Genomic DNA, 55,846 nt, shown 5'->3' on the forward strand with positions numbered 1-55,846 from the left:
GCAGCTCGGCCGCGGTGAGCGTCTCCGGCGCGCGGGTCTGCCCGTGCGCGATCACCGCCGGGTCGTCGTCGTCCAGCCCCGGCATGCGCAGCACCGTGCCGGCGACCCGCCCCCACTCTCCATATTTCAGGTGCGCCATCGACGCCCGCGCGTCTAGCGTCAGGGCATGCGTAGCGCGGTAGTAACGACGACGCCGGGTGTTCCCGGCGTGCCGCACTGACGTTTCCGTCGACGAGGCCCCGGGGCGATCCGCTCCGGGGCCTCGCGGCGTTCCGGGCCCGCTCGCCTCCGGGTCGTACCCGATCAAGGAGAGCGACATGATCGACCACCGCAGGCTCGGCCGGGAGCTGGAGCTGTTCGTCTCCGACCCGCTCGCGGGCGCCGGGCTGCCGATCTGGCTGCCGGCCGGCGCCGCCGCCCGGCACGCCGTCGAGGAGTACGTGCGGGAGCTGGAGCGCCGGGCCGGCTACCGGCACGTCTACTCCCCGCCACTGGCCAAACGGGAGCTGTTCGAGCTCTCCGGGCACCTGGGCTACTTCGCCGACGACATGTTCCCGCCGATGCGGCTGAGCGCCGACGACGAGTTCGTGCTGCGCCCGGCGCTCTGCCCGCACCACGCGCTGGTGTTCCGGGCCCGTGGGCGTTCCTACCGGGAGCTGCCGCTGCGGGTCGCCGAGCTGGGCGGGATGTACCGGGCCGAGCGTTCCGGGGTGCTCGGCGGGCTGTCTCGCGTACGAGCCATCTCGCTCAACGACGCGCACAACTTCTGCGCGCTGGAGCAGGTCGGCGACGAGGTCCGCGAGATCCTGCGGCTGATCGGCGAGGCGTACGCCGCGCTCGGCGTCCGTCCCGCCGGGTTCCGGTTGTCGCTGCGCGGGCCGGGCCGGCGGTACGTGGGCGACGACGCCGGCTGGGGGCGGGCCGAGGAACTGCTCCGCGCCGCGCTCGACGGGGTGGACGTCGTCGAGGCGCCGGGCGAGGCCGCGTTCTACGGGCCGAAGATCGACATTCAGATCGTCGACGCGGCCGGCCGGGAGTCGACCATCTCCACCGTCCAGCTCGACTTCGACAAACCGGAACGGTTCGACCTGTCGTACACCGACTCGGACGGCCGCCGGAAACGGCCGGTGATGGTGCACCGCAGCCTCGTCGGCAGCATGGAACGGCTGTTCGCGTACCTGATCGAGGTGCACCAGGGCGCGTTCCCGGCCTGGTACGCCCCGGTGCAGGTGCTGCTGCTGCCGGTGGACGCGGCGCAGGCCGACGCGGCCGTCGCGCTGGCCCGCCGCGCCGAGGCGGCCGGGCTGCGGGCCGAGGTCGACCACGCCGGTTCGCTCGGCGCCCGGATCCGGGACGCGTCCCGCCGCCGAGTCCCGTACACCGGGGTCCTCGGCCCCCGGGAGGTGGCCGACGGTTCGGTCTCGCTGCGCCTGCGCGACGGCCGGGTGCTCGACCCGATGCCCGCCGCCGAGGCGCTGGGCCTGGTCGGCGCGGTGGTCGCGAGCCGGTCGGCGGGGCTGCTCCCGCCGGCCTGACTCCGGCCCGTCCGGGTGCCGGTAAGGCACCCGGACACCGACCGGTGCCGGACCTGTGGCCGGGTCCACGTCAGTTCCCGGCCGGCGTGCCGGCACCGGCACGCATTCCCGCCGGAGGGCCGGCCGGGGTGGGCGCCGGGATCTCGTCTTCGATCACCGCGCCGGTGAACTGCGCCCGGTAGAGCCGGGCGTACGCGCCACCGGCGGCGACGAGCTGGTCGTGGGTGCCCTGCTCGACGATCCGGCCCTGCTCCATCATCAGGATCAGGTCGGCGTCGCGGATGGTGGAGAGGCGGTGCGCGATGACGAAGCTCGTCCGGTCCGAGCGCAGCGCCGCCATGGCCCGCTGGAGCAGCACCTCGGTCCGGGTGTCCACCGAGCTGGTCGCCTCGTCCAGGATCAGCAGCGACGGCTCGGCCAGGAACGCGCGGGCGATGGTGATGAGCTGCTTCTCCCCGGCGCTGACGTTGCTGCCCTCCTCGTCGATCACCGTGTCGTAGCCGTCCGGCAGGCTGCGGACGAACCGGTCGACGAACGTCGCCCGGGCGGCGGCGAGGATCTCCTCCTCGGTGGCGTCGGGGCGTCCGTAGGCGATGTTGTCCCGGATGGTGCCGCCGAACAGCCAGGTGTCCTGGAGCACCATGCCGATCCGGCCGCGCAGTTCGTCGCGGCGCATCGTGGAGAGGTCCACCCCGTCCAGCGTGATCCGCCCGGCGTCCAGCTCGTAGAACCGCATGACCAGGTTGACCAGCGTGGTCTTGCCGGCGCCGGTGGGACCGACGATGGCCACCGTGTGGCCCGGCTCGGCGACCAGCGACAGGTCGTCGATGAGCGGCTTCTCCGGGTCGTACCGGAAGGAGACGTGCTCGAACTCGACCCGCCCGTGCGGGTCGGCGATCCGGGCCGGCTCGGCCGGGTCGGGGCTCTGCTCGTCGGCGTCGAGCACAGCGAAGACCCGCTCGGCCGAGGCCACCCCGGACTGCAGCAGGTTGGCCATCGACGCGACCTGGGTGAGCGGCTGGGTGAACTGCCGCGAGTACTGGATGAACGCCTGCACGTCACCGAGGCTCATCGAGCCCGACGCCACCCGCAGGCCGCCGACCACGGCGATCGCGACGTAGCTGAGGTTCCCGATGAAGAACATCGCCGGCATGATCAGCCCGGAGACGAACTGCGCGCCGAAGCCGGCCCGGAACAGCTCCTCGTTCTTGGCGTGGAAGGCGGCCTCGACCTCCTTCTGCCGGCCGAAGACCTTCACCAGTTCGTGCCCGGTGTACGCCTCCTCGATCTGGCCGTTCAGCTCGCCCGTGTGCTTCCACTGGGCGATGAACTTGCCCTGCGAGCGCTTGGCGATCTGGCCGGTGACCACCACCGACAGCGGCACCGCGACGAGCGCGACGATTGCCAGCAGCGGCGAGATCCAGAACATCATCCCGAGTACGCCGACGACTGTGAGCAGCGACGTGAGCAGCTGGCTCAGCGTCTGCTGGAGCGTCTGCGACACGTTGTCGATGTCGTTCGTGACCCGGCTCAGCAGCTCACCGCGGGGCTGCTTGTCGAAGTAGGGCAGCGGCAGCCGGTTGAGCTTGTCCTCCACGTCGGCGCGCAGCGTCAGCACGGTGCGCTGCACCACCCCGTTGAGCACCCAGCCCTGCGCCCACTGGAGCATGCTCGCGCCGACGTAGAGCACGACGGCGAACGCCAGCACCCGGCCCAGCGCGTCGAAGTCGATGCCGGTGCCCGGGATCACGTCCATCCGGGCCAGCATGTCGGCGAAGTTGCCGTTGCCCTCGGCGCGGGCCGCCTCCGCCGCCGCCTCGGTGGTGGTGCCGGGCGGAAGCTGCCGCCCGATCACCCCGCTGAAGATGATGTCGGTGGCGTGCCCGAGCACCTTCGGCCCGATGACGCTGAGCCCGACGCTGGCCAGGGCCAGCGCGAGCACGCCGGTGAGCTGGAGCCGGTACGGCCGCAGCCGCCCCAGCAGCCGGCGTGCCGACGGCCCGAAGTTCATCGCCTTCTCGGCCGGCATGCCCATGCTCATGTGCGGTGGGCCACCGCCGGGCCGCCGCCCGGCCGGCGGCAGCCGGTTCGGCTCGTTCTTCTGCTGCGGAACCGACGGCGTCCCGCCGTTCCCCCCGCTCACGCTGTGCCCCCGTTCGTTCGCGACTGCGGGGCTCGCAACCCCGGCTCACTCCTCGCGCTCACGCGGCCACCTCCGCCGTCTGCTGCGACGCGACGATCTCGGCGTACGTGGGGCAGCTCTCCAGCAGTTCCTCATGTCGTCCCATCCCGACGACACCCCCGTCCTCGAGCACGATGATCTGGTCGGCGTCGACGATCGTGGAGACCCGCTGGGCCACGATCACCACCGCCGCGTCCGCGGTGACCGGCTTGAGGGCGGCCCGCAGCCGGGCGTCCGTGCCGAGGTCGAGCGCGGAGAAGGAGTCGTCGAAGAGGTAGATCTCCGGTTTGCGGACGAGCGCGCGGGCGATGGCCAGGCGTTGCCGCTGGCCGCCGGAGACGTTGGTGCCGCCCTGCGCGATCGGCGCCTCCAGCCCGCCCGACATCTCGGCGACGAAGTCGCGCGCCTGGGCGATCTCCAGGGCGGCCCACAGTTCGGCGTCGGTGGCGTCCGGGTTGCCGTAGCGCAGGTTGCTGGCGACGGTGCCGGTGAACAGGTACGGCCGCTGGGGCACCAGCCCGATCCGCCGCCACAGCTCGTCCGGGGCGAGATCCCGTACGTCCACGCCGTCGACCAGGACCGCGCCGGCGGTCGGGTCGACCAGGCGGGGGATGAGCGTCAGCAGCGTGGTCTTGCCGGCGCCGGTGGATCCGATGATCGCCGTGGTCCGGCCCGGCTCGGCCCGGAACGAGATGTCGTGCAGCACCGGCGCGGTCGCGCCCGGGTACTGGAACCCGGCGCCGCGCAACTCCAGCTCGCCCCGGCCGGTGACCTCGGTGACCGGGTCGGCTGCCGGCACCACCGACGAGTCGGTGTCGAGCACCTCCTCGATGCGCTCGGCGCAGACCGCCGCCCGGGGCACCATCATCAGCATGAAGGTGGCCATCATGACCGCCATCAGGATCTGCATGAGGTATTGCAGGAACGCGGTGAGCGCGCCGACCTGGATCTGGCCGGAGTCGACACGTGCCGCGCCGAACCAGAGCACCGCGACGCTGGAGACGTTCAGCACCAGCATCACGATCGGGAAGATCAGCGCCTGGAGCCGCCCGATCCGCAGCGCGGTGGCGGTCAGGTCCGTGTTCGCGGCCCGGAACCGGTCGGTCTCGTACGGCTCCCGTACGAACGCCCGGACCACCCGGATGCCGGTGATCTGCTCGCGCAGCACCCGGTTGACGGTGTCGATCCGGGTCTGCATGAGCCGGAAGCCCGGGACCATCCGGCGGATGATCAGGCCCAGCGCGACGGCCAGCACCGGTACGCAGACCAGCATCAGCCAGGAGAGCCCGACGTCCTCGCGCAGGGCCATCACCACGCCGCCGACGCTCATGATCGGCGCGGCCACCAGCATGGTGCAGCTCAGCAACACCAGCATCTGCACCTGCTGGACGTCGTTGGTGTTGCGGGTGATCAGCGACGGCGCTCCGAACCGGGCGACCTCGCGGGCGGAGAAGCTGTTGACGCGCCGGAAGATCGAGCCGCGCACGTCGCGGCCGAACGCCATGGCGGTCTTCGCGCCGAAGTAGACGGCGGCGATCGAGCAGGCGATCTGGAGCAGGCTGACCAGCAGCATCCACCCGCCCGTACGCATGATCTGGTCGGTGTCGCCGACCGCGACGCCCCGGTCGATGATGTCGGCGTTCAGGCTCGGCAGGTAGAGCGAGGCGATCGTGCCGACGAACTGGAACGCCACCACGGCGGCCAGCCATCGTCGGTACGGGTGCAGATGTGTGCGGAGCAGGCGGATCAACACGGATGGCTCCCCGTCGGCGGCTCGGTGTCGGACTCGCTGTCCCGGTTCAACCGACGGAGGTCCCCGTCGGACATGCCGGTGATGATTTCGATCAGGAACTGGCGGATCACCGCCCGGTTGGCCGGGTCGGCGTCGACCGACGTCAACGGCCGGTCGCTGTGAATCATGTCGATGATGGCGCGGGCGTGCTCGCCGCCCTTGTCGGTCAGGGCGAGCCGGACCGTGCGGCGGTCCTCCGGGGCGCGACGGCGGCTGACGAAGTCGTCGCGTTCCAGCGTGTCGACGATGCCGGTGAGCGTGGCGGGCCGGACGAAGCACAGCTCGGCCATTTCCCGGTGGCTCACCTCGCCGGCCCGCAGGAGGATCATCAGGACCCGCATGCCGGCGGACGTGAGCCCGTGTTCGGCGAGGTAACGCCCCCAGTGCTGTTCGACGACGTGACCGGCGATCGAGATCAGCCGGCCGAGTGGCGCGTGGTGCAACGCGTCGGGGAAGCGGACGAGCGGGCCCATGTTCACGAGCGTCAGGTTAGCTCCCGAACCATCAGGGCCCAAACTAATTCTGAGAATCTCCTCAGCGGCGGTCGGGGCGGGCCCGCGACGGCTCGTCCGGGGCGGTGGCGACGTACTCCCGCATCACCTCGGTGACCTCGCGCAGGAAGGCCGTGGTGGCCTCGGCCTGCTCGGGGGTGAGCCGGGCGACCGCCCGGTCGACGCCGACGAGCATCGGGCGGAGCGCCTCCAGCACCTCGCCGACGGCGCTCTCGGTCACCTGGAGGCTCAGTCGACGCCGGTCGTGCGGGTGCGGGGTCCGGGTGACGTGGCCCGCCTGCACGAGCCGGTCGACGAGCGTGGTCGCCGAGGCGGAGCGGATGCCGAGGCGGTTGCCCAGCTCGACCGGGCCCAGCGGCTCCGGGCTGGAGACCAGGTGGTCGATCGCCGCCGCGTCGGTGGCGTTGAGGCCCAGGCGGCGGGCCAGCGCGGCCCGGGTGTCACCGGCGATCCGCAGCACGTCGCGCAGCGCGCGGGAAGTCTCGCTGCTCGGCGGCGCGGCCGGCGTCGGCTCCCCGCTTGACGGCACCCCCTCCATGGGATAAAGCTAGCATCTCAGGTAGCTAGAGAATCTAGCTAAAGGGGGGGCGCAATGCGCGGCGACGGGCGCGGACGCTGGTTCGGGCTACTTGCCATCAGCCTCGGCGTGGCGATGATCATCGTGGACGCGACAATCGTGAACGTCGCGGTGCCGCAGATCATCCGGGACCTCGACATCACCTCCACCGACGCGCAGTGGGTGCAGGAGGCGTACACCCTGGTCTTCGCCGCGTTGCTGCTGGTCGCCGGCCGCTTCGCCGACCGGTCCGGGCGACGGCGGATGTTCCTCGTCGGCGTCACCGTGTTCGTGGTGGCCAGCGTGCTCGCGGCGCTCGCCGGCTCCGGCGAGACGCTCATCGCGTCCCGGGTGCTCCAGGGCATCGGCGGGGCGATGATGCTGCCCACCTCGCTCTCCCTGCTGAACGCCAACTTCACCGGCCGGGAGAAGGGCATCGCGTTCGCCGTCTGGGGCTCCACCATCGGTGGCGCGGCGGCGCTCGGGCCGCTGCTCGGCGGCTGGCTCACCACCACGTACTCCTGGCGGTGGGCCTTCGGCATCAACGTCCCGGTCAGCCTGGCCGTGATCGTGGCGACGCTCGTGTTGGTCGCCGAGTCCCGCGACGAGCAGGCCGAACGCGGCTTGGACCTGCTCGGCGCGCTGCTCTCGGTGATCGGCATGACCGGCGTGGTCTTCGCCCTGATCGAGGGCCGCACCTACGGCTGGTGGGAGCGGGAGCGGCCGTTCAGCCTGTTCGGGCTGGACTGGACCGCGTCGATCTCGCCGGTCCCGGTCTCCGCGCTGGTCGGCCTCGTCGCGCTCGGGATCTTCCTGGCGCAGCAGGTACGCCGCAACCGGTCCGGCCGCCCCGCACTGCTCGACCTGTCGCTGTTCGGCATCAGCTCGTTCCGCAACGGCATCCTGGCCGCCGCGATCGTCAGCCTGGGCGAGCTCGGACTGCTGTTCGCGCTTCCGCTGTGGTTCCAGAACGTGCTCGGCTACAGCGCCTTCCGCACCGGCCTGGCGCTGCTGCCGCTCGCCGTCGGCAGCTTCCTGGCCAGCGGCATGGGCGCGCCGCTGACGCAGCGCTGGGGTGCCGCCCGGGTGGTCCAGCTCGGCGTCGCCGCCGAGGTCGTCGGCGTGATCGGACTCGGGCTCGTGGTCGCGCCGGACACCAGCTGGTGGGCGCCGCTGGGCTTCCTGTTCGTCTACGGCCTCGGCGTCGGCCTGGCCACCGCCCAGCTCACCGGCGTCTCCCTGTCGCAGGTGCCGGTGCGCCGCAGCGGCCAGGGCTCGGGCCTGCAGAGCACCGCCCGTCAGGTCGGTTCCGCGCTCGGCATCGCGGTGCTCGGCACCGTCCTCTTCGCCGGCCTCGGCGGTATCCTCGGTGACCGCCTGGCCGACCAGCCCGGGCTCACCCCCGCCCAGCGGGACCAGGTGGTGAGCGCGGTCAAGGAGAGTGCCGGCGCGGCGATCGGCGGGCTGGAGGCGGACCCGCGCACCGCACCGATCGCCCAGGAGGCGAAGCAGGCGTTCTCCGACGCCACCCGGTACGCCGCCTTCGCGGGGGCCGGATTCCTGCTGATCGGCCTGGTCGCCTGCCTGCGCCTGCCGACGGTCCGGCACGGCGAGGCCGGGGACGCCTCGCCCGCCGAGGCGGAGCCGGCCCGCGCCTGAGCCGGGTCCCGTGCGGCCCGCCGGTCTCGTTCCGGCGGGCCGCCGGGGCGGGCCCGGCCCTCGCTGCGGTCACCCGCCGAGGGCCACCGCCAGCGCGGCGCCCACGAAGACGACCTGGAGCAGGGTACGGACGCCGATCGGCGTCACCGGGCGCCCGGCGAGCGTGAGCCCGCGCCGCGCGGCCGACACGTTCGCCGGGAACATGGCGAGCATCAGCAGCGCCAGCCCGGCCGCCGCCGGACGCGCGGTGGCCGGGACCAGCAGGGCGAGCGCGCCGGCGAGTTCCAGTACGCCGGTGACGGTGACCAGCAGGTCGGGCCGGGGCAGCGACGGCGGGACCATCGCGATCAGGTCGGCCCGGCGGGACGCGAAGTGGGCCACGCCGGTCAGCACCATCATCAGCGCCAGCCCGACCCGCAACGCGGGGTGCCACCCGTCCAGGGCGTCCACGCCGAGCAGGCCGGCGATCCGGGCCAGCGCGGTGCCGGCGAGGAGTGCGATCAGCGGTGCCATGGTCAGTCCCTCCGACGCGGAATCTTGTCGGTGACAAGATTCCGCGACGGGTGCCATCTTGTCAATGACAAGTTAGGGTGGCGGCATGGCCTCGTACCACCACGGCGACCTCCGCCGCGTCCTGCTGAGCGCCGCCGCCGAGGCGATCGCCGAGTCCGGGCCGGCCGCGCTGAGCCTGCGTGAGCTGGCCCGCCGGGCCGGGGTCTCGCACGCCGCGCCCGCGCACCACTTCGGCGACAAGGCGGGGCTGCTCACCGCGTTCGCCACCCAGGGCTTCGACCTGCTCGCCGACGCGCTCCGGCAGGCCGGCGACGACCTGCTCGACACCGGTGTGGCGTACGTCGGGTTCGCGGTGCGGCACCGCGCGCACTTCGACGTCATGTTCCGGCCCGAGCTGTACCGGGCCGACGACCCGGAGCTGATCGCCGCCCGGGCCCGGTCCGGCGAGCTGCTGCGCGGCGGGGTGGCCCGGCACACCGGGCGGGAGCCGGACGCGGACGCGCTGGCCGCCTGGTCGATAGTGCACGGCTTCGCCACGCTCTGGCTCTCCGGCGCGCTGCCGCCACGGGTGGGCGACGACCCGGAGGCCGCCGCCCGTACCGTGATCAGGCGGCTGTTCAGCTGAGCCGCGTCACCAGCTCGTCGGCAGCGGCATTCCCTCGGTGTACCCGGCGGCGCTCTGCACGCCGACGAGCGCCCGCTCGTGGAACTCCTCCAGACTGCGCGCGCCCGCGTACGTGAACGCGCTGCGCACGCCGGAGATGATCTCGTCGATCAGGTCCTCGACCCCGGGCCGGTTCGGGTCCAGATACATCCGGGCCGAGGAGATGCCCTCCTCGAAGATCGCCTTCCGGGCCCTGTCGAACGCGCTGTCCTCGGCCGTACGGGCGCTCACCGCACGCGACGACGCCATGCCGAAGCTCTCCTTGTAGCGCCGCCCGTCGGCGTCGGTGTAAAGGTCACCGGGGGACTCGTAGGTGCCGGCGAACCAGGAGCCGATCATCACGTTCGAGGCGCCCGCCGCCAGCGCCAGCGCCACGTCGCGCGGGTGCCGTACGCCGCCGTCGGCCCAGACGTGCCGCCCCAGCGAACGGGCCGCGGCGGCGCAGTCGAGCACGGCGGAGAACTGCGGGCGGCCCACGCCGGTCATCATCCGGGTGGTGCACATCGCGCCTGGCCCGACGCCCACCTTCACGATGTCCGCGCCCGCGTCGACCAGGTCGCGTACCCCGTCGGCGGTCACCACGTTCCCGGCCGCCACCGGCACCGGCGGGTCCAGCCGGCGGACCGCCCGCAGCGCCTGGAGCATCCGCTCCTGGTGCCCGTGCGCGGTGTCCACGACCAGCGTGTCCACACCGGCCTCCAGCAGCGCGGCGGCCTTGCCCGTGACGTCACCGTTGATGCCCACGGCGGCCGCGATCCGCAGCCGCCCCCGGTCGTCCACGGCCGGGGTGTAGAGCGTGGCGCGCAGCGCCCCCTGCCGGGTCAGCACCCCGACCAGGCGGCCGTCGCCGTCCACCACCGGCGCGATCCGCCGCCGGCCCGCCGACAGCCGGTCGAACCCGGTACGCGGGTCCGCGTCCGCCGAAACGGTGTGCAGCTCGGTCGACATCACGTGCCGGAGCTGGGCGAAGCGGTCCACCCCGACGGTGTCCGCCTCGGTCACCACGCCCATCGGCCGCCCGTCCGCGTCGACCACCACCACCGCGCCGTGCGAACGCTTCGGCAGCAGGTGGATCGCGTCGCCGACGGTCTCGGTCGGGCCGAGCGTGATCGGCGTGTCGTAGACCAGGTGCCGCTGCTTGACCCAGCCGACCACGTCGGCGACGACCTCGATCGGGATGTCCTGCGGGATCACCGCCACCGCGCCGCGTCGCGCCACGGTCTCGGCCATCCGCCGGCCCGCGACGGCTGTCATGTTCGCCACCACGAGCGGGATCGTGGTGCCGGTCCCGTCGGTGGTGGCCAGGTCGACGTCGAGCCGGGAGCCCACCTCCGAACGGTTGGGCGCCATGAAGACGTCGTTGTAGGTCAGGTCGTGCGCGGGGACCGCGCCGTGAAGGAACCGCACCCGGCCATCATTCCCGCCCCGGGCCGCGCCCGCCTGCGGTGGTGGCTCACACCACCCGGCCCTGCGCTGTTAAGAAGGGGCCCCTTCACTACCTCACGCGTTAAGAAGGGGCCCTTCCTTACACCTCAGGCGATGGTGCAGATCGCCGCGCCGGAGGTGATCACCGCGCCGACCTCGGCCGCGAGCCCGCTCACCGTGCCGGCCTTGTGCGCGTGCAGCGGCTGCTCCATCTTCATCGCCTCCAGCACCACGACCAGGTCGCCCTCGGCCACCTCGTCGCCGTCGGCCACCGCGATCTTCACGATCGTGCCCTGCATCGGGGAGGCGAGCGTGTCACCGCTGACCGCGGCGCCCGCCTTGCCCCCGCCGCCCCGGCGGGCCGGCTTCTTCGCGGCGGGCGCGGCTGCCGCCGTACCAGCGCCGAGCCCGGCGGGCAGGACGACCTCCAGCCGCTTGCCGCCCACCTCGACCACGACGGTCTCGCGCTCGGCCGGCTCGTCGCCGGCACCGGCGGCGGCGGTGAAGGCCGGGACGGTGTTGTCCCACTCGGTCTCGATCCACCGGGTGTGCACGGTGAACGGCTCGGTGGTGAACGCCTCGTCGCGGATCACCAGGCGGTGGAAGGGCAGCGCGGTGGCCATGCCGTCGACCACCATCTCGTCGAGCGCCCGGCGGGCCCGCTCCAGCGCCTCGGCGCGCGTCTCGCCGACGATGATCACCTTGGCCAGCAGCGAGTCGAAGTTGCCGCCGATCACGTCGCCGGCCGAGATGCCGGTGTCGACCCGCACGCCCGGCCCGGACGGCAGGCGCAGCGCGGTGACGGTGCCCGGCGCGGGCAGGAAGTTGCGGCCCGGGTCCTCGCCGTTGATCCGGAACTCGATGGCGTGCCCGCGCGGCGCCGGGTCCTCGGTGAAGCGCAGCTTCTCCCCGTCGGCGATGCGGAACTGCTCGCGGACCAGGTCGATGCCGGCGGTCTCCTCGGTGACCGGGTGCTCGACCTGGAGCCGGGTGTTCACCTCCAGGAAGGAGATCGTGCCGTCCGCGCCGACCAGGTATTCGACGGTGCCGGCGCCGTGGTAGCCGGCCTCCCGGCAGATGGCCTTGGCGCTGTCGTGGATCTGGGCGCGCTGGGCCTCGGTGAGGAACGGCGCGGGCGCCTCCTCGACCAGCTTCTGGTGCCGGCGCTGGAGCGAGCAGTCCCGGGTGCCCACCACGATCACGTTGCCGTGCTGGTCGGCCAGCACCTGCGCCTCGACGTGGCGCGGCTTGTCCAGGTAACGCTCGACGAAGCACTCGCCCCGGCCGAACGCGGCGACCGCCTCGCGGGTGGCCGACTCGAACAGGTGCGGGATCTCCTCCATGGTGCGGGCGACCTTCAGGCCGCGCCCGCCACCGCCGAAGGCGGCCTTGATGGCGACCGGCAGGCCGTGGTCGACGGCGAACGCCATCACCTCGTCCGCGTTGCCGACCGGGTCGGGGGTGCCGGGCACCAGCGGGGCTCCGGCGCGCTGCGCGATGTGCCGGGCGGTCACCTTGTCGCCGAGGTCGCGGATCGCCTGCGGGGTGGGGCCGATCCAGGTCAGCCCGGCGTCGATGACGGCCTGGGCGAAGTCGGCGTTCTCGGAGAGGAAGCCGTAGCCGGGGTGCACGGCGTCCGCGCCGGAGCGGGCCGCCACGTCGATCAGCTTGTCGATGCGCAGGTAGCTGTCGGCGGCGGTGTCACCGCCGAGGGCGTACGCCTCGTCGGCGAGCGTGGCGTGCAGGGCGTCCCGATCGGAATCCGCGTAGACGGCGACGCTGGCCAGTCCGGCGTCGCGGCAGGCGCGGATGACGCGGACGGCGATCTCGCCGCGGTTGGCGATGAGAACCTTGCGCACCTTGGGGCTCCTCCCGGGAGGTCGTTGCCGGGAGTTTAGCGGCCGAGCTGCGGGGCCTAACGATCGCTCAGTGTGGGATGCGGCACTGTAGTCAAACTTGCCTATTACGCTTGCGTCCGTGTCGGCGACGCGGATGATGATTCTCGGACTGGTCAGGTGGATGCAGCCGGTGCACGGCTACGACGTGCGTCGTGAGCTGCTCAGTTGGAGCGCGGACAAGTGGGCGAACGTGCAACCGGGCTCGATCTACCACGCGTTGCGCAAGCTCACCGACGAGGGCCTGCTGCGGACCGTCTCGGTCGAGCAGGTGGGCGCGCGTCCGGCGCGCACCACGTACGAGGTGACGCCGAAGGGGGAGGACGAGTTCGAGACGCTGCTGCGGGCGCAGTGGTGGCAGGTCCACGAGTCGCCGGACCCGTTCGTGGCGGCGTTCTCGTTCCTGCCGGCGATGCCCCGCGAGGAGGCCGCGGCGGCGCTGCGCAACCGGGCGAACCTGCTGCGCGCCGGAGTGGAGTCGATGCGCGCCTCGCTCGACTCGGACTGGGTGCGCACCCGCAAGCCGGTGCACGTCGGGTGGATGTTCGAGCTGTGGCTGGCCCGCGCCGAGGCGGAGACGGCCTGGTGCGAGCGGATCGCGGAGCGGATCGAGTCCGGAGTGTCGTACCTGCCCGATGGGATGGAACGGGCCGAGGGCTGGTCGGGTTGGACCGACGGGTCGGAGTGACACGACATAATCAACGTTGACCAAAGAAGCTATATCGCGTTAGCCTCGGCGGGAATCGCGGGGGATCCGTGCGTCCTCGCGGACGATCGGCGGCCACCCGGTCCGCCCGGACGACCAGGAGCAGAGATGATCGAGACCAGGGGGCTGCGGAAGACGTACCGCTCCCGCGAGGGTCGCCAGACGAAGACCGTGGACGCGGTCCGCGGCGTCGACCTCGACGTCGCCGCGGGGGAGATCTTCGGCTTCCTCGGGCCCAACGGCGCCGGCAAGACCACCACGCTGCGGATGCTCGCCACCCTCATCGAGCCGGACGGCGGCCAGGCCACGGTGGCCGGCGCCGACCTGCGCAAGGACCCGGCCGAGGTGCGCCGCCGGATCGGCTACGTGGCCCAGGGCGGCAGCACCTGGGACGAGTCGACCGCCCGCGAGGAGCTGGTGCTCCAGGCCCGCCTCTACGGCATCGGCAAGGCCGAGGCGCACCGCCGTGCCGAGCGCGCGCTGGAAGCCTTCCAGCTCACCGAGTACGCCGACCGCAAGTGCAAGACCTACTCGGGCGGCCAGCGCCGGCGCGTCGAGATCGCGCTCGGCATCATCCACGAGCCGAAGATCGTCTTCCTGGACGAGCCGACCACCGGCCTCGACCCGCAGAGCCGCGCGCACATGTGGGACGAGATCCGCCGGCTGCGTACCGAGGGCATGACCGTCTTCATCACCACGCACTACCTGGACGAGGCGGACGCGCTCTGCGACCGCATCGCGATCATGGATCACGGCGAGGTGGTCGCCGAGGGCACACCCGCCGAGCTGAAGCGGGAGATCTCCGGCGAGGTGGTGATCGTCGGCCTGGACGCCCCGAGCACCCCGCGCGCCGCCGAGCTGCTCGACACCGAGGCGTACGTGAGCAAGCTGGAGACCGTCGACGAGGGTGGCCTGCGCCTCTACGTCGACGAGGGCGCCACCGCCATCCCGCAGGTGCTGCGCCGCCTCGACCACGCCGGGCTGGACCTGCGCTCGATCGAGCTGCACCGCCCCAGCCTCGACGACGTCTTCCTCACCAAGACCGGCCGCTCGCTGCGCGAGTCCTGACCTCCGGAGAAGCTGTCATGAAACTCGCCCGCGACACCTGGCTGATCTTCCAGCGCCAGACGCTGCTGCTCCTGCGCAACCCGGTGTGGATCTTCGTCGGCGTCTTCCAGCCGGTGATGTACCTGCTCCTGTTCGCCCCGCTGCTCAAGCCGGCACTGAACGCGCCCACCCAGGCCGCCGCGTACAAGATCTTCGTGCCCGGCCTGCTCGTGCTGCTGGCCATCTTCGGCGGCCTGTTCCAGGGCTTCGGCCTGATCGCCGAGCTGCGCGCCGGCGTCATCGAACGCTCCCGGGTCACCCCGGTCAGCCGGCTCGCGCTGCTGCTCGGCCGCTCGCTGCGCGACGTGGTCTCGCTGATCGTGCAGGCGGTCATCATCACGCTGCTGGCGCTCGCGTTCGACCTGCGCGTGTTCATCGGCAACCTGCTCCTGGCGTACCTGATGCTCGCCCTCATCGCGCTGATGACCTCGGCTGTCTCCTACGGCATCGCGCTCAAGGTCAAGAGCGAGGACGCGCTCGCCCCGCTGATGAACACCGTCGCGCAGCCGGTGCTGCTGCTCTCCGGCATCCTGCTGCCGCTCACCTTCGCGCCCGGCTGGCTCCAGGGCGTGGCCAAGTGGAACCCGTTCTCCTGGGCGGTCGAGGGCACCCGCGCGCTGTTCAACGGCGACCTGGGCAACGACCGGGTCTGGCAGGGCCTCGGCATCATCGCGGTACTCGCCGCCGCCGGCGTTTTCTGGGCCGCCCGCCAGTTCGCCCGCAGCGTCCGCTGAGCAGGGGAGACCTGCATCTCAGCAGGGGTGGGGCACCGGCCGGGCGCGCGTAGCCTCAGGCCGGTGCCTCGCCTCGCCCGTGACCGGATCACCTGGCTGACCTACGCCCAGCTCGGTCTGTGGGGCTTCTTCCTCTACGGGTTCGGCCCGGTCGTACCCCTGCTCCGCGACGAACAGGGCACCAGCGCCGCCGTCGCCGGCCTGCACAGCACCGGTATCGCCGTGGGCGCGCTCGCCGGCGGCGCGCTGTTCGCCCCGGTCGCCCGCCGCCTCGGGCGCGGCCCGGCCATCTGGCTCGGCCTCGCCGGTGTGGCCGCGGGTGCCACAGCGCTCGGCCTGCTCCGCCCGCTGCCGGCCACCATCCTCGCCGTAGCCGTCGTGGCCACCGCCGGCATGCTCGTCATCAGCGGCGTCAACGTGGTGCTCACCGCCCGGCACGGATCCGCCGCTCCGGCAGCGCTCACCGAGGCCAACGCCGCCTGCGCCGGCATGGGCATCCTGGCGCCGCTCGTCATCGGCGTCGGCGTCGGTGCCGGTCTCGGCTGGCGACCGCTGATGGCCGTCGAGGTCGGCCTGATCACGCTGGTCGCGCTCGCCGCCCTGGCTTTCCGGGTACGCGGGCCGCGACCCGCCTCCGCTGTCGCGGCTGCCGGCGCAGCCGTACCGGTGGCCGCCCCCACCCGGGTGCCCGCCTCCGGGGAGCGTTCGGCGTCGGGGCGGCTGCCGCGCGCGTACTGGATCGCCTGGATCTTGATGTCGGTCACCGGGTCGATCGAGGTCTGCCTGTCCCTGTGGACGGCCGACGTGCTGCGGACCCACGCCGGGCTGAGCGCGGGCGGGGCGTCGGCGGCGGTCGCCGCGATCGTCTGCGGCATGTTCGCCGGCCGGATCGCCGGTGGCCGGGCCGCGCTGCGCTGGGCGCCGGTGCCGCTGCTGCTCGGCGCGCTCACCGTCTCGCTGGCCGGGTTCGCGCTGTTCTGGGCCAGTACGGTCGGCTGGCTCGCGGTCATCGGGCTGGTGGTGCTCGGGCTCGGCAACGCGCTGCACTACCCGCTGGCGATCTCGATCGCGCTGGCCGTCGCCGGCCCGGCCGCCGACAAGGCGGCGGGCTGGTCGGCGTACTCGATGGGTGTGGGTTTCGGGATCGCGCCGGTGGCGCTCGGGTGGGTGGCCGACGGGGTCGGCCCGCACCCGGCGTTCCTGCTGCTGCCCGCGTTCATCGCGGTGGCGGTGCTGCTCACGGTGCGGCTGGGGCGTGCCCTGCGCCCGGCGGCCCTGCCGGCCTGAGAGCCGCAGGGCTTCAGCGCACCCGGGCGAGCGTGACCCCGTCGGCGATCGGAAGCATGACCGCCTCCACGCGGACATCAGCGACGACCGCGTCGTTGAAGGCGGCGATCGCCCGGTCGTCGGCGTCGCGCGGGGCCAGGACCCGGCCGTCGCGCAGCGTGTTGTCGACGGCGATCACCGCGCCGGGACGCATGCGGGGCACCAGCTCGTCCCAGTAGATCGGGTAGCCGACCTTGTCCGCGTCGATGAACGCGAAGTCCAGGTAACGCTCGCGGGGCAGCTCACGCAGCGTCTCCGCAGCCGGACCGATGCGCAGCTCGATCCGGTCCCGCACACCCGCGCGCTCCCAGTAGCGCCGGGCCACGCCGGTGTACTCCTCGGAGACGTCGAAGCAGGTCAGCCGGCCACCAGCGGCCAGCCCTCGCGCGATCGCCAGCGAGGAGAGGCCGGTGAACGTGCCCACCTCGACCGCCTGCCGTACGCCGAGCAGCCGGGTCAGGAACGTCAGGAACGCCGCCTGTTCCGGCGCGACCTGCATGACCGCCTCGGCCGGCAGGACCGCCCGGGTCTCCTCGGCCAGCTCCCGGACGATCTCGTCCGGCGCGGACCCGTGGGCCACCAGGTAGGCGTGCAGTTCCGGGGTGAGCGGCAGCGTCTTCGTGGTCATGACCGGACGTTAGCCGAGATGCTCGATCTCCTGGCCCCCGGGCGCGATCTTCGTCCACAGGTCGACGATGCTCAGCTCCACCTCGGCGAGCAGCCGGCGCAGCAGCGGCAGGGACAACCCCACCACGGTGCCCGGGTCACCCTCGATCCCGGTCAGGAACGCCCCGCCCAGCCCGTCGATGGTGAACGCGCCGGCCACCGCCAGCGGCTCACCCGTCGCCACGTACGCGGCGATCTCGTCGTCGCTGATGTCGGCGAAGTGCACGGTGGTGCTGGCGACCGCCTCGGCACGCGACTCGTGGGTCACATCGATCAGGCAGTGCCCGGTGTGCAGTACGCCGCTGCGCCCGCGCATCCGCTGCCACCGCCGGGTGGCGTCCGCCGCGTCATCCGGCTTGCCCAGGATCTCACCGTCGAAGGCCAGCACCGAGTCGCAGCCGAGCACCAGCGTGCGCTCGTCCGGCGAGGGCCGCAGCCGATCGCGTACCGCCTGCGCCTTCAACCGGGCCAGTTCCAGGCACAGATCCTCGGCCCGATCGCTCACCACCTGCGACTCGTCCACACCGCTGACCAGCACGTCGGGCTCGATCCCGGCGGCCTGGAGCAACTTGCGGCGGGCAGGGGACTGCGAGGCGAGCACGAGGCGCACCGGTACGGAGGTCGACACCCCGCCGACGCTACCGGCTGACCCTCGGCGGCGGGTCGTCGGCACGTCGGCGCCGACGCCAGAACAGGTACCCGCCGACCGCCGTCACCAGCACACCCAGTGTGGCGAGGCCGCGTACGGTTCCGCTGCCGTCGCCGTCCTTGTCCGGGGCTGCCTCCACCGATGCGGGTGGGGTGACGTTCGAGGACTCGAAGCCGAGCGGGGGGACGTCGGCGGTGAGCGCGGCGACCAGGTCGATGACGCCGTAGCCGTACTGGTCGTCGCGGCCTGGCGGTCCCTTGTCGACAGCTGTGGCGGTCAGTCGGTGGGCGACTTCGGCAGCAGGGAGGTTCGGGTACTTGGAGCGGATGAGAGCAGCAGCCCCGGCAACGATGGCGGTTGCGCTGGAGGTCCCGGTGCCCTTTGAGTACTTGCCGCCGTAGCTCGTGCTGTAGATATCGACAGCAGGAGCAACGACATCGATCTCGGGGCCGCTAACCGACACGGAGGCGTGCACACCGGCGCGGTCAACGCCTCCAACTGCGATAACCCCTGGCTCGCTGGCAGGGTATCCGACTTGTCCGTCTTCTGGTCTATTTCCGGCTGCTGCGACAATCACAATATCTGCTGCCAAGGCTGCGCGTATCGCTCGGGCTAGCGCAGGGCTTGATGCGCCACTGCTCGAAATGTTGATGACGGTCGCGCGGTGTGTGATGGCGAAGTCGATCGCCGTAGCTAGATCGTCAGGTCGCCCAATATTGTTCGCTCCAGACGATTGGATGGGGATTATTTTCGATCGAGGGGCGATCCCGATCGCTCCTGTACCGTCACTCTGACCATGGGCGGCGATAAGGCCGGCCATGCCCGTGCCATGACTGTTTTCGTCATCACGGCCGTCTCCGAAAGATCCAGGGAGTGTGGAAGTTCCAGCTAGCAGGTTATTGCGCAGGTCTGGGTGTGCGGAGACGCCCGTATCGGGGACCGCGACCAGTACTCCATCGCCTTGAGAGATTGAGTTGGCAACGTCTGCCTTTAGGTAGCGAAGGTGCCACTGATCCCCCCTTATTCGGTTGCCTGCTTCAATGGATGGCTCAAGGAGGGTCTGGTGCCCTGGTGTGGCCACGAGCAGGGTTAGGAGGGTCGCAGCGATTGATTGCGTTGCGCTCACCGATTGAAGCCGATTGCCGGACCTGGGTCTATCGGTCCACCATCTTCGGGGGGAAGCATAACTGGATCGACGCCTTGGTTTGTCTCCCATGGGTGATCGGCGTCCCAGATTGGCTTGCCATCCTTGTCCAGATCCTGCCGGTTTCCGGAGTTAAGATTCGCCGCCCCCGAGGGGGATCCGCCGATCGGGAAGGACCCTTGACCAACTCCGGGATTCGCGCTCCGCCCGATTCCCGGCCTAGATCCTGCGGCGCCACTGGGGGCCGTACCTGCTCCGCCACCGCCGATTACTCCACCCACCGGGTTAACCCGCCGTGCAGAACTTGAGGCGGGCGGGCTGATTCCTTGGGCCGGCGGCACTCCTAGGAACCCATTGGGCAAAGCTTGACGCCCAACGTTGCCTGAAGGTGGGCGAGGCGTCCTGAGTTCATCGCTGGGAAGGCTCGGATATCCCGGCTTTAACGGGCGATTGATTGGGCTCCGTCCGATATTTGTCGTCGGTGGAAGGCCGATCTGCGCCCCGGTTCCAGGTGTGGCGGGGGACGCCGGGATGATCGATGGCGATGGTGTCAGAGGCGGTGCTTGCGCCGTTCCTGATCCGGCCCCTCCCAGTATCGGTCCCACGTTGTTTGAAGGGCTGGTCGGCGGCTTCGCTTCTGATGAGTAGATCGGTGGCTGCTTGGCGAGTGGCCGTCGTGCTGAGCTAGAGAGCTGGACTGGCACGACTGGCGGGATGACCGGTGGAACCTCGCCGTAGGCGTCAGGATCGTTGATCTGGCGGCCTGGGAGGCCTGAGCGGACTGGCGCAGGCGGGCGCTGGAGCATGACCTGGGCCTGCTGGAGTTCGCCGCTCAACCCCGTCATCAACCCGCGTGCCCGTACGTTCAACTGCTCCAGGTCGTCGTCGGTCACCGGGGGCCGCTCCGGTAAACGGCTGCCCGCCACCGCCTTCGTGTCGGCGATCGTCGCCTCGTACGCCTGCTTCTGCCGCAGCTTCTTCTCGTACTCCTCGCGCAGTGGTTGCAGTTCGCTCCGCGCGCTGCCGATGGCGCGGGCGGCGGCCGCCAGCGCGTCGTAGTTCGCGGCTGCGGCGTCGTGGGTGCGCTGCACGCGGTCGATGAGCTGGTCGAGTTCGGCGATGTACGCCCGCGCGGCGGCGTTGGTCTGCGGCGGCCATGCCTCGGCCAGGCCGCGCCGGTATTCCCGTAGGCGGCTCAGGTGGGTCAGGGCGAGGTCGCAGACCTTGCGCCATCCGGCCACCTGCTTCCACTGGCCGGCGGTGTCCTGGTCCTGCACGCACGCCCACATGCTGAGGACGTCCATCAGCCGCCAGTCGGTCAGCCCGGAGGTGCGTCCGCTGCCTCGTTCGATCACGGCAGGATCACCCGGCTCTGCTCGGGGGCGGTGGGGTCGGCGAGAGGTGGCATCGGGCGGGCGACGGTGCCGGACGGCCCCGCGAGTGCTCGTTCCACGTCCGCCACGCGGGCGGAGGAGAACGCGTCGGTGTCGTCGTAGCGGGCGGCGATCCGTCCGGCGGCGTCGGCGAGCCGGCCGGTCGCGGGTGCGAGATCCCACACGGCGCTGACCGCCGCCGTCTGGGTGTCGTGGTGGGCCTGGAGGAACTGCACCAGCTCGATGAAGGCGTCAGCCGGGTTGGGCACCGGGGCCTTCATGTCGTCGGCGATGTAGGACAGGTGCGGCGCGTAGTTGCGTGTCACCTCGTCCTGGAGGCGGTCGGCGAACTCCCGCATCTGCCGGATGTCGGCCTCGATGCCGCCGTAGCCACGCAGCCAGCCGGCTGGCTGGTTGTCCTCCGGGATCATCGAGCCTCCTGCCCGTCACCACACGGTTTCCCTGAGTGAGGTTAATGGCTCCACGGGGATCCCGGCAGCCCCACACGGGGGCCGCGGGCGGAACGGGACGTCAGCGGGGCAGGCCGGAGGCCCGCCACGCGCCGGGGCCGGCGATCGGGCCGGCCGGCGCGGGCCGCGCGCTGCGCGCCCAGTGCGACACGGGGGTCGGCGCGGCGGCCTGGGCCGGGCGGGTGCGCACCACGATCGCGCCGACCAGAGCGGCCAGCTCCTCGGCGGTGGGCACGCCACGGACGATCCGGAACAGCGGCTCCTCGGCAGACATGACCCAAGGGTACGCGTCGTGAATTCGACCTTCGGCGTACAGTGGCGTGCCGACGGTGTGGGCGTCGCAGCGGCCGGGTACGGTTCTCTGCGATGTCGAACGCGCTCCCCCAACTCGTCGCCGACCGGTACCGGCTTCTCACGCCGCTCGGTCAAGGCGGCATGGGCCGCGTCTGGAAGGCGCGGGACGAGGTGCTGCACCGGGACGTGGCCATCAAGGAACTGGTCCCACCCCCAGGTCTCACCCCGGACGAGCGCCGCGAGATGCGCGAACGTTCGCTGCGTGAGGCGCGGGCGATCGCCCGCCTCAACAACATCAACGTGGTCCGCATCTTCGACGTGCTGCGCACCGACGGCGATCCGTGGATCGTCATGGAGTACGTGGCGTCGAAGTCGTTGCAGGACACCATCGCCGAGGACGGCCCGGTCACCCCGGCCAAGGCGGTCGAGATCGGCCTCGGCGTGCTGAACGCGCTGAATGCCGCGCACAAGGCGGGCATCATGCACCGCGACGTCAAGCCGGGCAACGTGCTGCTCGGCGAGGACGGCCGCGTGGTGCTCACCGACTTCGGCCTGGCCACCATCCCGGGCGACCCGAACGTGACCCGCACCGGCATGGTGCTGGGCTCGCCCGCGTACATCTCCCCGGAGCGCGCCCGCGACGGCACGGCCGGGCCGGAGGCCGACCTCTGGTCGCTCGGCGCCACGCTCTACGCGGCGGTCGAGGGCAAGTCGCCGTACGCGCGCCCGTCCGCGATCGCCACGCTGGCCGCGCTCGCCACCGAGCCGATGCCGCCGCCGCGTAACGCCGGGCCGCTCAAGCCGGTGCTCCAGGGCCTGCTGCGCAAGGACCCGGACGAGCGGATCACCGCCGAGGTGGCCGAGCGCATGCTGCGCAAGGCCGCCGGGCGGCGGGCCAAGAGCATCTCGCTGCTGGACGGCGTACGCCGGCCGGGGCCGAACGGTCCGCGCGTGCCGCGCCCGCCGCTGGTGCCCGCGCCGCGCCCGGCCGACCAGGCGGAGCGTGCGGCCACCTCGGGGTCCGGGGTCGCCGCAACCGGGGGTACGGCGGCGGCAGCCGCCGACCCGACGGCGAAGGTGCCGGCGCCCACTCCGGACGCCGGGCCCACCGCGAAGGTGACCCCGCCGCCCGCCGACCCGACGGCGAAGCTCGACCCGGCGCCCTCGACCGACGAGACGCTTGTGGACGACGAGGCCCGGGTGGACGGCGTCGACCCGGCGCTCGACGAGACACGGCTCGACGGCGAGCCGGTGCCGGTCAGCCCGGCCGCTTCCGGTTCCGCGCCGGTCAGCCCGGCTCCGGCCCCCGCCGATCCGGCGCCGTCGACCGGCCGGGCCACTGTGCTGCCGGTCGAGAAGGCCCCGCCCAACCGGCGCAACCTGCTGATCGGCGCTCTGGTCCTGCTGCTGCTCGTCGGCCTGGTCGTGGCCGTGCCGCTGCTGAGCAACGGTGACGACGGCGACGGCGGTGAGCCGACGGCCGGCACCTCGGCGTCGGCGGCGCCACCGCCCGCGCCGAGCGAGAGCTCGTCGCCGAGCGCCCCGGCGACGAGTGCGTCGGCCAGCCCGTCTCCCTCGGCGAGCCCGTCGGCGTCCGGGGCGGCCGCGTTGCCGGCCGGCTGGCGTCTCTACACCGGCCCGAACGGCTTCAAGGTGCCGATCCCGGACAACTTCCAGGCGCGGGTGGGCAGCGACAACGTCGTGCTCTACGAGGTCGGCGGCAGCCGGCGGGTGCTGTTCATCCAGTGGACGCCGAACCCGAAGCCGGACGCGTACGCCGACTGGCAGGGCCAGGAGAAGTACCGCGCTTCGCGCGTCCGGGACTACAAGCTGGTCGACATCACCAAGTGCGACCCCTACTTCCGCACCTGCGCCGACTGGGACTGGCTGGAGACGCGCAACGGCGACACCCGCTTCCACGTGCGTAACCGTGGTGTGGCGACCGCCAGCAACCGGGGCTTCGCGCTGCGCTGGGAGGTGCCCGCGAAGGACTGGGACGCCAACCTGGCCAACTGGGAGATCATCACCAAGGGCTTCGTGCCGGACCGCAAGAACTGATCGGGAATCCCGCCGGTCACGAAACTCGCTCGCATGGCTTTCCGTCGTCGGGGGTATGAATCCTCCGACGACGGAAGGAGGCGCGACATGGGTTACCGACGGAGGTACACCGGCCCGCGGCTGGCACTGTGGATGCTCGTTGCGCTCGGCGACGTCGTACTGCTCCTGATCAGCGCCGGCCTGTCCGCGCCGGTCGCGGTGCTCGGCGTGTTGACGCTCACGGTCGCCGGTGTGGCGGCGTGGCGCCTGACGCGCCGCACGCCGGTGCCCGTCCCGGCCACCGCGCGCCGCAGAGCCTGACCGGGTACGACGACAGTGGGACCGCCCCTGTGAGGAGGCGGTCCCACTTGTGTCGCGCGTACGTCAGGCGGTGTTGTTCGCCAGCGCGATCAGCCGGCTGCGGTCACCGTTCCAGTAGTTGCGGTCGACGTTGCCGCTGATCCCGGAGACGGCGCCGGTGCTTGTGTACTGCCAGAAGCTCCACACCGGGGCGCCGGCCGGCAGCGTGCCGGGGGCGCTGGCCCAGCGGGCGAGCCACAGCGGGTGGTTGGCCCACGGGCCGGTCCAGCTGCCGGTGCACTGGTTCCACCAGCTCGTGGTGGTGTAGATGACCGCGTACCGGCCGGTGCGGGAGCGGTAGGTGCTGAGGAAGTCCTGGATCCAGTTGCGCATGCCGGTGGTGCTCAGGCCGTAGCAGTAGCCGCCGCTGTACGGGTTGCCCTCGATGTCCAGCGCGGCGGGAAGCGTACGGCTGTCGGCCGACCAGGCGCCGCCGTTGCTGGCCAGGTAGTTGGCCTGGGTGGAACCGGCGGAGATGTTCGGCCGGGCGAAGTGGTACGCCCCGCGGATGACCCCGGCGTTGTACGCGTTGACGTAGTTCGCGTTGAAGTTCGGGTCCTTGTAGCTCGTGCCCTCGGTGGCCTTGATGAAGGCGAACTGGATTCCCGAGTTGCGGACGCTGGTCCAGTTGATGCTGCCCTGGTAGCGGGAGACGTCGATCCCGGGCGTGGTCGCGGCGGCGGCCGGTCCGGCGGTCGCCACGAGGGCCACGGCCGCGGTGGCGGCGGCGGCCAGGCCGGCGGCGAGAAGCCGGCGTACGGAGAGTCTGGTACGGGCCATGATTGCCTCCAGAGGGACATCCACTGATTGATGCCCATCTTTGGAGGTTAGTGCCCTAGATCGCAATAGGAAGAAAGGAAATTTTCATCGACGGTCGTCGTTCGCCCAGGTGGCGCGACAGTTGCGGATCAGCGCAGGTCGCTCGGGTCCATCGCCCAACGGAACGGCTCGGTGACACTGAGCGTCTCACCCGCCTTGGCGACGGCATCCTCGACGTAGTGCGCGCCGTCGAGCCGGTGCAGCCGCAGCGAGTGGCTGTCGCCGTCCTGCTCGACGAGCAGGTACCACGGTATTCGGGCGATCGCGTAGAGCTGCATTTTGACCAGCCGGTCAGCGGCGGCGTTGCCGGGCGAGACGATCTCGCCGACAAGCGCCACGCGATCGGCGTCGAGGATCACGCCGTCGTCGTCGGCGTCCGTGACGACGAGGTCCGGGATCACGATCCGGTCCACGCCCAGCCGCACATTGATGGCGTCGTAGACGAACAGGCCGGACGGCTCGGCCGCCAGCTCCACGGAGTTCGCCAGTCGTCGCGCCACCCGCTGGTGCCGTCGGCTCGGGGCAGGGCTCACGATCAGGCTCCCGTCGAGCAGTTCGATGCGGTCGCGGCTGTCGCTCAACGCGAGGTAGTCGGCCTCGGTCCACGGACCGACGTGCGAGCTGTAGGGCTCCAAGGGAGCTGCGCTCACCGACCTCACCTCCGCTCCGGCGCCTCGTCCGATCAGTCTCACACTTTATGAGACTCGGCCGGTCGAGCGACACGGCTCGGGGCGGTAGGCTCCCCGCCCATGCCCCTGATCGACGGCCTCACCACGCTCTGGGACACGCTATTGAGCGCCCAGCCGGACCCGCCGCCGCTGCTCGTGGTGGTCACCGCCGTGGTCGCGCTCGCGGTGGTCGTGGCCCGGCTGCCCTGGCGGATCGCCCGTAACGCGGTGACCATCGCGCACGAGGGCGGCCACGCGCTCGTCGCGTTGCTCACCGGCCGGCGGCTGCACGGCATCCGGCTGCACTCGGACACCTCCGGGCTCACGCTCTCCGCCGGCCGTCCCACCGGTCCCGGCATGATCCTCACGCTGCTCGCCGGATACGTCGCGCCGTCGCTGCTCGGTCTCGGCGGCGCGTGGCTGCTGGCCGGGAACCGGATCACGCTGCTGCTCTGGCTCGCGGTGGCGCTGCTGCTGGCCATGCTGGTGATGATCCGCAACCTGTTCGGCGTGCTGTCGCTGCTGGTCACCGGCGGCGTGGTGCTCGCCGTCTCCTGGTACACCTCGCCCGAGGTGCAGGCCGCGTTCGCCTGGACGTCGGTCTGGTTCCTGCTGATCGGCGGCGTACGGCCGGTGTTCGAGCTGCACCGGCAACGTGCCCGGGGCCGGATGCCGCAGTCCGACGCCGACCAGCTCGCCCGGATCACGCCGTTCCCGGCGCTGTTCTGGGTGGGCCTGTTCCTGCTGGTGACAGTGGGCGCGCTGGCCGCCGGCGCGCTGCTGCTGGCCGGCCCGATCCTGGCCGACGCGGGGCTCACCGGCTGACCGTGCCGAGCCGCACCGCTGCGGACCGCGCCGAGCCGGCCCGCAGCGCGCCGTATCGCGTCGCGGAGCGGGCCGCTACGCGGCAGGGCAGAATCGGACCGTGCGATACGTGATCATCGGAGCGGGCGCGGTCGGCGGCACCATCGGCGTACTCCTGGCCGAGGCCGGCCGTGACGTGACGCTCGTGGCGCGCGGCGCGCACCTGGACGCGCTGCGGGAGCGGGGTCTGACGCTGCGCACGCCGGACCGCGACGTCACCGGCCGGCTCCCGGCGGTGGCCGGGCCGGACGGGCCGCCGCTGCCGGCGGACACCGTGCTGGTCCTCACCGTGAAGTCGCAGGACACCGTGGGGGCGCTCACCGCCTGGGCGGACGCCCCGGTCGAGGGCGGCGGCACGGCGGGCGAACGGCTGCCGGTCGTGCTGGCGCAGAACGGTGTCGCCAACGAGCCGGCCGCGCTGCGGCTCTTCGCCCGCGTGCACCCGGTGTGCGTGTGGCTTCCCGCCACCCACCTGGAGCCGGGCGTGGTGGTCGCCAGCGGGCATCCGCACCCCGGCATGCTGCACATCGGCCGGTATCCGAGCGGCGCCGACGACACCAGCCGGGCCGTCGCCGCCGACCTGACCGCCGCCGGGTTCGTCGCGCCGGTCCGCGACGACGTGATGCGCTGGAAGTACGGCAAGCTGCTCGCCAACCTCGGCAACGGCCTCCAGGCGCTGCTCGGCCGGGACGTGCCCGAAGCCCTGTCGAAGCGGGTACGCGCCGAGGGCGAGGCGGCGCTCGCCGCCGCCGGCATCGCCCACACCTCGGTCGAGGAGGAGGCCGCCGAACGCGGCGACCGGGTGGCGCACCGACCGGTGGGCGGCGAGGAACGCTCCGGCGGCTCCACCTGGCAGAGCCTGGCCCGTGGCGCGGGCTCGGTCGAGACCGATCACCTCAACGGCGAGATCGTGCTGCTCGGGCGCCTGCACGGCGTGCCCACCCCGGCCAACGCGGCGGTGCAGACGGCGGTCCGCCGGGCGGTCCGCGACCGGATCCCGGCCGGCGGCTTCCCGCTCGGCGAGTTGGAGAAATTGCTCGGCTGAGGGGGCAACCCGCGCCGCGCCGCCAGGCGTGTCCCCTGACGAACACGGGGAGGTGGCAGGTGCCCGACAGCGACGGCTTCGACGAGTTCTACCGGGGCAGCCGACAACGGCTGCTGGGCTTCGTCTACGTGCTCACCGGCGACCTCGCCGAGGCGCAGGACGCCGTGCAGGAGGCGTACATCAGGGCCTGGCAACGGTGGTCCACGGTGCGCGGGTACGACGACCCGGAGTCCTGGGTGCGGGTGGTGGCGAGCCGGATCGCGGTGAGCCGCTGGCGCAGCCTGCGCAGCCGGGCGCGCGCCTACCTGCGGCACGGCGCGGTGGCGGACGTTCCGGCGCCGAGCACCGAGACGCTGGACGTGGTCGCCGCGCTGCGCCGGCTGCCCGAGGCCCAGCGCACCGCGATCGCCATGCACTACCTGCTCGGCATGCCGGTCGTCGAGGTGGCGCGGGAGACCGAGGCACCGATCGGCACCGTCAAGGCCCGGCTCTCCCGGGGGCGGACCGCGCTCGCCGGGCTGCTCGCCGTGGTGGACCTGGAGGAGGAGGCGGCAGATGCCTGACGACGTCGCACTCGTGGAGTTGCTGCACCGGGATCTGCGCAACGTCACCTGGCCGGAGCCGGAGGCGATCCGGGCCACGGCCCGGCGGCGCAGCCGACGCTCCGCCGCGCTCGCCGCGGCCTCGGTGGTGGTCGTCGCGGCGCTCACCGCGACCCTCGTGGACCGTGCTGGTGCGCCGCCACTGCCCGCCGCCGGTGCCGCCGATGGGCCGGGGGAGATCGTGGCCGAGGCGATGCTGGAACCGGCCGACGTCCCCGTGCCCACAGGCGAGCGGCTCAGCGAGACCGGCCTCGACGAGCCGGTCCGGGTCGACGACCTCCTCCAGGTCTGCGCCCGCGAGCAGGGGCGGCCGGCCGAGGAACCGCGCTCGCGCTACTCGCGGTCGCAGACCCTGATGGAACCGCCGACCGAGCCCGCTACGACCATCGGATCGGTCCTCACGCAGGACGTCTACCGGATGGAACCCGGGGCGGCGGGCCGGTTCGTCGCCGACCTGGAGGGCACTGTCGCGGTCTGCGGCGCGTGGCGGACGACCGGCCAGGCCTACACCGAGCGGGGGATGGTCAGCGCCGAGGTCGTGCACCGCTGGTACGTCGCGGCGACCGGCTTCGCCGGAGATGAGGCGCTGCTGCTGCGGCACGAGGCGAGCGTGCCGCCGGACGAGACGACCGGCCGGCCGCCCGGCTATGCGCCGTTGTTCGAGGACCGGCTGGTCGTACGGGTGGGTGACCTCGTGACGGTGCTGATCCCGTCCGGCCGGCTGCGGACCGACCTGCCCCAGGGCCAGGTGCCCGAGGCCAGGGTGACCGAGGAACAGGTGCGGCAGATGGCGCAGGTCGCGGCCGAGCGGATGTGCGTGGCCGCGAACCCGGGCTGCTGACGCCGGTGCCCCCGCCGCTTCAGCGTCGGGGGCACCGGGCCGGCTACAGCGGGATGTTGCCGTGCTTCTTCGGCGGCAGCGTCTCGCGCTTGGTGCGCAGCACCCGCAGCGCCCGCACGATCTGGGTACGCGTCTCGTGCGGCGGGATCACCCCGTCGACGTAGCCGCGCTCGGCCGCGATGTACGGGTTGGCGAGCGTGTTCTCGTACTCGGCGATCTTCTCGGCGCGCACGGCGGCCGGGTCCTCGGCGTTCGCCAGATCCGAGCGGTAGAGGATGTTCACCGCGCCCTGCGCGCCCATCACCGCGATCTGCGCGGTCGGCCAGGCGAAGTTCAGGTCCGCGCCGAGGTGCTTGGAACCCATCACGTCGTACGCGCCGCCGTACGCCTTGCGGGTGATGACTGTGACCTTCGGGACGGTGGCCTCGGCGTACGCGTAGATGAGCTTCGCGCCGCGGCGGATGATGCCGTCCCACTCCTGGCCGGTGCCGGGCAGGAAGCCGGGCACGTCCACGAAGGTCAGCACCGGGATGTTGAACGCGTCGCAGGTGCGCACGAACCGGGCCGCCTTCTCCGACGCGGCGATGTCGAGCGTGCCGGCGAACTGCATCGGCTGGTTCGCCACCACGCCCACCGGGCGCCCCTCGACGCGACCGAAACCGACCACCATGTTCTGCGCGTACAGGGGCTGCACCTCGAGGAACTCACCGTCGTCGAGCACGTGCTCGATGACCCGGTGCATGTCGTACGGCTGGTTGGCCGAATCCGGGATCAGCGTGTCCAGCTCCCGGTCGGAGTCGGTGACGTCGAGGACCGCCGGGGCGTCGAAGACCGGCGGCTCGTCCAGGTTGTTCGACGGCAGGTACGACAGCAGCGTCTTGACGTACTCGATCGCGTCCTCCTCGTCGGTGCCGAGGTAGTGCGCGTTGCCGCTGCGGGTGTTGTGGGTGCGGGCGCCGCCCAGCTCCTCCATGCCCACGTCCTCGCCGGTGACCGTCTTGATCACGTCGGGGCCGGTGATGAACATGTGCGAGGTCTGGTCGACCATGACTGTGAAGTCGGTGACCGCCGGGGAGTAGACGGCGCCGCCCGCGCACGGGCCCATGATGAGCGAGATCTGCGGGATGACGCCGCTGGCCCGCACGTTGCGGAAGAAGATCTCGCCGTAGAGGCCGAGGGACGTGACGCCCTCCTGGATCCGCGCGCCGCCGGAGTCGTTGATGCCGACGACCGGGCAGCCGATCTTCATGGCGAGGTCCATCAGCTTGACGATCTTCTCGCCGAAGACCTCGCCGAGGGAGCCGCCGAAGACGGTGAAGTCCTGCGAGAAGACGCAGACCTGCCGGCCGTCCACGGTGCCGTAGCCGGTCACCACGCCGTCCCCGTACGGGCGGGTCTTCTCCAGCCCGAAGTTCGTCGAGCGGTGCCGGGCGAACTCGTCCAGCTCGACGAACGAGCCTTCGTCGAGCAGCATCGCGATCCGCTCGCGGGCGGTCTTCTTGCCCCGTGCGTGCTGCTTCTCGACCGCCCGCGCCGACCCGGCGTGCACCGCCTCGTCGAGCCGTCGCTCCAGGTCCGCCAGCTTGCCGGCGGTGGTGTGGATGTTGAACCCGGTGTCGGTAGTCACCCGTGGAATATAACGATGGTTCAGGTGAAAGAGGCTGTGCAGTGCGCCTCACCGCTTCCCGGCGACCGGCGAGCCCGGTGGCCGTAGGCTGGCGGGATGCCCGGCTCGCCGTACACCGATCTGGACCGACCGCCGCTGTCGGCGGCCCGGCTGCGGCGCGCGCTGATCGCGCCGAACGGGCCCTGGCGCCGGCTGGAGCTGCGGGCCGAGACCGGCTCGACGAACGCGGACGCGGTGGCCGCGGCGCGGGCCGGTGAGCCGGAGGGCCTGGTGGTGGTCGCCGAGCGGCAGACCTCCGGCCGGGGGCGGCGGGGCCGCGTCTGGCAGTCGCCGCCGCGCGCCGGCCTCGCCACGAGCGTGCTGCTACGGCCGGGAGAGGCGGTCCCCGAGCGAGGCTGGGCGCCGGTGCCCGTCACCGCGTACGGCTGGCTGCCGCTGCTCGCCGGTGTCGCGCTGGTCGAGGCGGTACGCCTGCTGGCCGAGCTGGACGCGCGGCTGAAGTGGCCCAACGACCTGCTGGTGGACGGCGCGAAGTGCGCCGGGGTGCTGGCCGAGGCGGTGCCCGGGGAGACCGACCGGCCGCCCGCGATCGTGGTCGGTGTCGGGCTGAACGTGACGCTGCGCGCCGACGAGCTGCCGGAGAACCCGACCGGCCTGCCGGCCACCTCGCTCCAGCTCGCCGGCGCCACCGCCACCGACCGCGATCCGCTGCTGCGGGCGCTGCTGCGCTCGCTCGCCGACTGGTACGAGCGCTGGCGGGACGCCGGAGGCGACGCGGAGGCCAGCGGGCTGCGCGCGGCGTACCTGGCCGGGTGCGCCACGGTCGGCCGCCGGGTGCGGGTGCTGCTGCCCGACGGCAGCGAGGCGCACGGCACCGCTACCGGGGTGGACGCCGACGGGCAGCTCCTGGTCGAGACGGACGCCGACACGCTGCGGCTCGCCGCGGGAGACGTGCTGCACCTGCGGTGAAAGGAAGGGCACCCTCTTAACGCCTCCGGTAGAGGAAGGGCCCCCTTTTAACAACCACTGGCAGCCGTCCGCGCGGCCGATGCCGGGCGGACGCGCCGACCGGTTACGGTCAGCGCGTCCGGTTCTGCGAGGAGGTTCCGCCGTGGCGTTCCCCGAAGACGTGCTCACCGAGGACGAGCACGTCGTGTTACACCTGCACCCGCACTGGAAGGCCCTGATCCGGCCGATCCTGGTGCTCGTGCTCGCCGTCGCGGCGGTCGTCGCGGGCTGGCTGCTGCTGCCCGACGGCAGCGGCGGCACGATCGCGCTCTACGTGATCGCGGCGGTCGGCCTGGCGCTCGTGCTGTGGCTGGGGCTGTGGCCGTTCCTGGTCTGGCGCACCACGCACTACCTGTTCACAAACGAGCGGGTGCTGCTCCAGCAGGGGGTGCTGTCCCGCAACCGGCGGGATCTGCCGCTGACCCGGATCAACGACCACGCCATGCACCAGCGTTTCGTGGAGCGGCTGCTCGGCTGCGGCACGCTGACCATCGAGTCGGCCGGTGAGCGCGGCCAGTCGGTGTTGCACGACGTGCCGGGTGTGGACCGGGTGCAGACGAAGCTCTACGAGCTGGTCGAGGCGCATCACGACAAGCACAGCCTGGGCGACGGCGAGATGCGCGAGATCCTGGCCGACATGGCCGAGGGCAAGTCCCTGCGCGACCAGCCCTGACCCGTTCGACGGAGAAGGCCGGCACCCCTCGTCAGGGGCGCCGGCCTTCTCCGTCGTTCAGCGGCGGGCGCGGCGGGGCTGGAGTTCCGCGGCGATTTCGGCGTCCAGCTCGGCGCCGAGCGCGCCGCCCAGTCCGGCGTCCGCGGGTGCGGGGCGGCCCCGGGGTGGCGCGTAGTCGGCCGGCCGGCCCGGAGGCGGTTCCTCCTCCTCCAGCTCGCTGACCGACTCGGCCAGCTCGGCCACCGGGTCCATCTCGGCGACGTTGTCCCACTCGTCACGCGGGACCGAGTGCCAGGTCTCCTCGGCGTGCTTGGCGACGGGCTGGAAGACGAACGTCCGGTAGGACCAGAAGCGGAACAGAGTGGCCAGCAGTACGCCGATGGTCTTGGCGACGTTCAGGGCGAGCAGGCCGTGTACGCCGAGACCGTACTTGGCCAGGGCCAGGACGCCCAGTTCGATGACCAGGCCCGCGCCGTTGAAGAGGAAGAACAAGACGTATTCGCGCCGGAGTGCCGATTTCGGTCGATCACGGTACGTCCAGTGACGATTCATCAGATACGACGTGATCGTGGCGACAATGGTCGCGATCACGGTCGCCTTCAGCTGACCGTCGCGGAAAACCGTGAGTGCGAGAGCATTGAACACGGCGTAATTGATGACGGTGTTGATGCCGCCGACGATGCCGAATTTGAGCGCCTCGTGGATGAACTTCTGCCAGCGCTCGGGCAGCAGACGGACTCCAGGCATGCGGAACACCTTAGGCAGTTGGCTGGGCCGGCTGGGCCCGGCGGGTCGGGATGGGCGGGTCGTCACGCCCCGGACTCTCGGTCGTGGCTCGTTGCCGTAACGGGAGGTGTTCCCGCCTCGACGAAGACGAACCGTCGGTACGACCAGAACCGGAAGAGCGTGCCCAGGCCGGTGCCGACGATGAAGCTGGCGATGTTGTCGGCCAGGGGGGTCTTGAACACCGCGGGCCAGAGCGCGCCCAGCCCGTAGTGGCTGATCGCCAGGCAGGCCACCGCGATGCCGAGGCCGACCGCGTTGAAGAAGAAGAACAGCGCGTACTCGCGGGCCGGGTTCGACCGCTGCCGGTGCCGCCACGTCCAGAACCGGTTGCCGAGGAAGGCGACGGTCGCGGCGATCACCGTGGAGACGGTCTTCGCGGCCAGTGGCGGCATGTCCCGCCCGCTGGACAGATAGTTGAAGAGGACGAAGTCCACGACGAAGGCGAGCCCGCCGACGGTGGCGAACTTGCTCAGCTCGTGGATGAGGTGGCCGAAGCGGTCGCGCAGTGCTCCGATCGGACCCCGGCGGGTCTGCGGAGCCCCCGGTTGGTCTCCGGTCATCGTCGCGGCCACCCGCTGAGCGTACCGGTTGTCCGGTAACCGGGCGGACTCCAACGGCGAGTCGGCCACGACGGCTTCGCCGCGGCCGTCGCGACCGGCCCGCCCCGTTCGGGGAGGCGTCGCCCGTTCTCGATGTCCGTGAGCAGAGCGTAACGCGCTGTGCGAATCTGTGGAGCGCATCACGGAATCGTCTTTCGCGACATGTTCGTACGCGCCCGTGATCGGGCTTCACGGCCACTCCGGTGACGGACCGCGCCGTCGAAGGTTCACCGCAGGATTTGCGTGAAACTGCGCGCGAAAGCGGGTATCAGATCGTGAAGCCGCAGCGTGGCCGTACCTTGTGCAGTTCTTCACAACCAGTCCCACTGACTGACGGGGCAGTCCGGTTTACGCTGAGCCCAATCCCAGGTTTCCACGAGGCGGCGCACCAGCCCGCCGGAACTCGTGCACCCCATAGATCGGTCAGCGTCGACCACAAGGAGAAGTGACATGGTTGCTCCGGCTGCTGTTCGGGGTATCGATCAGGCCCCGACGTCCCACCCCAAGCTGCTCGCCTGGGTTCGTGAGGTCGCGGAACTGACCACCCCGGACCGCGTGGTCTGGGTGGACGGATCTGATGAGGAGTGGCGCCGCCTCACCGACGAACTCGTCGAAAACGGCACCCTGATCCGACTGAATCCCGAGAAGAAGCCCAACTCGTTCTACGCGCGTACCGATCCCACGGACGTCGCCCGGGTGGAGGAGCGCACCTTCATCTGCTCCGTCGACGAGGCGGACGCCGGCCCCACCAACAACTGGATGGCGCCGGCCGAGATGAAGCGGACGATGACGGAGCTGTACCGCGGCAGCATGCGCGGGCGCACCATGTACGTCATCCCGTTCTGCATGGGTCCGATCGAGGCCGAGAACCCGATGTTCGGCGTCGAGATCACCGACAGCCCGTACGTCGTCGCCTCGATGCGGATCATGACCCGGATGGGCTCGTCGATCCTTGCGGCGATGGGCGACGACGCCGACTTCGTGCACGCGCTGCACTCCATCGGCGCCCCGCTCGCGCCGGGTCAGCAGGACGTGGCGTGGCCGTGCAACGAGACCAAGTACATCTCGCACTTCCCGGAGACCCGGGAGATCTGGTCCTACGGCTCCGGCTACGGCGGCAACTCGCTGCTCGGCAAGAAGTGCTACTCGCTGCGTATCGCCAGCGTGATGGGGCGCGACGAGGGCTGGCTGGCCGAGCACATGCTGATCCTCAAGATCACCTCGCCGGAGGGCAAGGTCTTCCACATCGCCGGCGCCTTCCCGTCGGCCTGCGGCAAGACCAACCTCGCCATGCTGGAGCCGACCATCCCGGGCTGGAAGGTCGAGACCATCGGCGACGACATCGCCTGGATGCGGTTCGGTGAGGACGGCCGCCTCTACGCGATCAACCCGGAGTACGGCCTGTTCGGCGTCGCGCCCGGCACCGACTGGAAGACCAACGCCAACGCCATGCGGACGCTGGACCGGGGCAACTCCATCTTCACCAACGTGGCGCTCACCGACGACGGCGACATCTGGTGGGAGGGCATGGGTGAGCCGCCGGCGCACCTGATCGACTGGAAGGGCAACGACTGGACGCCGGAGAGCGAGGGCCTCTCCTCGCACGCGAACAGCCGCTTCTGCACCCCGATCACGCAGTGCCCGATCCTGGCCGACGACTACTACGACCCGAACGGCGTGCCGATCGACGCGATCCTGTTCGGCGGCCGTCGCCGGGACACCATCCCGCTGGTCACCGAGGCGCGCGACTGGGTGCACGGCGTCTACATGGGCGCGACGCTCTCCTCGGAGACCACCGCCGCCGCCTCCGGCGCGGTCGGCGTGGTCCGCCGCGACCCGATGGCCATGCTGCCGTTCATCGGCTACAACGGCGGCGACTACTTCCGGCACTGGATCGAGATGGGCAAGGGCGCGGACGGCGACGAGTCCAAGCTGCCCAAGATCTACTACGTCAACTGGTTCCGGAAGGACGCCGAGGGCAACTTCCTCTGGCCGGGCTTCGGCGAGAACTCCCGCGTGCTCAAGTGGATCATCGAGCGGCTGGAGGGCCGGGCCGAGGCCGTGGAGACGCCGATCGGCATGGTCCCGGCGCAGGACGCGCTCGACGTCGACGGTCTGGACATGACCCCGGAGGACGTCCGGATCGCGCTGAAGGTCGACCCGGACGAGTGGCGCAACGAACTGCCGCTGGTCACCGAGTGGTTCGAGAAGTTCGGGGACAAGCTCCCCGGCGTGCTCTGGGCCGAGCTGGACGCGCTGCGCGCCCGGCTGGACGCGGAGCCGCAGAAGTAACAGGTGTGCCTGTTGCCCGCACCGGGCAACATCGGATGCCATGAGGACGGCCGCTGAACCTGTCGAGGTCCGGCGGCCGTCCGCCGTCCGGGCGCTCACCACGCTGCTCGCCGTGACCGCGGCGGCCACCGTCGTGGTCGAGCTGCTGAACTACTGGTACGCCCCGGAGCAGGAGTTCGGTCTGGCCGTACGCACCGGCTGGGCGATGCTCCGGTCGCTCGGTTTCCTGCTGCTGATCGGGCACGTGAACAACGGCCGGGTGGGTGCCCGGCCGTTCGGGCTGATCCTGGCGGTGACCACGATCTTCGCGGTCGGGCGGCTGATCGTGCCCCGGCAGGGGGTGCCCGCGCTGCCCGGCCTGGTCGGGTTCGCCGTGCTCACCGCGCTCTGCGTCGCCGTGGTGGTGCTGCTGTACCGCTCCGAGACGATCCGCGCCCACCTGGTCCGGCACCGCAAGGGCCTGGTCGTCGAGGGCGGGACGATCGCCTGGCGGGAGGTCGCCCCGAAGCGCCCGCAGGCGAACGGCTGGCTGCTCACCGCCCGGGTCGCGGCGTTCACCTACAGCCCGCTGATGCTGGTGCCGGCGCTCGTCGCCACCGGCGCCGTGCTGGACGGGCGGCTGTCCGCCGTACCGGCTCTGGTTCTCTGGTTCGGCGCGGGCATCGCGGTCAGTTACGCCGTGCTGTTCTGCACCGCGTTCCTGCTGCGCGACAAGGCATGGGCGCGCCGGGCGCTCGTCGTGGTCACCCTCGGCGTCCTGGCGATCGACCTGCCGCTGTGCTGGTGGCTGCTCGGCACCGACGGCCTGATCAGAGACGGCGCCCCCCTCGTCACGGCGGCGGCCCTCTGTCTCTACTCCCTCCACCGCGCCACCGGACCCCGTTTGATGCCGTCAACCTCATGATCGTCGCCCGGGGCGGGGTGCGGCGGGGGAGGATGAGGGCGTGTGGGACGTCGTGGTGGTGGGGGCGGGGCCGGCCGGAGCCGCCGCGGCGCTCGGCGCGCGACGGGCCGGGGCGGCGCGGGTGCTGCTGCTCGACCGGTCCGACTTCCCCCGCGACAAGGCCTGCGGGGACGGCATCGCCGCGCACGCGCTGGACGTCCTCGCCGAGCTGGGCGTGACCGGGGCGGTCGACGGCTACTCGCCGCTGCCCGCGCTGCGCCTGGTCGGCCCCGGCGGCGGCACCGTCGCGCGGACGCTGCCCCGGCCCGCGTACACGGTGCCCCGCCAGGTGTTCGACGCACGCCTGGTGGCGGCGGCGGTGGCGGCCGGCGCGGAGCTGCGGCGGCACACGGTACGCCGGGTGGAGATCGCCGCCGACCGGGTGCTGCTCGACGGGGAGCTGTCCGCGCGGGCGGTGGTGGGCGCGGACGGCGCCGGATCGGTGGTACGCCGCGCGCTCGGGCACCCGGTCAACCCGGACCGGCACCTGGCGCTCGCGATCCGGGGCTACGCGCCCGCACCGGCCGGGCCGCCGGAACAGTTGATCGTCACCTCGGCGGCGCGCTGGCCCGCGTACGCCTGGGCCTTTCCGATCGGCGACGGGCGCGCGAACGTCGGGTACGGGGAGGTGCTGCGCGGCGAGCCGCTGACCCGCGCGCACCTGCTGGACCGGATGGCCGCGCTGCTCCCCGGCGTCGACCCGGCCACGGTGACCGGCCTGCGGGCGCACCACCTGCCGCTGTCCACCCACCGGCCGGCGCCCGGCCGGGGACGGGTGGTGCTGGCCGGGGACGCGCTGTCGCTGATCAACCCGTTCACCGGCGAGGGCATCTTCTACGCGCTGCGCTCCGGGGCCCTCGCGGGCGCTGCGGCGGCCGGCTCCCCGGCCGGGGCCGCCCGGGTGTACGCCGCCACGTTGCGCGCCCGGCTCGGCACCCACCTGCGGCACAGCTCCGTGGCGGCGTGGCTGGCCCGGCGGCGCCGGGTGGTCGACGCGGTGGTCGGCGCGGCCGGGCGGGACGAGCGGGTCTACCGCACGGTGGTGGAGCTGGGGCTCGGCGACGGCCGGCTGGACGCGCGCACGCTCATGGCGATCGGGGCGGACCTGCCGCGACCGCGCCGGAGCGGTTCGCCCTCAGGTGATATGCCACCGAGACACTGATCTCTCCCGCGGGTCGCTACCCTGCAAGGTGATGACTCTGCGGAAACTCCTCTACTCCGTGTACGAGCGCCGGCTGACGGCGAAGCTCGCGGGCAAGCCCGTACCCGCACACGTCGGCGTGATGTGCGACGGCAACCGCAGATGGGCCCGGGAGATGGGCTTCGTCGACCCGAACGACGGCCACCGGATGGGCGCCGAGCGGATCAAGGAACTGCTCCGCTGGTGCGACGCGGCAGGCGTCGGGCACGTCACACTCTGGCTGCTCTCCACCGACAACCTCTCCCGCCCGGCCGCCGAGCTGGACCCGCTGCTCCAGATCATCGAGGACCTGAGCACCGAGCTGGCCGAGGAGGGCAACCCCTGGCGGCTGCGGATGGTCGGCGCGCTCGACGTGCTGCCGGCGCAGCACGCCGCCGCGCTCAAGGCCGCCGAGGAACGCACCCGCGACCGCGACGGCGGGGCTCAGGTGAACATCGCTGTCGGGTACGGCGGGCGGCGTGAGATCGCCGACGCGGTCCGCTCGCTGCTGCTGGAGCACGCGGCGAGCGGCGGCACGCTGGAGGAGCTGGCCACCTCGATAGACGTCGACCACATCTCCGAGCACCTCTACACAAAGGGGCTGCCGGACCCGGATCTGATCATCCGGACCAGTGGCGAGCAGCGGCTCTCCGGTTTCATGCTCTGGCAGAGCGCGCACTCGGAGTTCTACTTCTGCGAGCTGAACTGGCCCGACTTCCGCAAGGTCGACTTCCTGCGGGCCCTGCGCTCCTACGCCACCCGCCAACGCCGCTTCGGCACCTGACCCCTCGCCGCCGCCCCCGCCCCGCCGCCCCGCCCGCCCCGGCGATCTTGCACTTTCGGCCCCGAGGGCGGGGCTTTTGCCCTGCTTTGCCGGGGCAGCAAGTGCAAGATCGACGAGGGAGAGCGGCGGCTCGGCGGGCCGGGGTGTCAGCGGAGGTGGGGCAGGGCTGAGGTGAGGAAGTCGGCCAGGGCGGCGGGGGAGTCCAGGGTCAGGTCGGCGGCGTCGGCCACCTCGTGACCGGTCTCCGGGTTGGCGACCGCGACACAGACACCGAGGAAGTCGGGGTCGTCGGCGGCGCGGGCGCGCAGCGCGGCGAACGCCTTGATGTCGGAGACGTCGTCACCGAAGTACCAGGCGCCACCGGCGTTCCGGACCGTCTCGCCGATCACCATGCCCTTGTCCCGGTCGACAGGGGGCTTCAGTTCCAGCACCATCCGGCCCGGCTGGGCGCGCAGCCCCAGCCGCTCGGCCTGGGCCCGGCCCCACTCCTGCACCAGCTCGCCGAGATGCGGGGCGGTACGCCAGTGCAGCGCCACGGAGAGCCGCTTGAACTCGACGAGCGCGCCGGGCGGCAACTCGGCGCGGGCCTGCTCGGCCAGCTCGGACATCGTCGGCACCCACGGCAGGGCGGCCGGCTCGGTGACCGTCTCACCGCCGGAGTGGCTGTGCTCCAGGCCGTAGAGCCCGTACAGGTCGATGCCGGCGAGGCCGCCGAGGTGGTCGCGGAGGAAGTCCACCGGGCGGGCGGAGACGATCGCGATCCGGCGGACGTGCGGGGCGAGCGCCTCCAGCGCGGTGAGCACGTTGGGCGCGGGCCGTACGGCTGTGGGATCGTCGTCGACCGGCGCCAGGGTGCCGTCGAAGTCGAAGAAGAGGACGACGTCACCCGCGCGGGCGGCGGTCGCACGCCAGGCGTGCTCCGCGTTCAACGGGGTCTTCGGCTGCTGGTTGCCCAGATTCAACGGCGGCACGCGCGTCAGCGTACCCCGCGCCGGGCGGCGTATTCGTGGCCGAGATGCGACGTCGGAACGACGTGGGGATCAGCGTTCGGCGGCTCCTCGTCCCCGGCGGCCGAACGGCACCACTGCCGCCTCCTGCCCGTGGCTGAGCAGGTAGCCCTCCACGAAGCCGGTGTTGCGGTCGCCGGTGTGCGCCTCGATCTCGTTGAGCCGCGCCACCAGGAACTCGGTGAGCGCGCTGACGCGGTCGTTGAGCCGATCGTGCAGCTCGGCGACGACGGCGAGGATCACCGCGGTGCCGGCCGTGGTGAGCGCGAAGAGGTTGACGACCAGTGGGAGCTGCCCGCCGTCCAGTACGCCGACCACCACGTTGCCGGTCACGCACGATGTCAGCGACACCACCGCGACCACGACTGCCAACCATTTCAGGGTCATGGACAGACCCCTCCTTCTGTCCCGCAGGGCTGGGTTCGGCTGTGTCCCGTCCCCCCGCCGATGACGAGCCCCTAGCAGTACAAACGTGGACGCTAGCGGGTCCGATCCGTCCCCGCGGCGAAACGATCGGGTCTGCTCATCCGTTCTTTCGCCATCTGAGGAACTAGCCCGCCTGTTTCCCCCTAGTTCGGACACCGCCCGGCAGGGTCGGGCGGTATGCGAGGTAACGGATGGTTTCTCGGATGTGGAACTTCTCCGCGTCGGAGACGTTCGGGTCGACCAGCCGGCGCAGCAGCGCCTCCACGTCCGGGTCCATCGGGGGCGGTGCCGGCACGGTGCGCGGCCCGGCGGCCCGGTCCCAGCCGAGCGCGGTGAACGCGGCGGCCGGGTCGAGCCCGAGCCCTTCGCAGAAGGCGACCACCCGCTCCGCCTCCGGGTCGCTGGCCCAGTCGCCGCGTACCCATCGGTTGATGGTCTGGCGGGAGACGCCGGTGCGCCGGGAGACCTCGGTGCCGCTCCAGGCGCGCAGCGCGCGGGCGTCGTCGAGCGCGCGCCGGACGAAGGTGGCGAAGGCGATCTTCCGTGCGTTGGCCGTCTCGGTCACCCCGTGACGGTACGGCCAGTCGGTCCCGAGGGGGTGGCTCGGCACGCTGCTGTCACGCTGACGGGACGCCGGTACGGGATTTCCGGTAAACGATCCAGTGCTGCTCAGGAGGGGTGTCACCCGGGCAGAATAGATGGACACGAGTGCAGCGGCAAAGGGCTGAAAAGCTGATACTGTCACGCTCATGAGACAGCTTACGGTGTGTCACGTGCCTGAGACGACGAGTGCTCACATGCGTCACTCCGCGGGTGCCGAGGGGGTCTCGTGACCGAGCTCGCGACCCGTGCCCAGGCCTTCGGGCTGATCGCGGACGGAGTGTCCGCCGGGCTGAGCGCCCCCTGGCGTCTCTACCTCGCCCGCGGGTGCCGGTACCTCTCGCTCAGTGTCGGCGACCGGGGGGAGTGGGACGCCTGGCGGACCCACCTCGGCTGCCCCGAGCTGAGCGTGCGGGTCTACGACTCCGGCGGGGAGATCCGCCGGGCGTCGGTGGCCGAGGTGGTCCTCGACGGATGCCGGATCAGCGTCGAGCTGGTCGAGGAGGTCAGCACCGACGACCTGGAGCGGCTGCTCGTGGTCGACCCACTGCCCGGGACGGACGAGCGATGACCCCCTTTCTCGCCGTGGTGCTCGTCCTCGTGCTCGGCTCCACCTGCTACGCGGCCGGCCGCCTGCACGGTCAGCTCAGCTACCGCATCGGCTACCGGTTCGGTTACCGCCAGGGCTACTTCGACGGCGACCGGGGTGCCTGGAACCGTCGTCGCCGCGACGCCCAGGCGGCGATCGCCTCGGCGCTGTCCGGTCCCGGCCCGATGGTGGTGACCTCGGCCGGGCGCTCGGCGGTGCCGTTCGCCGGCACCTCGGTACCCGCCGTGGTCGCCGCCCGGCCCGGCTCCGCCCCCGCGGTACGGGTCACCGCGACCGCCCAGCTCGGTGCCGTCGGCCGGGTGGGCACCACGTACACCGGCTCGTCGTTCGGCGCGGCCGGCGCCGGACCACGGGCCGGCACGTTGGTGCGCCGGCAGAGCTGAGGCCCGCGCCGCATCGCGGCGCTCGACGACCGGCCGGGGTGCGCGCAGGGGGCATGCATCCCGGCCGGTTGCGGTCCGCCCGTCACTCGCACAGGTGTACGTCCGGCGAAGACGACGCTTGATCCACGCGCGCCTCTAGCCGCGCGGCCCCGAGGCGATTAGCGTCTAGGCATGGCACGGGGTTTTCCCGGGCCAGCCGGACAGCCCGGACCTGCGTCCTCGCACACGGGGCCCGCATCCGACCCCGTGTCCTCCGGGCACCGGAAGAGGCGGAACTCGGGTGGCCGGGTGCCCATCCGCGGAGCAGGCCTGTGACCACTCGCCGTACCCCCGCCGGAGCCGAGCAGACCCCGGCCTCGACCGCCCCGACCCGCCGGACCACCCGCAGCCGCCGCGCCGCCGCCGCGGAGGCCGAGGAGCCCCGACCAGCCGGCCCGGCCTTCGTGCTGGACACCTCGGTCCTGCTGTCCGATCCGGCGGCGTTCCACCGCTTCGCCGAGCACGAGGTGGTGCTGCCGCTGGTGGTGATCTCCGAGCTGGAGGGCAAGCGGCACCACCCGGAGCTGGGCTGGTTCGCCCGCCAGTCGCTGCGCATGCTGGACGAGTTGCGCGTACGGCACGGCCGGCTGGACCGCCCGGTGCCCGCCAACGACCAGGGCGGCACGCTGCGGGTGGAGCTGAACCACACCGACGACGGTGTGCTGCCGCCCGGCTTCCGCAACGAGTCGAACGACGCGCGCATCCTGTCCGTGGCGCTCAACCTGGCCGCCGAGGGGCGTCAGGTCACGCTGGTCAGCAAGGACATGCCGCTGCGGGTGAAGGCTGCCTCGGTGGGCCTGCGCGCCGACGAGTACCGGCACGGCCAGGCCAGCGATCCGACCTGGACCGGGATGGCCGAGCTGGATCTGGCCGAGGAGGAGATCGGCCGGCTGTACGCGGGCGAGGCGCTCGACGTCGACGCGGCGGCGGGACTGCCCTGCCACACCGGCCTGGTGCTGCACTCGGGCCGGGGCTCGGCGCTGGGCCGGGTGCTGCCGGACAAGACGATCCGGCTGGTCCGGGGCGACCGGGAGGCGTTCGGCGTGCACGGGCGCTCGGCGGAGCAGCGGATCGCGCTCGACCTGCTGCTGGACGAGTCGATCGGCATCGTGTCGCTCGGTGGGCGGGCCGGCACCGGCAAGTCCGCGCTGGCGCTCTGCGCCGGGCTGGAGGCGGTGATGGAGCGACGCCGGCACAAGAAGGTGATCGTGTTCCGTCCCCTGTACGCGGTCGGCGGCCAGGAACTGGGCTACCTGCCCGGGTCGGAGTCGGAGAAGATGTCGCCGTGGGCGCAGGCCGTCTTCGACACGCTCGGCTCGGTGGTGCACGAGAACGTGCTGGAGGAGGTCACCTCGCGCGGGCTGCTCGAGGTGCTGCCGCTGACCCACATCCGCGGCCGTAGCCTGCACGACGCGTTCGTCATCGTGGACGAGGCGCAGTCGCTGGAGCGGGGCGTCCTGCTCACCGTGCTGTCCCGGATCGGTCAGGGGTCGAGGGTGGTGCTCACCCACGACGTGGCCCAGCGGGACAATCTGCGGGTCGGCCGGCACGACGGGGTGACCGCGGTGATCGAGGCGCTGAAGGGGCATCCCCTCTTCGCGCACGTCACGCTCAGCCGATCGGAGCGTTCTCCGATCGCCGCCATGGTCACCGATCTGCTGGAGGACATCCCGGGCTGAGTGCCGCATTTGCACTATTTCATCCTGATATTAGGGGTGACGCAGATCACTTTTCGGCCTGGCCATTTCCCACCGGCCTCACCGTGCGCGATGGTGTCCATCGAGCGTCACCTACCACTCCAGCGCCGGACACGGCCCGGAGTCACACCGGTACCGGTGCGCTCACGGCACCCGGCGTGACCCGACCGTGGCCCACGTGTGCCGTGTCCCTGCCCCCGACGAAGGGAAACTTCGTGAGTCGGCTGTGGAGCCGGTTCGGCGCCCGTACGGCCGCTGTCGCACTGCTCTCCGTGGGCGTCGCAGGCGGCTTCTACCTGGGCGAGGATCGACAGACCCAGCAGCAGGGCCTGACCGCACAGGTCGGCCTGGAGGTCGACCAGGCGGAGCACGCGTACCAGCGTGAGCGGCTGTCCGACCACCGCGTGGACTCGTCGCGCAAGCGTGCCGCCGAGTACCAGGCGAAGCTGCGTGCCGCCGCGGCGGCGAAGGAGGCCGCCGAGCGGGCCAGGAAGGCCGAGGCGGCCGCCGCGTCCCGCAAGAAGGAGCGGGACGCCGCGGAGGCGGCCGAGAAGGAGGCGAAGGTCAAGCCGTACAGCGGCCCGATCCCGTCCTCGTGCGCGGAGTACAGCGGCAACCGGAAGGTCGGTTGCGCCATCATGCTCGACAAGGGCTTCGGCATCGACCAGTTCCCCTGCCTGGACAAGCTCTGGACCAAGGAGAGCGGCTGGAATCCGAAGGCCTCCAACAGCTCCTCGGGGGCGTACGGGATCCCGCAGGCCGTGCCGGGCAGCAAGATGGCCTCGGTGGCCGACGACTGGAAGACCAACCCGGCGACCCAGATCACCTGGGGTCTCGGCTACATCAAGGGCCGGTACGACACCCCCTGCGGCGCCTGGCAGAAGTCGCAGAGTTCGGGCTGGTACTGACATCACCACGACGGCGGGACACACCGGCAGACCCGGGTGTCCCGCCGTCGTCGTGCCGCCGCCCGACTGGCGGCCCGCCGCATTTGCTGATAGCTCTTGGTAGGTGACCTGGCACGGCGGCCCCAGCGGCGACCCCCATCGGTTCGGCACCGACGCGTTCTACGCGGCGCTCGGCCGGGCCTTCGTCGCCATGTGCGCGGTCGTGCCGGTGCTGTTCCTCATCGAGGCGCTCGACGTCGGCCTGCGACTCGGCCTCGACTACACCGCCGGCATCATCCCGCAGCGGCTCCAGGGCCTGGACGGCGTCTTCTTCTCGCCGTTCCTGCACGCCGGGTGGAACCACCTCTACAGCAACAGCATCCCGCTGATCCTGCTCGGCACGTTCGTGCTGGCCGCGGGCACCCGCCGGTTCCTCTGGTCCACCGGGGTGATCATCCTGGTCAGCGGTCTGGGCGTCTGGTTCACCGGCTCACCCAACTCGGTGGTGGTCGGCGCCAGCGGCGTGATCTTCGGCTACCTCGGCATCCTGCTCACCCGGGGCGTGGTGGAGCGCAGCTGGTGGAACTTCGCCGTCGGCCTGCTGGTCGGGTTGCTCTACGGCTGGCAGCTGCTCGGCATCCTCCCCACCGACGAGCGCATCTCCTGGCAGGGGCACCTGTTCGGGCTGCTCGGCGGCGTGGTCGCGGCGATCCTGTTCCGGCGCCGCAACGACGCCGGCGAGTCCGACCGTCTCGGCTCACCGAGGATGACGCTGCCCTGACGGCGCGTTGATCGAAGCGCGGGACGTGCTTGCCCGCGGCCACCCGCCCGCCTACCGTTTCCGCATCAGCACGGGGTGATCCGAAGCGGAAAGTGACGGTACGCCATGCGCGAGGTCGATGTCGCCGTGATCGGGGCCGGTCCCGCCGGGCTCTTCGCCGCCTACTACGCCGGTTTCCGTGGACTCTCCGTGTCGGTGATCGACGCGCTGCCCGAGCCGGGCGGCCAGGTCACCGCGATGTACCCGGAGAAGCTGATCCTCGACGTCGCCGGCTTCCCCGCGATCAAGGGCCGTGAGCTGGTCGCGAACCTGGTCGCCCAGGCGGCGCCGTTCCACCCCGACTACCGCCTCGGCGTACGCGCGGAGAAGCTGTCCTACCTCGACGGCCGGCCGGTGCTCGGCCTGGCCGGCGGTGAGCAGCTCACCTGCGGCGCGGTGCTGGTCACCGGCGGGCTCGGCAGCTTCACGCCCCGGCCGCTGCCGGTCGCGGAGAGCTTCACCGGCGGCGGGATCGTCTACTTCGTGCCGCAGCCGGCCGAGCTGACCGACAGGCACGTGCTCATCGTCGGCGGCGGCGACTCGGCGTTCGACTGGGCCGCCACGCTCGCCCCGCTGGCCCGGTCGGTGACGCTCGTGCACCGGCGGGACCGCTTCCGGGCACACGCCGCCACCATCGAGCGCGTCCGTGCCCTGCCGGTGCGGATCGTGGTGAACGCCGAGGTGAGCCGGCTGTACGGCGAGGAGACGGTCACCGGCGCCGAGCTGACCGTACGCGGCGGCGAGGTGGAGACGCTTCCGGTGGACACGGTGGTGGCGGCGCTCGGCTTCACCGCCGACCTCGGCCCGCTCGCCGAGTGGGGGCTGAACCTCGACCGGCGGCACATCGTGGTGGACAGCGCGATGGCCACCAACCTGCCCCGGGTGTTCGCGGCCGGGGACATCACCGAGTACCCGGGCAAGGTCCGCCTGATCGCGACCGGCTTCGGCGAGGCCGCCACCGCCGTGAACAACGCGGCCGTCGTCATCGACCCGGCCGCGCACCTGTTCCCCGGCCACTCCTCCGACGGCACCTGACGCCGACCGGCGTCAGGGCAGGCCGACCAGGTCCGCCATCAGTCCGATCTGGTGGTCGAAGTACTCGTCGCGGTGCGGCAGCGCCCGGTTGATCCGGCCGAACAGCTCGAAGCTGATCAGCCCGAACAACTGGGTCCAGCCGGCCATGCCACGGGCCAGCAGGGCGGGCGGCACGTCCATGCCGAGCAGGCCGACCAGTTCGGCCACGTCGCCGCGCAGCGGCTCGGGTAGGTCCTCGTCGGGCGGGGCGAGCCGGCCGGACGCCAGCCCGTCGCGCAGGATGCCGACCAGGGTCACAGGTGGGCGCTGGGCCGGCGCGACGGTGTCGTCGGGGGCCGCGTACCCGGGCACCGGGCTGCCGTAGAGCAGCGCGTACTCGGCGGGGTGGGCGAGCGCCCACGCGCGGGCGGCCCGGCAGGCGGCGAGCCAGCGTCCGCGCAGGTCGGCCTGGTCGGCGGCGGCGTCGGCCGCCTCCACGGCGTCACCGAGCGCGTCGTACGCCTCCAGGATCAGCGCGGTGAGCAGGTCGTCGCGGCTGGGGAAGTAGCGGTAGATCGCCGAGGACACCATGCCGAGGTCCCGGGCGACCGCGCGCAGGGACAGGTTCGCGCCGTCGGTGTCCAGGTGGCGGCGGGCGACCGTCTTGATCTCTTCGATCATCCCGGCGCGGACCCGGGCGCGGAGCGAGGGAGCGACCATGTCTCCACTCTGCCATGGAGAGAGCGGCAATCAGAAGAGAGAGCACTGCTCTTGACGTGGGCCGCCGCGTAAGTCATGCTCTGTTGCGAGAGCGGTGCTCTCGATTCGGATTACTGCTTCAGCGAAGGTGGACCTGTCATGACACTGCACGTGATCGTCGGCGCCGGCCCCGTCGGCACCGCCACCGCCCGCCTCCTCGCCGAGCGCGGCGAGCGCGTGCGGATGGTCACCCGGCGCGGCACCGGCCCCGAGCACGCGGCGATCGAGCGGGTGGCCGCCGACGCCGCCGACGCGGACCGGCTCACCGCGCACACCGAGGGCGCGGACGCGCTCTACAACTGCGCCAACCCGGAATACCACAGGTGGCAGACGGACTGGCCGCCGCTGGCCGCCGCCCTGCTCACCGCCGCCGAACGCAGCGGCGCCGTGCTGGCGACAGTCGGCAACCTCTACGGGTACGGCCCGGTCGACGCCCCGATGACCGAGGCGACCCCGCTCGCCGCCACCGGCGTCAAGGGCCGGGTCCGCAACCGGATGTGGGCCGACGCCCTGGCCGCCCACCGCGCCGGCCGGGCCCGGATCACCGAGGTACGCGGCTCCGACTACATCGGCCTCGGCGGCAACTCGCTGCCCATGATGGTGCTGCCCAAGGTGCTCGCCGGGCAGCGGGTGTTCCTGCCGGTGGCCTGGGACGCGCCGCACACCTGGACGTACGTCGGGGACGTCGCCCGTACCCTCGTCGCGGTCGCCGCCGACCCGCGGGCCTGGGGACGGGCCTGGCACGTGCCCAGCGCGCCCCCGATGTCCATGCGGGCGCTCGCCCACCGGGCGGCGGAGCGGGCCGGGGCGCCGGCACCCCGGCTGACCCGGATGCCCTACCCGGTGCTCTGGCTCGGCGGCCTCGCCGACCCGTTCGCCAAGGAGATCCGGGAGACCGCGCACCAGTTCGCCGGGCCGTTCGTGATGGACTCCACCGCGGCCACCGAGACGTTCGGGATCGAGGGGACGCCGCTGGACCGGGTGGTCGACGAGATGGTCACCGGCCTGCGCGCCGCCGCGCCCGCCGCCGCCCGCTAGGTGCGGGGACGGGTCGGGCCGAAGGCGGCGACGAGCACGGCGACGAGGGTCAGCGCCGCGCCGAGCAGCGTGTCCAGCCCGGGGTGCGAGGCGGCGGTCGGCAGCGCCAGGTCCAGCAGCACCGCGCCGACGATCTGCCCGGCGATGGTCGCCAGGCCGAGCAGCAGCACCCCGGTGAACCGGACGAGGGCGGCGGCCAGCGCGATGAACACGATGCCGATCGGGCCGCCGAGATACAGCCACGGCTCGGCCGGGAAAGCGCCGGCCGGCCGGCCGCGTACCGCCAGGTCGACAGCGAACGTGAGCAGCAGCGCCGCGGTGCCCACTGTGAAGTTCACCAGCGTGGCCGTCATGGCGCTGCCCGCCGCCGCCCGGACCCTCCCGTTCACCGCCTGCTGCCAGGCGATGCCCACCCCGGCCGCCAGCGGCAGCACGGCCAGCACCAGCGCTTTCGGGTCGCCGAGCCGGTCGCCCACCGCCAGCAGGACCGCGAGCACTGTGAGCACCGCGCCGATCAGCCGGTTCGGGGTGACCGGCTGCCGGCCGGTCGGGCCGATGCCGGCCCGGTCGACGAGCAGGCTGCTGCCGGACTGCCCGGCCACCACCGCGACGGTGAAGACCGCCACGCCGAGCGTGCCGATGGTCAGCCCCTGCGTCGCGACCAGGAACGCGCCGCACACGCCGCCCAGGCACTGCCACGGCCGCAGCGTGCCGGCGCGCAGCGCGCCGCGCAGGGCGGCCAGTCCCCGCCGGCCACCGGGGGTGGCGGGGACCAGCACCAGCAGGATCAGCAGGCCCACGCCGAACGAGACCACCGCCGCGGCGATTCCGTCGGCCAGGCGTACGCCCAGCTCGCCGTTGATCCGGGACTGGACGGCGACCATCACGCCCGAGGCGGTGGCCAGCCCGACACCTGCGACACGTCGTCCGGTCGACAGCGTCGGCGGTGCCGGTGGTGCCGCCGTCCCGGCTCTGCTCACTCCTGCTCGGCCAGCGGTCGGCCGTCGAAGTCGACGGCCGAGTAGAGGGCGAGCTTCTCCAGCCGGTGGTACGAGTCGATCACCCGGATCGTGCCGCTCTTGGAACGCATCACGATCGACTGCGTGTACGCCCCACCGGAGCGGTACCGCACGCCGCGCAGCAGGTCACCCGAGGTGACGCCGGTGGCCACGAAGAAGCAGTTGTCGCCGGTGACCAGGTCGTCGGTGAACAGCACCCGGTCCAGGTCGTGCCCGGCGTCCAGCGCCTTGCGGCGCTCGTCGGAGTCCTTCGGCCAGAGCTTGGCCTGCATCATGCCGCCCATGCACTTGAGCGCGCACGCCGCCGTGATGCCCTCCGGGGTGCCGCCGATGCCCATCAGCACGTCCACGTCCGACTCGCCACGCGCCGCCGCGATGGCGCCGGCGATGTCGCCGTCGGAGATGAACCGGATCCCGGCGCCGGTACGCCGGATCTGCTTCACCAGGTCGTCGTGGCGCGAGCGGTCCAGCACGCACACGGTCACCTCGGCGGCGTCGGTGCCCTTGACCTTGGCGATCCGGTTGATGTTCTCGGCCACCCCGGCGTTGATGTCCACCACGTCGGCGTACATCGGGCCGACGGCCAGCTTCTCCATGTAGAAGACGGCGCTCGGGTCGAACATCGCGCCGCGCTCGGCCACCGCGAGCACCGCCAGCGCGTTCGGCATGCCCTTGCTCATCAGCGTGGTGCCGTCGATCGGGTCGACCGCCACGTCCACCTCGGGGCCGGTCCCGTCGCCGACCTCCTCGCCGTTGAACAGCATCGGGGCGTTGTCCTTCTCGCCCTCGCCGATCACCACGACGCCGCGCATCGGGATCGAGTTGATCAGCTTTCGCATGGCGTCGACAGCTGCGCCGTCGCCGCCTTCCTTGTCGCCCCGGCCGACCCAGCGGCCGGCAGCCATCGCCGCGGCCTCGGTGACCCGGACCAGATCGAGGGCGAGGTTGCGGTCGAGATCCTGGGGCGTCCGCGTACTGGTGGTTGTCATGGCGGCCTCCTCGCGACGTTGCGGGGTGGGACCGGCGGTCACCACCGCCGGTTTGTCGCTGATCCTCACACGATCTCAGGTTCGCCGTCCCGGCGGGGCGGAGGAGGCCAGGATCACGTCCCCCGGTGGGCTGCGACAATGGCCGGGTGGAAGCCGCACAGCCTGCCGACCGCACACCGACCGACGCCACCCCGCCGGAGGGCCAGCCCGCGCTGGGCGAGCCCGCGGCTGTGGCACCCGCGCCCGGCGAGCCCGCGGCTGTGACACCGGCAGCGGGTGCGCCCGCGGCTGGTCCGGCGGGGGGCAAGGCCCGGTCCGAGCGGTCGCCGAAGGACATGGCGCTGTCCCTGCTGATCCTGCTGGTCCCGATCGCGCTGCTGCTCGCCTTCTACCGGGGCTTCCTCGGCGGCGACTCGCCGGTCACCGTCGACCCGGCGCCCGCGCTGGAGCAGGCCCGCTCCGCGAACGCCTTCCCGGTCAGCGAGCCGACCGGGCTGGGCGACGACTGGCGTACGGTGAACGCCCGGTTCCGGACCGAGGCGGACGGCTCCACGCTGCGCATCGGCTACGTGACCCCGGAGGGCCGGGGCGCCCAGCTCGTGGAGAGCAACGTCCCGGCGGAGAAGCTGCTGCCGGCCGAGCTGACCGAGGGACAGCCGCAGGGCGCGGCCGACCTGCCCGGCGGGCTGAGCTGGCAGCGCTACACCGCGCGCGGCAACGAGCAGGCGCTCGTCCTGCTGGAGCCGAACCGCACCGTGATCGTCGTCGGCGACGCGGGGGAGTCGGAGCTGCGCAAGCTCGCCACGTCGCTGCGCTGATCGTCCTCCCTCCGGGTGAGGCGGGATTGCGGAAGGCCGCTTCCGGGAACAGAAGGGACATCGAGCCCGGACGACCCACCTGGAGAGGTTGACGTGAAGATACGACGCTTCAGCGCCACCGCGTTCGCCGCGGCGCTGCTCATTCCCGGCCTGGCGGCCTGCAACGGCAACGGGACGACGTCCGACGCCTCCGCGACCCCGAGCGCCTCCGGCAGCGTCGCACCGAGCGCCACGGCGTCCAGCAGCGCGGCCAAGCAGGCCCTGCTCGACTCCACCAACGCGATCCGCGAGGGGAACTTCAAGTTCACCATGACCGGCGCGGGCTCCACCGCCGAAGGGCAGGTGCACGAGCCGAGCCAGAGCGCCGACATGCGGATGACCATCGGCGACCCGTCGTCGGACCTGATGATGAAGCTGGACCTGATCCACGCCAAGCCGGACAGCTGGGTCAAGCTCGAACTCGGCGGCGCCGCCGCCGCGCAGATCCCCGGCGTGAAGAACCTCAACACCGGCAAGTACCACCACCTCGACCAGAACCGGATCAAGGGCAACCGGGCGCTCGGCTTCGACTTCGAGAAGCTCGACCCGGCCGGCAGCGCCGTGCTCACCCAGGGCATCACCGAGGTGCGGCAGACCGGCGAGGGCGCGTACGAGGGCACCGTCGACGTGTCGAAGGCCGCCCAGGCGGGCTCGCTCGACCCGGCCGTGATCACCGCGCTCGGGGCGCAGGCCCAGTCGGTGCCGTTCACCGCCAAGGTCGACACGCAGGGCCGGCTCAGCGAGATGGTGCTCAAGATCCCGGCCGCCGGCCAGAGCGCCGCGCAGGACCTGAAGATCACCTACACCGACTACGGCAACGCGGCCCCGGCCCAGAAGCCCTCGGCCGACCAGGTCGTCGAGGCGCCCGCCGAGCTGTACGGCCTGTTCAACTGACCCACCGCTCCCCGAGACCTGGGCAGTTCCCGCGCCGAGCGGGAGCTGCCCAGGATTCGTTTCGGGTCAGTCCTCGGCGCGCTGGCGCGCGGCGTCGATGCGGGCGCGAGCGCCGTCCAGCCAGCGCTGGCACACCCCGGCGAGCTGTTCGCCGCGTTCCCAGAGGGCCAGCGACTCCTCCAGCGAGGTGCCACCCGCCTCCAGCCGCTCCACCACCGAGGCCAACTCGGCGCGGGCCTGCTCGTAGCTGAGCTGTTCGTCCTGCTTCGTCCCGGTCATGGTTCCTCTTCCCTCAGCCGTCGACGGTGGCGGTCAGCTCGCCCTCGGCGAGGCGTACCCGCAGTGCGTCGCCCTTCGCCACCTCGGTGGCCGCGCGGACGACGTGGCCGTCGGCGCGCTGCACGATCGCGTAGCCGCGCTCCATCGTCGCCGCCGGGGACAGCGCGCGCAGCCGGGCCAGCGTGTGCCGCAGGTCGTCGGTGGCGCCCCGCAGCCGGTGCTCAAGGGTGCGGTCGGCGCGGTCGCGCAGCGCTGACACGTCCACCGCCCGCTGTTCGACCATCACCTGCGGGCGGGCCAGGACCGGACGGGAGCGCAGCAGGTCGATCCGGTGCTGTTCCCGGTCGACCAGGTGACGAACGGCCCGTTCCAGGCGGGACCGGGCCTGCCCGATCAGCCGGGTCTCCTCGGTCAGGTCCGGCACGATGCGCTTGGCCGCGTCGGTGGGGGTGGAGGCGCGCACGTCGGCCACGTAGTCGAGCAGCGGCGCGTCCGTCTCGTGGCCGATCGCGCTGACCACAGGGGTGCGGCAGGCGAACACCGCCCGGCACAGCGCCTCGTCGGAGAAGGGCAGCAGATCCTCGATGCCGCCGCCGCCCCGGGCGATGACGATCACGTCGACGGCCGGGTCGGCGTCGAGCACCTTGAGCGCGCCGACGATGTCCGGCACCGCGCTCGGCCCCTGCACCGCCACGTTGATCGTGCGGAAGTCGACGGCGGGCCACCGGCGGCGGGCGTTCGTCAGCACGTCCCGTTCGGCCGCCGAGGCGCGGCCGGTGATCAGGCCGACCCGGCCCGGCAGGAACGGCAGCCGCCGCTTGCGGGCCCTGTCGAACAGGCCCTCCGCGGCGAGCAGCTTCTTGAGCTTCTCCAGCCGGGCCAGCAGCTCACCGAGGCCGACCTGGCGGATCTCGTCGGCCCGCAGGCTCAGCGTGCCCCGGGCGGCGTAGAACTCGGGCTTGGCGTGCAGCACCACCCGCGCACCCTCGCGCAGCTCCGGCGCGCCCGCGTCCAGCACGTCCCGGTTGGTGGTGACGGTGAGGCTGAGATCGGCCGACGGGTCACGCAGCGTGAGGAAGACGGTGCTCGCGCCGGGGCGGCGGCTGATCTGCGCCACCTGGCCGTCGACCCACACCCAGCCCAGGCGGGCGATCCAGGCGCCGACCTTCTGGCTGACCACCCGGACCGGCCACGGCTCCTCGGCCGTGCTCCGCCCGTCCGGCGCCCCTCGGCCGTCTTCTCCCGCGCTCACCCGCCCACCCTACGACCCGGCACCGACAGCGCCCGCGCGCGCCTCGCGGCCGCTGCCGCGCGGGAGAGCGGCACGTACGATGGGCCTGTGACTGACGCTGAGACGACTCCCCGGACCGGCAAGCGCGTGCTCCTGGCCAACCCCCGCGGCTACTGCGCGGGCGTGGACCGGGCGGTGCAGACCGTCGAGGAGGCGCTGAAGCTCTACGGCGCCCCGATCTACGTGCGCAAGCAGATCGTGCACAACAAGCACGTGGTGCGCACGCTGGAGGCCCAGGGCGCGATCTTCGTGGAGGAGAACGAGGAGGTGCCGGAGGGCGCCACAGTCATCTTCTCCGCCCACGGCGTGGCCCCCGAGGTGTACGAGCAGGCCAAGCAGCGCTCGCTGCGGGCGATCGACGCCACCTGCCCGCTGGTCACGAAGGTGCACCACGAGGCCCGCCGCTTCGCCGCGCAGGACTACGACATCCTGCTCATCGGCCACGAGGGGCACGAGGAGGTCATCGGCACCGCCGGTGAGGCGCCCGCCCACATCCAGCTCGTCGACGGCCCGGACGGGGTCGACAAGGTCACCGTGCGCGACCCGGAGAAGGTGGTCTGGCTGTCCCAGACCACCTTGTCCGTGGACGAGACGCTGGAGACCGTGGCCCGGCTCAAGAAGCGCCTGCCGCTGCTCCAGTCGCCGCCCAGCGACGACATCTGTTACGCCACCTCCAACCGCCAGCACGTGGTCAAGGAGATCGCCCCGGAGTGCGACGTGGTGATCGTGGTCGGCTCGCGCAACTCCTCGAACTCCGTCCGGCTGGTCGAGGTGGCGCTGGACGCCGGGGCCCGCGCCGGCTACCTGGTCGACTTCGCGCACGAGATCGAGGACGCCTGGCTGGCCGGCGCCCGCACTGTGGGTGTGACCTCCGGCGCGAGCGTGCCCGACGAGCTGGTCCAGCAGGTGCTCGCGCACCTGGCCGAGCGCGGCTTCGGCGACGTCGAGGAGATCACCACGGCGGACGAGCGGCTGACGTTCTCGCTGCCGCAGGAACTCAAGCGCGACATGAAGGCCGCCGCCGCGGCGCGCGGCTGACCGGGAACGGATCGGCCGCCCGCCGCGTCCAACCGATCATGAAGACTCCTCGTACGGTGCTCGTCGCACTGCTCGCCGGCCTCGCGCTGACCGCCTGCGCCGCGCCCGGCGACGGGTCCGCCGATTCCAGCCCGAGCCCGAGCCCGAGTACGACGGGAGCCGCCCCGGTGACCAGCCAGCCCGACCCCGGCACCAGCCCGACGACCCGCCCGGACCCCTCCTGGAAGGGCGGCCCGTCGACGCCGCCGGGTGTCGGCGGGACCGTCATCTCCGGCACCGTGCAGGCCGGCGTGGAGCCGAACTGCCTGCTGCTCGACGGTCACCTGCTGGTCGGCGGCCCGCGCGACGTGCTCAAGGCCGGCGTCCGGGTCGAGGTCACCGGCCGCCCCGAGCCGGGCATGATGACCACCTGCCAGCAGGGCACCCCGTTCGTGGTCGAGTCCGCCCGGCGCGCCTGACGACACGAAGGAGCCCCGCCCCCTGCGAGAGGGGACGGGGCTCCGTCGTGTCAGCGGCTCAGTTGACCGCGAGGACCTCGACCGAACCGCGGCCGACGACCGCGCCCTCGGTGGTGGTCACGGCCATGTCGCCGTACAGCTCCCGGCCGGCGGCCGGGGTGGACAGGGCGGTCACCGCACCGGTCAGGGTGGCGGTGGCGCCGTTGGCCAGGGACAGCGGCGTGGACGGCGCGGAGAGCGTGCCCAGCGCCGGGGACGCGAACGAGTCCCGGTAGTCGTACGCGGTGCTCGGGTCGCTCATCGAGTAACCGTCGATCACGACCCGGTAGGTGCCCGGCGTCGGGTTGGTCAGCGTGACCGCCTCCTCCGAGTCACCGTCGGCCGACTGGCCCACCTGGGTGGTGCCGCGGAAGACGGTCAGGTCCAGGTCGGCGCTCAGGTCGGACGGGTTGCCGATCCGGGCGGTGAACGAGGTGGCGCCCTCGGGCACCTCCACCACGTACTCCTGGGTGGCGCCCTCGGTGATGCTGGGCCGCTCGGCCCGGGCGCTCGCCAGCGGACCGCCGACGCCGGTCACCTGGACCGGGCCGAACGTGTTGGTCAGCTTCCAGCTCACCGAGGCCGGGGTGCCCGCGGTGACCGACGGGAGCTGGACCACTGCGGGCTCCACCTTGACGCCCTGCACGCGGGCCTGCAGCCGGAACGGGTTGTCCAACGCCGGCGAGGTGCGACGCGCCTCCACCTCGATCTCCCACACGCCCGGCAGCGGGTTCTGGTAGTCCCGCTCCTGCGGCTTGCAGACCGCGGCGTCGGAGAAGTTGGTGTAGCAGGCGGTGCTGGCGGTGCTCTCGACCGGCACGCCATACGGGTTGATGGCGATGAAGCGGGTCTGCGAGCCGGTCGCGATGCCGGACAGGTTGACCTGGAGCGCGCCCGCACCCGGCGGGACGGTCACGAAGTACGACCGGAAGTTGTTCCGCTCGACCGAGCCGTCGACCGAGAAGGAGTACGCCGGAGCGACCACCGGGTTCGAGGCGACCACGACGGTGGCGACCTCGAAGTCGACCACGTCGGTGGCCGGGTCGTCGACGGTCATGATGGCGCCGTGCGCGCCGGCCGTCATCGGCTTGGCCTTCACCTTGACCGTGACGGTCTTGTTCAGCGGCAGCCAGACCACCTTGGGGGCGCTGTAGGTGCCGTCGTTGCCGCGGAACGCGACCTCGTGCTTGATGCCCTTGTTCGGGCCGCTGGTGCGGGTCAGCTTCACCTCGTAGTGGCGGCTCTCCTTGACCTTCTGGCCACCGCGGTCGGCGGCGCAGCGGTTGTAGAGGCCGGTGCCGACGTTCGGGTTCGGCACGAACGTGCCGGAGGCCCGGTCGTAGCGGGTCAGGTTCGGCGACAGTTCGGTGCA

General features: G+C 72.1%; 57 protein-coding genes (1 of these 57 cut by a window edge). 30 read left to right on the top strand and 27 right to left on the bottom strand.

Annotated features, from left to right (window positions below; genetic code table 11):
• The first annotated feature begins 317 nt into the window (after positions 1-317).
• On the top strand, positions 318-1,535 hold the full coding sequence (gene thrS, locus AB0B20_RS11565; protein WP_357470036.1) for a threonine--tRNA ligase: 1,218 nt from the start codon (positions 318-320) through the stop codon (positions 1,533-1,535).
• A 70-nt stretch (positions 1,536-1,605) separates the two neighbouring features.
• On the opposite strand, the gene AB0B20_RS11570 is transcribed toward thrS, so the two are convergent.
• The 4 genes from AB0B20_RS11570 to AB0B20_RS11585 all read right to left on the bottom strand — a co-directional run bounded on the left by AB0B20_RS11570 (position 1,606) and on the right by AB0B20_RS11585 (position 6,559).
• Entirely contained in the window at positions 1,606-3,576 is a 1,971-nt protein-coding gene (locus AB0B20_RS11570; protein WP_357470343.1) for an ABC transporter ATP-binding protein, read from the bottom strand.
• A gap of 160 nt (positions 3,577-3,736) precedes the next feature.
• Positions 3,737-5,470 carry an ABC transporter ATP-binding protein gene (locus AB0B20_RS11575; RefSeq protein ID WP_357381539.1) on the bottom strand — a complete coding sequence of 578 codons (1,734 nt, stop codon included), beginning with the start codon at positions 5,468-5,470 and terminating at the stop codon, positions 3,737-3,739.
• Positions 5,464-5,982, bottom strand: a complete 519-nt coding sequence (locus tag AB0B20_RS11580; RefSeq protein WP_357381799.1) for a MarR family transcriptional regulator — start codon at positions 5,980-5,982, stop codon at positions 5,464-5,466. Before AB0B20_RS11580 ends, AB0B20_RS11575 begins: the two co-directional genes overlap by 7 nt.
• Positions 5,983-6,043: 61 nt before the next feature.
• Positions 6,044-6,559, bottom strand: a complete 516-nt coding sequence (locus AB0B20_RS11585) for a MarR family transcriptional regulator (RefSeq protein ID WP_357470039.1) — start codon at positions 6,557-6,559, stop codon at positions 6,044-6,046.
• Between the two features lie 54 nt (positions 6,560-6,613).
• Here AB0B20_RS11585 and AB0B20_RS11590 point away from each other — a divergent pair, with 54 nt between their 5' ends.
• Entirely contained in the window at positions 6,614-8,236 is a 1,623-nt protein-coding gene (locus tag AB0B20_RS11590; protein WP_357470042.1) for a DHA2 family efflux MFS transporter permease subunit, read from the top strand.
• Positions 8,237-8,305: 69 nt separating this feature from the next.
• Here AB0B20_RS11590 and AB0B20_RS11595 read toward each other — a convergent pair whose 3' ends face one another.
• The gene (locus AB0B20_RS11595) at positions 8,306-8,749 is read right to left on the bottom strand and encodes a DoxX family membrane protein (protein WP_357470045.1); all 444 of its coding nucleotides are present in this window, start codon (positions 8,747-8,749) and stop codon (positions 8,306-8,308) included.
• A gap of 85 nt (positions 8,750-8,834) precedes the next feature.
• Here AB0B20_RS11595 and AB0B20_RS11600 point away from each other — a divergent pair, with 85 nt between their 5' ends.
• On the top strand, positions 8,835-9,374 hold the full coding sequence (locus tag AB0B20_RS11600; protein ID WP_357381548.1) for a TetR/AcrR family transcriptional regulator: 540 nt from the start codon (positions 8,835-8,837) through the stop codon (positions 9,372-9,374).
• A 6-nt stretch (positions 9,375-9,380) separates the two neighbouring features.
• On the opposite strand, the gene AB0B20_RS11605 is transcribed toward AB0B20_RS11600, so the two are convergent.
• The gene (locus tag AB0B20_RS11605; protein ID WP_357470048.1) at positions 9,381-10,820 is read right to left on the bottom strand and encodes a GuaB1 family IMP dehydrogenase-related protein; all 1,440 of its coding nucleotides are present in this window, start codon (positions 10,818-10,820) and stop codon (positions 9,381-9,383) included.
• Positions 10,821-10,945: 125 nt separating this feature from the next.
• Positions 10,946-12,697 (bottom strand): biotin carboxylase N-terminal domain-containing protein, encoded by a 1,752-nt coding sequence (locus AB0B20_RS11610; protein WP_357470051.1) that lies wholly within the window; start codon positions 12,695-12,697, stop codon positions 10,946-10,948.
• A gap of 133 nt (positions 12,698-12,830) precedes the next feature.
• On the opposite strand from AB0B20_RS11610, the gene AB0B20_RS11615 reads away from it, so the two are divergent.
• From AB0B20_RS11615 to AB0B20_RS11630, 4 genes are all read left to right on the top strand, one after another.
• The gene (locus tag AB0B20_RS11615) at positions 12,831-13,421 is read left to right on the top strand and encodes a PadR family transcriptional regulator (RefSeq protein WP_357381801.1); all 591 of its coding nucleotides are present in this window, start codon (positions 12,831-12,833) and stop codon (positions 13,419-13,421) included.
• Positions 13,422-13,547: 126 nt separating this feature from the next.
• Complete coding sequence (locus AB0B20_RS11620; RefSeq protein ID WP_357381555.1) at positions 13,548-14,507, top strand: ATP-binding cassette domain-containing protein; 960 nt, start codon at positions 13,548-13,550, stop codon at positions 14,505-14,507.
• A gap of 17 nt (positions 14,508-14,524) precedes the next feature.
• The gene (locus AB0B20_RS11625) at positions 14,525-15,280 is read left to right on the top strand and encodes an ABC transporter permease (RefSeq protein WP_116503979.1); all 756 of its coding nucleotides are present in this window, start codon (positions 14,525-14,527) and stop codon (positions 15,278-15,280) included.
• 63 nt (positions 15,281-15,343) lie between these two features.
• Complete coding sequence (locus AB0B20_RS11630) at positions 15,344-16,567, top strand: MFS transporter (protein ID WP_357381557.1); 1,224 nt, start codon at positions 15,344-15,346, stop codon at positions 16,565-16,567.
• A 13-nt stretch (positions 16,568-16,580) separates the two neighbouring features.
• Here the strand turns inward: AB0B20_RS11630 and AB0B20_RS11635 are convergent, their stop codons facing one another.
• From AB0B20_RS11635 to AB0B20_RS11660, 6 genes are all read right to left on the bottom strand, one after another.
• Positions 16,581-17,234 carry an O-methyltransferase gene (locus tag AB0B20_RS11635; RefSeq protein ID WP_357381559.1) on the bottom strand — a complete coding sequence of 218 codons (654 nt, stop codon included), beginning with the start codon at positions 17,232-17,234 and terminating at the stop codon, positions 16,581-16,583.
• Positions 17,235-17,243: 9 nt separating this feature from the next.
• A complete protein-coding gene (locus tag AB0B20_RS11640; RefSeq protein ID WP_357470056.1) occupies positions 17,244-17,900 on the bottom strand; it encodes a Maf family protein in 657 nt (218 codons plus the stop codon).
• Between the two features lie 10 nt (positions 17,901-17,910).
• Entirely contained in the window at positions 17,911-19,008 is a 1,098-nt protein-coding gene (locus AB0B20_RS11645; protein ID WP_357470346.1) for a S8 family serine peptidase, read from the bottom strand.
• A 35-nt stretch (positions 19,009-19,043) separates the two neighbouring features.
• The gene (locus tag AB0B20_RS11650) at positions 19,044-20,420 is read right to left on the bottom strand and encodes a hypothetical protein (RefSeq protein WP_357470059.1); all 1,377 of its coding nucleotides are present in this window, start codon (positions 20,418-20,420) and stop codon (positions 19,044-19,046) included.
• A complete protein-coding gene (locus tag AB0B20_RS11655) occupies positions 20,417-20,869 on the bottom strand; it encodes a hypothetical protein (protein ID WP_357381567.1) in 453 nt (150 codons plus the stop codon). The genes AB0B20_RS11650 and AB0B20_RS11655 overlap by 4 nt, the downstream gene beginning before the upstream one ends.
• 100 nt (positions 20,870-20,969) lie before the next feature.
• Entirely contained in the window at positions 20,970-21,182 is a 213-nt protein-coding gene (locus tag AB0B20_RS11660; protein WP_357470062.1) for an acyl-CoA carboxylase subunit epsilon, read from the bottom strand.
• 92 nt (positions 21,183-21,274) lie between these two features.
• Here AB0B20_RS11660 and AB0B20_RS11665 point away from each other — a divergent pair, with 92 nt between their 5' ends.
• Together AB0B20_RS11665 and AB0B20_RS11670 are read left to right on the top strand one after the other, a co-directional pair.
• On the top strand, positions 21,275-23,260 hold the full coding sequence (locus AB0B20_RS11665) for a serine/threonine-protein kinase (RefSeq protein WP_357470065.1): 1,986 nt from the start codon (positions 21,275-21,277) through the stop codon (positions 23,258-23,260).
• Between the two features lie 87 nt (positions 23,261-23,347).
• Positions 23,348-23,560, top strand: a complete 213-nt coding sequence (locus tag AB0B20_RS11670; RefSeq protein WP_091047495.1) for a hypothetical protein — start codon at positions 23,348-23,350, stop codon at positions 23,558-23,560.
• 63 nt (positions 23,561-23,623) lie between these two features.
• Here the strand turns inward: AB0B20_RS11670 and AB0B20_RS11675 are convergent, their stop codons facing one another.
• Positions 23,624-24,379, bottom strand: a complete 756-nt coding sequence (locus AB0B20_RS11675) for a GH25 family lysozyme (RefSeq protein WP_357381576.1) — start codon at positions 24,377-24,379, stop codon at positions 23,624-23,626.
• Between the two features lie 128 nt (positions 24,380-24,507).
• Entirely contained in the window at positions 24,508-25,068 is a 561-nt protein-coding gene (locus tag AB0B20_RS11680) for a Uma2 family endonuclease (RefSeq protein ID WP_357470070.1), read from the bottom strand.
• Positions 25,069-25,167: 99 nt separating this feature from the next.
• Between AB0B20_RS11680 and AB0B20_RS11685 the strand changes: the two genes are divergently transcribed.
• The 4 genes from AB0B20_RS11685 (at position 25,168) to AB0B20_RS11700 (ending at position 28,438) form a co-directional block, all read left to right on the top strand.
• Positions 25,168-25,911, top strand: a complete 744-nt coding sequence (locus AB0B20_RS11685) for a M50 family metallopeptidase (RefSeq protein WP_357470072.1) — start codon at positions 25,168-25,170, stop codon at positions 25,909-25,911.
• A gap of 100 nt (positions 25,912-26,011) precedes the next feature.
• Positions 26,012-26,995 (top strand): 2-dehydropantoate 2-reductase N-terminal domain-containing protein, encoded by a 984-nt coding sequence (locus AB0B20_RS11690; RefSeq protein ID WP_357470075.1) that lies wholly within the window; start codon positions 26,012-26,014, stop codon positions 26,993-26,995.
• A 59-nt stretch (positions 26,996-27,054) separates the two neighbouring features.
• On the top strand, positions 27,055-27,558 hold the full coding sequence (locus tag AB0B20_RS11695; RefSeq protein ID WP_357470078.1) for a SigE family RNA polymerase sigma factor: 504 nt from the start codon (positions 27,055-27,057) through the stop codon (positions 27,556-27,558).
• On the top strand, positions 27,551-28,438 hold the full coding sequence (locus tag AB0B20_RS11700) for a hypothetical protein (RefSeq protein ID WP_357470080.1): 888 nt from the start codon (positions 27,551-27,553) through the stop codon (positions 28,436-28,438). The genes AB0B20_RS11695 and AB0B20_RS11700 overlap by 8 nt, the downstream gene beginning before the upstream one ends.
• 43 nt (positions 28,439-28,481) lie before the next feature.
• Here AB0B20_RS11700 and AB0B20_RS11705 read toward each other — a convergent pair whose 3' ends face one another.
• Positions 28,482-30,065 carry an acyl-CoA carboxylase subunit beta gene (locus tag AB0B20_RS11705; RefSeq protein WP_357470083.1) on the bottom strand — a complete coding sequence of 528 codons (1,584 nt, stop codon included), beginning with the start codon at positions 30,063-30,065 and terminating at the stop codon, positions 28,482-28,484.
• 96 nt (positions 30,066-30,161) lie between these two features.
• Here AB0B20_RS11705 and AB0B20_RS11710 point away from each other — a divergent pair, with 96 nt between their 5' ends.
• Together AB0B20_RS11710 and AB0B20_RS11715 are read left to right on the top strand one after the other, a co-directional pair.
• The gene (locus AB0B20_RS11710; protein ID WP_357470086.1) at positions 30,162-31,034 is read left to right on the top strand and encodes a biotin--[acetyl-CoA-carboxylase] ligase; all 873 of its coding nucleotides are present in this window, start codon (positions 30,162-30,164) and stop codon (positions 31,032-31,034) included.
• A 142-nt stretch (positions 31,035-31,176) separates the two neighbouring features.
• On the top strand, positions 31,177-31,746 hold the full coding sequence (locus AB0B20_RS11715) for a PH domain-containing protein (protein ID WP_357381592.1): 570 nt from the start codon (positions 31,177-31,179) through the stop codon (positions 31,744-31,746).
• 57 nt (positions 31,747-31,803) lie between these two features.
• Here AB0B20_RS11715 and AB0B20_RS11720 read toward each other — a convergent pair whose 3' ends face one another.
• Both AB0B20_RS11720 and AB0B20_RS11725 read right to left on the bottom strand, forming a co-directional pair.
• On the bottom strand, positions 31,804-32,493 hold the full coding sequence (locus AB0B20_RS11720; protein ID WP_357381594.1) for a GtrA family protein: 690 nt from the start codon (positions 32,491-32,493) through the stop codon (positions 31,804-31,806).
• A gap of 62 nt (positions 32,494-32,555) precedes the next feature.
• Positions 32,556-33,092, bottom strand: coding sequence for a GtrA family protein (locus tag AB0B20_RS11725; RefSeq protein WP_357381802.1), 537 nt, complete (start codon positions 33,090-33,092; stop codon positions 32,556-32,558).
• Positions 33,093-33,581: 489 nt separating this feature from the next.
• Here AB0B20_RS11725 and AB0B20_RS11730 point away from each other — a divergent pair, with 489 nt between their 5' ends.
• From AB0B20_RS11730 to AB0B20_RS11745, 4 genes are read left to right on the top strand one after another with little or no spacing between them, the layout of a single operon-like run.
• A complete protein-coding gene (locus AB0B20_RS11730) occupies positions 33,582-35,423 on the top strand; it encodes a phosphoenolpyruvate carboxykinase (GTP) (protein ID WP_357470089.1) in 1,842 nt (613 codons plus the stop codon).
• Positions 35,424-35,463: 40 nt separating this feature from the next.
• A complete protein-coding gene (locus AB0B20_RS11735) occupies positions 35,464-36,327 on the top strand; it encodes a hypothetical protein (RefSeq protein ID WP_357381599.1) in 864 nt (287 codons plus the stop codon).
• 40 nt (positions 36,328-36,367) lie between these two features.
• A complete protein-coding gene (locus AB0B20_RS11740) occupies positions 36,368-37,528 on the top strand; it encodes a geranylgeranyl reductase family protein (protein WP_357381601.1) in 1,161 nt (386 codons plus the stop codon).
• Between the two features lie 31 nt (positions 37,529-37,559).
• The gene (locus AB0B20_RS11745; RefSeq protein WP_357381603.1) at positions 37,560-38,330 is read left to right on the top strand and encodes an isoprenyl transferase; all 771 of its coding nucleotides are present in this window, start codon (positions 37,560-37,562) and stop codon (positions 38,328-38,330) included.
• A 146-nt stretch (positions 38,331-38,476) separates the two neighbouring features.
• On the opposite strand, the gene otsB is transcribed toward AB0B20_RS11745, so the two are convergent.
• From otsB to AB0B20_RS11760, 3 genes are all read right to left on the bottom strand, one after another.
• Positions 38,477-39,301, bottom strand: coding sequence for a trehalose-phosphatase (gene otsB, locus AB0B20_RS11750; protein ID WP_357470092.1), 825 nt, complete (start codon positions 39,299-39,301; stop codon positions 38,477-38,479).
• A 69-nt stretch (positions 39,302-39,370) separates the two neighbouring features.
• The gene (locus AB0B20_RS11755) at positions 39,371-39,724 is read right to left on the bottom strand and encodes a hypothetical protein (protein WP_013284062.1); all 354 of its coding nucleotides are present in this window, start codon (positions 39,722-39,724) and stop codon (positions 39,371-39,373) included.
• A 163-nt stretch (positions 39,725-39,887) separates the two neighbouring features.
• The gene (locus tag AB0B20_RS11760; RefSeq protein WP_357470095.1) at positions 39,888-40,328 is read right to left on the bottom strand and encodes an XRE family transcriptional regulator; all 441 of its coding nucleotides are present in this window, start codon (positions 40,326-40,328) and stop codon (positions 39,888-39,890) included.
• A gap of 264 nt (positions 40,329-40,592) precedes the next feature.
• Between AB0B20_RS11760 and AB0B20_RS11765 the strand changes: the two genes are divergently transcribed.
• The 6 genes from AB0B20_RS11765 to AB0B20_RS11790 all read left to right on the top strand — a co-directional run bounded on the left by AB0B20_RS11765 (position 40,593) and on the right by AB0B20_RS11790 (position 45,834).
• Positions 40,593-40,934, top strand: a complete 342-nt coding sequence (locus AB0B20_RS11765; RefSeq protein WP_357381610.1) for a hypothetical protein — start codon at positions 40,593-40,595, stop codon at positions 40,932-40,934.
• Positions 40,931-41,356, top strand: coding sequence for a hypothetical protein (locus AB0B20_RS11770; RefSeq protein WP_357470098.1), 426 nt, complete (start codon positions 40,931-40,933; stop codon positions 41,354-41,356). Before AB0B20_RS11765 ends, AB0B20_RS11770 begins: the two co-directional genes overlap by 4 nt.
• Positions 41,357-41,667: 311 nt before the next feature.
• Positions 41,668-43,074: a PhoH family protein gene (locus AB0B20_RS11775; protein WP_357470102.1), complete on the top strand. Its 1,407-nt coding sequence runs from the start codon at positions 41,668-41,670 to the stop codon at positions 43,072-43,074.
• Positions 43,075-43,307: 233 nt separating this feature from the next.
• Positions 43,308-44,000 carry a transglycosylase SLT domain-containing protein gene (locus AB0B20_RS11780; protein ID WP_357381616.1) on the top strand — a complete coding sequence of 231 codons (693 nt, stop codon included), beginning with the start codon at positions 43,308-43,310 and terminating at the stop codon, positions 43,998-44,000.
• A gap of 103 nt (positions 44,001-44,103) precedes the next feature.
• Positions 44,104-44,760: a rhomboid family intramembrane serine protease gene (locus AB0B20_RS11785; protein WP_357381618.1), complete on the top strand. Its 657-nt coding sequence runs from the start codon at positions 44,104-44,106 to the stop codon at positions 44,758-44,760.
• A gap of 105 nt (positions 44,761-44,865) precedes the next feature.
• Positions 44,866-45,834, top strand: a complete 969-nt coding sequence (locus AB0B20_RS11790) for an NAD(P)/FAD-dependent oxidoreductase (RefSeq protein WP_357470109.1) — start codon at positions 44,866-44,868, stop codon at positions 45,832-45,834.
• 12 nt (positions 45,835-45,846) lie between these two features.
• Here the strand turns inward: AB0B20_RS11790 and AB0B20_RS11795 are convergent, their stop codons facing one another.
• Positions 45,847-46,533, bottom strand: a complete 687-nt coding sequence (locus AB0B20_RS11795; RefSeq protein ID WP_357381622.1) for a TetR/AcrR family transcriptional regulator — start codon at positions 46,531-46,533, stop codon at positions 45,847-45,849.
• Between the two features lie 138 nt (positions 46,534-46,671).
• Here AB0B20_RS11795 and AB0B20_RS11800 point away from each other — a divergent pair, with 138 nt between their 5' ends.
• Entirely contained in the window at positions 46,672-47,610 is a 939-nt protein-coding gene (locus AB0B20_RS11800) for an NAD-dependent epimerase/dehydratase family protein (RefSeq protein ID WP_357470114.1), read from the top strand.
• On the opposite strand, the gene AB0B20_RS11805 is transcribed toward AB0B20_RS11800, so the two are convergent.
• The gene (locus AB0B20_RS11805) at positions 47,607-48,548 is read right to left on the bottom strand and encodes a DMT family transporter (protein WP_357470349.1); all 942 of its coding nucleotides are present in this window, start codon (positions 48,546-48,548) and stop codon (positions 47,607-47,609) included. The genes AB0B20_RS11800 and AB0B20_RS11805 overlap by 4 nt on opposite strands.
• Positions 48,549-48,586: 38 nt before the next feature.
• Positions 48,587-49,618 carry a class II fructose-bisphosphatase gene (gene glpX / locus AB0B20_RS11810; RefSeq protein ID WP_252453116.1) on the bottom strand — a complete coding sequence of 344 codons (1,032 nt, stop codon included), beginning with the start codon at positions 49,616-49,618 and terminating at the stop codon, positions 48,587-48,589.
• A gap of 146 nt (positions 49,619-49,764) precedes the next feature.
• Between glpX and AB0B20_RS11815 the strand changes: the two genes are divergently transcribed.
• Both AB0B20_RS11815 and AB0B20_RS11820 read left to right on the top strand, forming a co-directional pair.
• Entirely contained in the window at positions 49,765-50,436 is a 672-nt protein-coding gene (locus AB0B20_RS11815) for a DUF4245 domain-containing protein (protein ID WP_357381627.1), read from the top strand.
• Positions 50,437-50,529: 93 nt separating this feature from the next.
• Positions 50,530-51,369, top strand: a complete 840-nt coding sequence (locus tag AB0B20_RS11820; protein ID WP_357470118.1) for a hypothetical protein — start codon at positions 50,530-50,532, stop codon at positions 51,367-51,369.
• Positions 51,370-51,435: 66 nt separating this feature from the next.
• Here AB0B20_RS11820 and AB0B20_RS11825 read toward each other — a convergent pair whose 3' ends face one another.
• Entirely contained in the window at positions 51,436-51,648 is a 213-nt protein-coding gene (locus AB0B20_RS11825) for an exodeoxyribonuclease VII small subunit (protein WP_128136699.1), read from the bottom strand.
• A gap of 13 nt (positions 51,649-51,661) precedes the next feature.
• A complete protein-coding gene (gene xseA, locus AB0B20_RS11830; protein ID WP_357470123.1) occupies positions 51,662-52,900 on the bottom strand; it encodes an exodeoxyribonuclease VII large subunit in 1,239 nt (412 codons plus the stop codon).
• 87 nt (positions 52,901-52,987) lie between these two features.
• On the opposite strand from xseA, the gene AB0B20_RS11835 reads away from it, so the two are divergent.
• Complete coding sequence (locus AB0B20_RS11835; RefSeq protein ID WP_357381633.1) at positions 52,988-53,977, top strand: 4-hydroxy-3-methylbut-2-enyl diphosphate reductase; 990 nt, start codon at positions 52,988-52,990, stop codon at positions 53,975-53,977.
• 38 nt (positions 53,978-54,015) lie between these two features.
• Positions 54,016-54,435 (top strand): hypothetical protein, encoded by a 420-nt coding sequence (locus AB0B20_RS11840; RefSeq protein WP_357470126.1) that lies wholly within the window; start codon positions 54,016-54,018, stop codon positions 54,433-54,435.
• A 58-nt stretch (positions 54,436-54,493) separates the two neighbouring features.
• On the opposite strand, the gene AB0B20_RS11845 is transcribed toward AB0B20_RS11840, so the two are convergent.
• On the bottom strand, positions 54,494-55,846 hold the 3' portion of the coding sequence (locus AB0B20_RS11845) for a S8 family serine peptidase (protein WP_357470129.1). Its footprint extends 1,938 nt past the window's final position; only the last 1,353 of its 3,291 coding nucleotides appear in the window; the start codon falls outside the window, past its right edge; it ends in the stop codon at positions 54,494-54,496.

It is taken from the genome of Micromonospora sp. NPDC049151, from assembly GCF_040648395.1.
Taxonomy (GTDB): domain Bacteria; phylum Actinomycetota; class Actinomycetes; order Mycobacteriales; family Micromonosporaceae; genus Micromonospora.

Bases quoted from the DNA above. Each gene is read 5' to 3' on its own strand.
- thrS (WP_357470036.1), top strand. From the start codon at position 318: ATGATCGACCACCGCAGGCTCGGCCGGGAGCTGGAGCTGTTCGTCTCC.
- AB0B20_RS11570 (WP_357470343.1), bottom strand. From the start codon at position 3,576: ATGAGCATGGGCATGCCGGCCGAGAAGGCGATGAACTTCGGGCCGTCG.
- AB0B20_RS11580 (WP_357381799.1), bottom strand. From the start codon at position 5,982: ATGGGCCCGCTCGTCCGCTTCCCCGACGCGTTGCACCACGCGCCACTC.
- AB0B20_RS11585 (WP_357470039.1), bottom strand. From the start codon at position 6,559: ATGGAGGGGGTGCCGTCAAGCGGGGAGCCGACGCCGGCCGCGCCGCCG.
- AB0B20_RS11590 (WP_357470042.1), top strand. From the start codon at position 6,614: ATGCGCGGCGACGGGCGCGGACGCTGGTTCGGGCTACTTGCCATCAGC.
- AB0B20_RS11595 (WP_357470045.1), bottom strand. From the start codon at position 8,749: ATGGCACCGCTGATCGCACTCCTCGCCGGCACCGCGCTGGCCCGGATC.
- AB0B20_RS11600 (WP_357381548.1), top strand. From the start codon at position 8,835: ATGGCCTCGTACCACCACGGCGACCTCCGCCGCGTCCTGCTGAGCGCC.
- AB0B20_RS11615 (WP_357381801.1), top strand. From the start codon at position 12,831: ATGATGATTCTCGGACTGGTCAGGTGGATGCAGCCGGTGCACGGCTAC.
- AB0B20_RS11620 (WP_357381555.1), top strand. From the start codon at position 13,548: ATGATCGAGACCAGGGGGCTGCGGAAGACGTACCGCTCCCGCGAGGGT.
- AB0B20_RS11625 (WP_116503979.1), top strand. From the start codon at position 14,525: ATGAAACTCGCCCGCGACACCTGGCTGATCTTCCAGCGCCAGACGCTG.
- AB0B20_RS11635 (WP_357381559.1), bottom strand. From the start codon at position 17,234: ATGACCACGAAGACGCTGCCGCTCACCCCGGAACTGCACGCCTACCTG.
- AB0B20_RS11655 (WP_357381567.1), bottom strand. From the start codon at position 20,869: ATGATCCCGGAGGACAACCAGCCAGCCGGCTGGCTGCGTGGCTACGGC.
- AB0B20_RS11660 (WP_357470062.1), bottom strand. From the start codon at position 21,182: ATGTCTGCCGAGGAGCCGCTGTTCCGGATCGTCCGTGGCGTGCCCACC.
- AB0B20_RS11665 (WP_357470065.1), top strand. From the start codon at position 21,275: ATGTCGAACGCGCTCCCCCAACTCGTCGCCGACCGGTACCGGCTTCTC.
- AB0B20_RS11670 (WP_091047495.1), top strand. From the start codon at position 23,348: ATGGGTTACCGACGGAGGTACACCGGCCCGCGGCTGGCACTGTGGATG.
- AB0B20_RS11675 (WP_357381576.1), bottom strand. From the start codon at position 24,379: ATGGCCCGTACCAGACTCTCCGTACGCCGGCTTCTCGCCGCCGGCCTG.
- AB0B20_RS11685 (WP_357470072.1), top strand. From the start codon at position 25,168: ATGCCCCTGATCGACGGCCTCACCACGCTCTGGGACACGCTATTGAGC.
- AB0B20_RS11700 (WP_357470080.1), top strand. From the start codon at position 27,551: ATGCCTGACGACGTCGCACTCGTGGAGTTGCTGCACCGGGATCTGCGC.
- AB0B20_RS11710 (WP_357470086.1), top strand. From the start codon at position 30,162: ATGCCCGGCTCGCCGTACACCGATCTGGACCGACCGCCGCTGTCGGCG.
- AB0B20_RS11720 (WP_357381594.1), bottom strand. From the start codon at position 32,493: ATGCCTGGAGTCCGTCTGCTGCCCGAGCGCTGGCAGAAGTTCATCCAC.
- AB0B20_RS11725 (WP_357381802.1), bottom strand. From the start codon at position 33,092: ATGACCGGAGACCAACCGGGGGCTCCGCAGACCCGCCGGGGTCCGATC.
- AB0B20_RS11730 (WP_357470089.1), top strand. From the start codon at position 33,582: ATGGTTGCTCCGGCTGCTGTTCGGGGTATCGATCAGGCCCCGACGTCC.
- AB0B20_RS11735 (WP_357381599.1), top strand. From the start codon at position 35,464: ATGAGGACGGCCGCTGAACCTGTCGAGGTCCGGCGGCCGTCCGCCGTC.
- AB0B20_RS11745 (WP_357381603.1), top strand. From the start codon at position 37,560: ATGACTCTGCGGAAACTCCTCTACTCCGTGTACGAGCGCCGGCTGACG.
- AB0B20_RS11755 (WP_013284062.1), bottom strand. From the start codon at position 39,724: ATGACCCTGAAATGGTTGGCAGTCGTGGTCGCGGTGGTGTCGCTGACA.
- AB0B20_RS11770 (WP_357470098.1), top strand. From the start codon at position 40,931: ATGACCCCCTTTCTCGCCGTGGTGCTCGTCCTCGTGCTCGGCTCCACC.
- AB0B20_RS11790 (WP_357470109.1), top strand. From the start codon at position 44,866: ATGCGCGAGGTCGATGTCGCCGTGATCGGGGCCGGTCCCGCCGGGCTC.
- AB0B20_RS11795 (WP_357381622.1), bottom strand. From the start codon at position 46,533: ATGGTCGCTCCCTCGCTCCGCGCCCGGGTCCGCGCCGGGATGATCGAA.
- AB0B20_RS11800 (WP_357470114.1), top strand. From the start codon at position 46,672: ATGACACTGCACGTGATCGTCGGCGCCGGCCCCGTCGGCACCGCCACC.
- glpX (WP_252453116.1), bottom strand. From the start codon at position 49,618: ATGACAACCACCAGTACGCGGACGCCCCAGGATCTCGACCGCAACCTC.
- AB0B20_RS11825 (WP_128136699.1), bottom strand. From the start codon at position 51,648: ATGACCGGGACGAAGCAGGACGAACAGCTCAGCTACGAGCAGGCCCGC.
- AB0B20_RS11840 (WP_357470126.1), top strand. From the start codon at position 54,016: ATGAAGACTCCTCGTACGGTGCTCGTCGCACTGCTCGCCGGCCTCGCG.